Here is a 56597-nt window from a genome sequence, read left to right as displayed (position 1 = left end):
GCTACCAACTCTTCATCAGCCCAGCCTTAGGCAATCGATGCCGATTTCACCCCTCATGCTCCCAGTACTCGATAGAAGCACTGCGAACTCATGGCGCGCTGATGGGCAGCTGGTTGACGCTACGCCGGCTCTTGCGTTGCCACCCACTGCATCCCGGTGGATTTGACCCTGTACCGTCGAAAGGCAGCAAAGAAAAAGGTGGTTCATGCTGATCCGTAAGCTATTCAAATTCGAAAACGCGCACATCGTGCGAGGCTGCAGCACCCGCCGCTGCTCTCACTCGATTCATGGGCACTCTTACAAAGTGGAGCTGCTCTTGCACGCTGACGCCTTGGATAACGGGCAGATGGTGTACGACTTTGGGCTGCTTAAAGGGGACGTTCGTGAATTGATCGACGCCTTCGATCACGCCGTCGCGATCTGGTCACAGGATGATCCTGATTACATTGCGTACATTCGCAGGCATTCAGAGCGCTGGGTACTCATCCCCGTGTCACCGAGTGCTGAGCAGTTCTCCAGATTGATCTTCCGCTTGGTGGAAACCGCCTTGGAGAACACCGAAATGAAGAACGGTGAATCCGGCGTTCAGCTCCACTCTGTGATCGTGCACGAAACCGAAACGGGGTATGCGCAGTGCTTCCGCGAGGATGTTGTGAACCCCCGTATGGGCTTGATTGACCTCGACCTCATTGAGTTCTCTCCCGCGATCATTGCCCAGTGGGCTGACCCCAAGGTGTACGAACGGCTGAAGTCGAAGCCCACCATGATCCAGACCGAGCTGGAAGGTTTGTGTAGCTGATGCCCTGCGCGAGTAGCCGTGATGCTGCTAAAACTTGCAGCCCACCCAATTTATGACCAGGGCGTCCGCTAGCGGACGACCCACAGTATTTTAAGATCGAGAAGCCTGTGACGATGCCAGATAACGCACACCCCCCACCTGCTTCCATCACACTACCAGATCGATCAACCTCGCCAACAGAGCAATAAAGGTGGGTCTACTTCACCTCGTTAGCGAAGCGCCCAACGGCTTCTACTACTTGCTTTGCTCCATTCTGAATCTCGAGGATAACCGTGCCCGCCTCGTTGGCGAGTACCAAGCCCTCCTCGGCTTTCGCACGACTGCTGAACATCTGGGCGACGGCCTTATCAGCGAGCTCCTGGTTTTGCTGAACGACGTTCACAATCTCTTCGGTCGCCGAGCTGGTATGGCCTGCGAGCTTTCGGACTTCGTCGGCAACCACAGCGAAGCCCCGCCCCTGCTCTCCGGCACGTGCCGCTTCAATCGCCGCATTCAAGGCAAGAAGGTTGGTCTGCGACGCAATACCGCCAATGGTTTGAACGATTGAGCTGATCAACGCAGATTGCTTACCGAGCGCCTCGATGCTGTCGGTTGCGAGCTTCATTTGCTCAGCAATACTTCGCATCGTGCCTACCGTTCGCGTTACCACGACAGCGCCGTGCTCGGCACTTGAGTCCGTTCGTTGCGACACATCAAAAGCAACACCGGCGGCATCTTTAACTTCTTGCTCTCTAGCCACCTGGTCGGTAACCACACTCGCAAATTTCACGACCTTAGCTAGGTTGCCCTCAGTGTCGTGCACAGGGTTGTAGGTTGCCTCCAGCCAAATATCGTTGCCACGCCCGTCGACTCGCTTGAAGCGATTCGCGACGTACTCTCCACGGTTGAGTGTCTTCCAAAAACTTACGTACTCATCGGATGCCGCTTCTTGCGTCGAACAGAACATGCGATGGTGTTTGCCTACGATCTGGCCCAGTGAGTAGCCCATGGCATCGAGGAACTGTTTGTTCGCCGTGATCACGGTGCCATCCAATTTAAATTCAATGACAGCTGTTGACCTAACTAACGCCTCAATCAGAGCCTCATTCTCCTTGGCCTGCTCAACGGTACGTGTGATCTCACTGCCGTAACCCTGGACATGAGCCAAGCTACCATCTTGGTTTCGAATAGGAAGCCAGTAGATTTTCAACCATGCAAGAGTACCGTCAGCACGCAGGTAGCGATATTCGTCATTGACGGGTTCGAATCGCGCCACAGCTCGATTGAAGGCGTGGAAGCAAGGGAGATCTTTGACGTAAGGCGGGACGATCTCGGAAAGCGGACGGCCATCCAAATGGTCGCCTGAATACCCCAAGGTATCCAAGAAAAGTCGATTGACCGCACAGATCCGAAACTGAGCATCAAGTCTTATGGAGAGCATCCCTCTGTCCATTTGCTCGACCTGCTGACGTAGCAGATGTAGCTCCGCACTCTGCTCCTGCAGCGTTTTTTTGAGTTTGCGGTTGAACAATTTTAGGCTCCACGCGTGCTGAATGAGCAATTATCGACACAGGCCACTTTTTCTTGAGCGGCCAGTCAATTTTTGATTGGGTGGGAGGGGTGGCACGCCAACAGCGCTATGATTTCCAGTCAAGGAACAAGGAGGGACTCTCGCTCTGAAACCAGACAGACCCTCTAGAAGCGCCGTTGGCCTCACGGGGGGGGTAGACTGATGTGAAGTGGAACCTCTGAAAATCGAAGATCTCTATGCGATTGCAGATCAGGCTGGTAACGAAGGCTGAGCATTTTGGCTCAAGAAGATGGCCCAAGCCTCATATGAGTTTTGGTGCCATTGCACAGCATCGTCCCAGAGGACGCCGTTGATCTCGCCCCGAGAAATGAGGTGCCTGAGCCTGGAATTTGAAGCATCCAATTCGAGCAGATGCCTATGAGCGGTGTAGCGAAAATCGTCGTTGCTTAGCATTGTACTGATGGCCCAAAGGGCTGGCTCGAGGATACGTGCCGATGTCTCTGTGCATCATTATGACATCAAAACGAATCGGTAGTTCTGACCTTACCAAACGCCTCACGCCCTCTGTCGCGAAAGCTGTCTCGGGACGAACGCTGAGCTAGCCAGGAGGTGTTCATCCGGAAGCAGCTGGTCGAGTAGCTGCTGAGACGCCTTGATTAGCTATCCGGCGAGCCATCGCGATACCCGATGCCAGTGCATGTGACATAGATTCACCTAGGCGCGAATCGAACGCCTCCACGTGAACCGCCATGCCTTAGAGTGCGTAGACGCCAATGAACATTTGCGTATTACCTGTCCGAGACACTCGCACCTAGACATCAACGTGAGTGCCATCGTCGAAGGTCGCAAGCGTCTACCGAACCCGTACTGAACAATTGGATTGGAAATCCACTTACCAATTTTCGAACTTCTATGGAGGGCAGTTGGGTAACCTCACGTCACCATGACAGTAGACACCGTGTCCCGGGAGGCCATACTGATTTGAGTGCTTGGAGGTTGAATTTTTCGGTACCGTTGCTTTAGGATCCTCTCAGGAGATGGCATTCCTCCTTAAAACCGCTTCGTGCTGATGATGCCTACGTGAACCCTGGACAGGGTGCGTAGGTGTGCCCCTGTCCATCAATTTAGGACAGGATTGTGACTACCATTCTCATATCAGCTCTCTCACTCCGCGTACTGTTATCAGCAGCTCCTCAGCTCTACCGGCCCAGAGGAGATTTGCAGCCATGCTGAAGTCACTATTAGTTATTGCCATCGGCGCATCACTTGGTGCCTGGTTGCGCTGGCTCCTAGGCATGAAGCTCAACGCACTGTTCCCGACAATTCCCCCAGGCACTGTGGTGGCGAACATGGTCGGGGGTTACATCATCGGACTAGCCATCGCGTTCTTGGCCGCATCTCCTTCCTTAAGCCCTGAATGGCGCCTGCTGGTCATCACGGGTTTCTGTGGGGGACTTACCACCTTTTCCACCTTTTCAGCCGAAACAGTTGCCCTAATCCAAGAAGGGAGATTGCTGTGGGCACTTGGCTCGATTTCGTTGCACGTCGTGGGCTCGTTGGCGATGACGGCTGCCGGGCTTCTGTCCTTTCAAATGATTGGCACGCGTTGAGGAGATGGGAATGAAAGGTTTTCTGGTGATTTTCTTTACCCAACAGAACCGTCGTTACCAGGGAAAGATGCTGGGCGACTGGATCGTTGATTTAGCAAAGGAAATGGGGCTGCGTGGCGCGACCCTTTCTACAGGTATCGAGGGCTTTGGGCATACTGGTCGGTTGCACTCCTCGCATTTTTTTGAACTGGCGGATCAGCCGACCGAAATTCGCATGGCTATCACCGAGGACGAATCCGAAAGATTATTCAGGCGATTGGAGCTAGAGGAGATCTCAGTGTTTTACATAAAGACCCCAATCGAAATGGGCACCGTCGGCAAAAAGGCCAACTAGCCCAGACCCCTTCTTAACCCCTTGGAGATACGAACATGAGCTATGCGGAAATTCCCGCTGGAACGCAATAGCGCGTCGGGGCTGGCGTTAGAGGCGGTAATCCAGAGTCTTGGTGATGCCCGCTCCCTCATTGGTCTGCGGCGAGCAGCGATATGTGGTCACGAGACGCTTACCGGGATCTGCCGGCTAAAGCGCTCGAGACCACTGGGCACACCAGTAAACTCAGCAAAGGCCTCGTAAATGTGGAATAGAAAATCATTGGGAACGGGGGCTGGATCCCTCTTGGTGCCTAGCTGACCTGTGGCGCAAGGTCGTCGTGCCTGGGCAAAGCAATCGAAATGAGCGCGGCAACCAGTACAAAGCCACTAGACACCCACAAGCACGCCTCCAAGCCATAGGCCTGAAACACCCAGCCGGAAAGCAGTGTGCCCACCAAGCGCCCAAGCGCATTGGACATGTAGTAGAAGCCAACGTCCAGCGATACCCCGTCTTCCTTGGCGTAGCTGACGATCAGATAGCTGTGCAGCGACGAGTTCACGGCAAATAGCATGCCGAACAGCATCAGCCCACCGATCAACACGGCTTGTGCCGACCAGCCTGATGTCAGGCCGAGAGCAATCAGCGCGGGCAGCCCGGCCAGAACGATCGCCCAGATGAATGCAGCTCTGCCGTCGGGTACATGGCCCTGCTTTTTGCCGGTGATGTGGGGGGCGAAAGATTGGACGATGCCGTAGCCGATGATCCAGGCGGCCAAGAAACCACCAACCTGCCAGAAGTCCCAGCCGAATGTAGTGCTCAGGTAGACCGGCAGCGCAACTACGAACCACACGTCACGGGCACCGAAAAGAAACAGCCGTGCGGCCGAGAGGAGGTTGATCGCCCGGCTCTTGGACAGCATGTCGCGGAATTTCGGTTTGACCTTGGCCTTGCCCATGTCTTTTTTCAGCAGAACCAAACTGCCGATCCAGATCAAGGCCAGCACTGCTGCCATGACCAGCACCGCCAAGGTGAAGCCTAGCAGTGCAAGCAGTGCGCCACCGAGAAAGAACCCCACCCCTTTGAGCGCGTTTTTCGAACCAGTGAGGATGGCCACCCACTTGTAGAGGGTGCCTTGCTGGTTGTCCGGTACCAAGAGCTTGATCGAGCTCTTGGCGCTCATTTTGTTCAGATCCTTGGCGATACCAGACAACGCCTGGGCTCCCATGACCCATGGTACCGTGAGCCAGACTGCCGGCACCGTGAGCATGAGCAAGGCCAGCACTTGCATGCCCAAGCCGATGTTCATGGTGCGATTGAGTCCCAGGCGGGCGCCGAGGTAGCCGCCCACCAGGTTAGTGATCACGCCAAAGATCTCATAGAACAGGAACAGCGCTGCGATTTGCAGCGGCGTGTAGCCCAGAGTATTGAAGTGCAATACCACCAACATGCGCAGTGCGCCGTCGGTGAGGGTGAAGGCCCAGTAGTTGCCGGTAACCAGCAGGTACTGACGCACTTCCGCAGACAGGGCTGACAACGCCTTCATGATCGCCGATTACTCCGCCATGCCGACCAGTCGAGCCAGCTCCGCAGCGCGGTTGGCGTAGCCCCATTCGTTGTCGTACCAAGCGTAGATCTTCACCTGGGTACCGCTGACCACCAAGGTCGACATCGCATCGATGATCGAAGAGCGTGGATCGGTACGGTAGTCGATGGACACCAGTGGCCGTTCTTCATAGCCCAGGATGCCTTTCAGTGGGCCTTCGGCCGCCGCCTTCAGCAGCGCGTTCACCTCTTCAGCCGTTGTGGCACGCTCGACCTCGAACACGCAGTCGGTCAGCGAGGCGTTGGCCAGCGGAACGCGTACGGCATGACCGTTCAACTTGCCGCGCAACTCAGGGAAGATCTCGGCGATGGCCGTGGCCGAACCGGTGGTGGTTGGAATCAGGCTCATGCCAGAGGCACGGCCGCGGCGCAGATCCTTGTGAGGCGTATCGAGGATGCTCTGGGTATTGGTCAGGTCGTGGATGGTGGTGATCGAACCGTGGCGGATGACCAGGTTCTCGTGGATGACCTTGACCACCGGAGCCAAGCAGTTGGTGGTACAGGAGGCGGCGGTAACGATGCGGTGTTGAGCTGGATCAAAAAGGTGGTGGTTGACGCCCATCACCACGTTCAGCGCACCGTTCTCCTTCACCGGAGCACAGACCACTACACGTTTGACGCCTTGATCCAGGTAGGCCTGGAGCACAGCCACCGACTTCATCTTGCCGCTGGCCTCGAGGACGAGATCACAGCCCGACCAGTCAGTGTCAGCGATCGCCTTGTTCGCGGTGACTTTGATGCGCTTACCCTCGATCACCACCGAGTCGCCTTCAGCGCTCGCCTCACGGTGCCAGCGACCGTGAACCGAATCGAAGTTGATCAGGTGGGCGTGCGTCGTGGCGTCGCCGGCCGGATCATTGATCTGGACGAATTCAAACTCTGGCCAGTCCCAGGACGCGCGCAGCGCCAAGCGACCGATGCGGCCGAACCCATTGATGCCTATTTTGATTGCCATGTTGTTGGTCTCGAATTGCCGTCAGTGGACGGTCAGAGGGTATTGTCGAACTGGTTGATATACTCGACGTGCGCGGGGTTCTGAATGGCTCGTGGACGCAGGGCCTGCACTTGAGCAACCGCTTCATGTGCGGGAATGCCGCACTCGATCATCAGGCGGGCCGCAAACAGGCCTGTACGGCCGGAGCCGCCCTTGCAGTGGATGGCAATCGACTTTCCGTTCATCATCAGTTCCTTCAGGCGCTCCCGGTGGGCGTTCCACGCAGCGGCAAAGGGCTCGCCAGGCGCTTCGTCATCTTCCACCGGCAGGTGGAACCATTCGAGGCCGAGCAACTGGCACTCCTCAGGAAGAAGATCGACTTCATTCTGCAGCAGCTCTTCACCTGGCATCAGGGTGACCAGCGCGCTCGCGCCGGCTTCGCGCAGCGTCGACAACGCCTGAGATACTGAGGTGTCTTTGGTGCCAGGGCACGGAGTGAAGATCAGCTGGCCGATCAGCTCGGAGTTGGCCAGCACGGAGTACGGGTGCAGTTGCATGCTCGATAAGCCTCAGATGGAACGTTGATTAACGCGCTTGGAGAGTTCTTCTGCTGACTCTTTGCGTTCGGAGTAGCGATCAACCAGGTAATCAGCGCGATCACGAATCAGCAGGGTGAACTTCACCAGTTCCTCCATCACGTCGACGACGCGGTCGTAATACGGGGACGGCTTCATGCGGCCCGCTTCATCGAATTCCAGATAGGCCTTGGGCACCGACGACTGGTTAGGGATGGTGAACATGCGCATCCAACGACCGAGTACGCGCAGTTGGTTGACCACGTTGAACGACTGCGAACCGCCGCAAACCTGCATCACTGCCAAAGTCTTGCCCTGGGTTGGGCGCACAGCCCCCATGCTCAGAGGGATCCAGTCGATCTGCGACTTAAATACGCCAGTCATTGCACCGTGGCGCTCTGGCGAGCACCAGACCATGCCTTCCGACCAAAGCACCAGGTCGCGCAGCTCCTTGACCATAGGGTGGTCGTCGGGCACGTCATCCACCAGTGGCAGACCGGTCGGATTGAAGATCCGCGTCTCGGCTCCGAAGTGCTCCAGCAGGCGGGCCGCTTCTTCCGTTAGCAGGCGACTGAAGGAGCGCTCACGGGTGGATCCATACAGCAGCAGGATGCGTGGCTTGTGAGTGGATGTCTGATGAGTTGCCAGTTTTTCTGCCGTCGGCAGGTCAACGAGTTCACCGTCGATATTGGGGATGTGGTGTTCGGTCATGAGGTCACTCCTGGGAGAGGCTTCCAGAGGGTTGATCGAACCAGCGACGTTTGAGCCACCAGGCCACACCAACCAGAGAGATCAGTACCGGCACTTCCACCAAGGGCCCGATGACGGTGGCGAAGGCTACCGGCGAGGCGAGGCCGAAGGTGGCGATGGCCACGGCAATGGCCAGTTCGAAGTTGTTGCTCGCTGCGGTGAAGGCCAGCGCAGTGGTGCGGGGGTAGTCGGCTTCCAGCAGCTTGCCCATCCAGAAGCTGATGAAGAACATCACCACGAAGTAGATGGTTAGCGGGATAGCGATACGCAGCACATCCAGCGGCAGTTGCAGCACCATGTCACCCTTCAGGCTGAACATGGCGACGATGGTCAGCAGCAGTGCCACGAGCGTCAGCGGACTGATTTTCGGAATGAAATGCTCCTGATACCAGGTAGCGCCTTTATTGCTAATCAGGATCTTGCGGGTCAGGAAGCCGGCGAGGAACGGGATGCCAAGATATATCAGCACCGATTGGGCGATCTCGAGGAAGCTGGTCTCGATGACACTACCTTCAAGGCCAAACAGCGGCGGCAGCAGGCCTAGGAAGATCCAGGCGTATACGCTGAAGAACAGGATCTGGAAAATACTGTTGAAGGCGACCAGGCCCGCCACGTACTGGTTGTTGCCCCCGGCGATCTGGTTCCACACCAGCACCATGGCGATGCAACGCGCCAAGCCGATGAGGATCAAGCCGGTCATGTACTCTGGTTTGTCGGAAAGGAACACCACGGCCAACCCGAACATGAGCATTGGCCCAATCATCCAGTTCTGGGTCAGCGACAAGGCGAGGATGCGCTTGTCCTTGAAGACCTGCGGCAGTTCCTCGTACTTCACCTTGGCCAGGGGCGGATACATCATGATGATCAGACCGATCGCGATAGGGATGTTTGTCGAACCCACCGAGAGGCTGTTCAGCCAGCCCGGCAATCCCTGGAACTGGCTGCCCAGCCCGATCCCAAGCCCCATGGCCAGGAAGATCCAGACCGTTAGGTAGCGGTCGAGAAATGAAAGTCGGCTTTTGCTCATGGTGGATCTCCCTGAACGTCATAGCATTCCGATGCGTGCAAGCTCGACCTTGAGTTGCGCAGCATCAAGTTCTTCTAAAGGCAGTGCGAGGAATGCCGTGATGCGTCGCTTGATGTGTTCCAGCGTGGCGTCGAAAGCAGCCTCTACTTCAGCCGCGCTGCCTTGCAGGTCAGAAGGGTCAGTAAGCCCCCAGTGAGCTCTCGTCGAATGCCCGAAGAAAATGGGGCATGCCTCGCCCGCCGCCTTGTCGCAGACAGTGATGACAACGTCTGGTCTCAGATCTGCATGCGCGTCAGTTGACTTGCTGCTGAGCCCCTCAGTGGAAATGGCGGCCCGCTCCAGTGCTGCGATCGAAAGCGGATTCACTTCTCCCTTGGGCTCGCTTCCGGCACTGAACGCCCGCATACCGGCCAGAGCCAGGTCGTTGAACACGGCTTCAGACAAGATGCTACGGCAACTATTGGCGGTGCAGAGGAAAAGAACTTTCATCGGTTTTTCTCGGCGGTGATCAGCAGCAGGTGGATACGCGCTGTGGGCGGTCACCCATGGCGTCGAGTCGCGCGGCACTGGTACTGAGCCACCCGCGATTGGCCTCAAGCGTCGTTTTCAAGACCTCTCGTACCCAGGTGGGCAGCTCTGGATGAAGCCGGTAGTAGACCCACTGCCCCTGCCGGCGGTCTTCTAGCAGGTCACACGTGCGCAGTTGCGCCAGGTGGCGGGAAACCTTCGGCTGACTTTCCTCCAGGGCACAGATCAGTTCACAGACGCAGAGCTCTTCCTCGCGGGCGATCAACAGCATCATCCGAATGCGATTCTCGTCGGCGAGGCATTTGAACACCTTGGTAGGTGTCAGCGAGTCAGTCATAGCAGTTCTCAGTGTTTGGTTTTCACGAGGACGAACAGCTTGATGCGTTCATGGATCTCGTGAAGCGTGTGGTGGAATGAATCATGTTTGTCGCTGGTAACGGGGTCTTTGAAGTGCCAAGCCAGGCCCTCGTCGAATGCCGGCAGTGTCTGTCATTCCCGGGCAGCTTTGTCGCAAAGGGCGATGACGTAGTCAAAGCGCTCACCGGCAAACTCATCAATGGATTTGCTGCGTAACGCACTGGCATCGATAGCGAGGTGTTCGAGGGCGGCGTAGGTGCGTGGGTCTACCCCACCGGGTTGGGTGCCAGCGCTGAACGCCTCGAAATGCACTGCGTCCGTGCGTTGCAGCAACGCCTCAGCGAGCTGGGAGCGAGCAGCGTTTGCGGTGCAAACAAATAGCACTCGGATCTTGCCACCATCACGAAGCACTCTAGAAACATATGTTTTTTCGAATATACAATTTTTCATATATTTTGCAAGCCCTCTATGACAAATATCAGCGGTCGCACTTAATTCTCGATTCACGCTATCGTAAACGGAGATTTCATCCTGCCCCGCCACACATCTAGCAACGACAATGACCAAAATCACCAAAACTGGCCGTAGCCCTTGGGCTGTGTTTTTGATCTTCCTCCGCTTGGGACTGACCTCTTTTGGCGGCCCAATCGCACACCTGGGATACTTCCGCGACGAGTTCGTGGTGCGCCGACAATGGTTGAGCGAGCGCAGCTATGCAGATCTCGTCGCCCTTTGCCAGTTCTTACCGGGGCCAGCTAGTAGCCAGGTCGGGATTGCGCTCGGGTTGTCCCGCTCCGGCTATACCGGAGCGCTGGCCGCATGGCTCGGCTTCACCTTGCCCTCTGCAATTGCCTTGATCTTCTTCGCACTCGGCATGGCCAGTTATGGCGATGCCATGCCCGCAGGAGTGCTGCAAGGCTTGAAAGTAGTGGCCGTGGCGGTGGTCGCCCAGGCGGTCTGGGGTATGGCGCGCAATCTGTGCCCCGATGCACCGCGTATCTCGATCATGGCGGCGGCGACTTGCTTCGTGCTGCTCGTACCCTCCGCTTGGGGGCAAGTGAGTGCCATCGTCCTTGCCGGCATCGTCGGTTTGCTGCTTTTCAAACCGCAGCATGGCGACACCCATGATCCGCTTCCTATCAGCGTGCGGCGTCGCATTGGATTGTTCTGGCTGGCCCTGTTCTTTGTCCTCCTGCTTGGCCTGCCGTTGCTGGCAGCTGTGATCCCGATCCAGACGCTGGCGATGGTGGATGCTTTCTACCGCGCCGGCTCACTGGTTTTCGGTGGCGGACATGTGGTGCTGCCGCTGTTGCAGGCTGAGGTCGTACCATCCGGCTGGGTCGACAACGACCCATTCCTCGCGGGCTATGGTGCGGCGCAGGCCGTTCCGGGCCCGCTGTTCACCTTCGCGGCCTTTCTCGGCGCATCGATGAACCATGCACCAACTGGCTGGCTTGGCGGCCTGATCTGCCTGCTAGCGATTTTTGCGCCGTCTTTCCTGTTGGTGATGGGCGCCTTGCCATTCTGGGAATACCTACGCCGTAGCCTGCGCACGCAGGCAGCACTGCTGGGCATCAATGCGGCCGTGGTTGGCCTGCTGCTGGCTGCTCTCTACCAGCCGGTATGGACGAGTGCAATTCATGGCCCGCAAGACTTTGGCCTGGCCCTCGTGGCAATGGTGGCATTGATATTCTGGAAGCTGCCGCCTTGGCTGGTCGTACTAGGCAGCGGTGCCTTGGGTTGGCTCTTGAGCACTGTCCTGTGAGATGCCGCGAATGACCGCTAAAGAGCCCTAAGGAGCATTCATCCCGCACCATGCCACCGAAGCCCCCATCTTCGGGCGGGCTATCATTGAGGGGTTGGGATTTACCGCGGTTATGAGCTCAGCGCAGGCACGCTGTACGACTATTTTTGCCTGGAACAAATGTTATGCCTGCGTACCCTCTTTCCGCGCGTGCGGTATTGCCCGTGCTCGCGATCACCTCTACGACTATCGTCTTCCCGCTGTAACTGGCCATCGCCGACCTGCGTAAGCCGGGAGAGGAAAGCGGTCGAAATCGAGTCGGGCGCGTGATGCAGGTGGAGGGAGCTGCGTTCGCAAACGGGCTGGCGACGCAAGCCACAGCAGCAAGTCATGATTCACTCAGACAATACTGTCAGTTCAGTAGTTCAGACTGGCAAAGCTTCTTGAAGGCCAACAATGTGATCAGCAGCATGACTCGGCGGGGAAACTGCCACGACAGTGCCGTAGCGGAGAGCTTTTTCCAGCCTTGAAGCGGGAGCGAACCCAACGAAAAATCTACACAATCCGTGAAGAAGCTCGAAGTGATATTTTTGATTTTATCGAGATGTTCTATAACCCTAAATGCTAACGAAACAGTCTATGCAGCCGCCTCCAGCAGAATATGAGAAACGCTATTTTCTGAGTGCGGAGGATGCACCTTAGCAACTCGAAAAAAGATCATCATTAGAATAATATAAGCCCTGAAAAACAACGACAACGCATAAGACGAAAAGTCACAGAGCATACTTGCGCCTGAGTCCCCAGTGCAAACTTATAAATAAGCATCCCTGCTAACATCTATCCAAATCCACATGAAAATCTAAAGCTTACAGCCTAAAATCTTGCACTACACGATTTAGACCGACTGCAAGGTTGGAAACTTCCCCGCTGGCACTCGCAGTCTGGCTTGCACCCGCAGCGCTTTGGGTAGACAAATCACGAATACTTGTGAGGTTTCGATCAATCTCTCGTGCCACCTGAGCCTGCTCTTCTGAAGCAGTCGCAATCAAAACATTTCGCTCATTGATCATAGTGATTGACTGAGATATTTCCTCTAGCGAGTCACTAGCCAGCTGTGCGACAGAGGTAGATTCATCAGCCATTTTCTGACTTTCGATCATAGCCCTAACGGCCTGAACCGAATCATCCTGGATAGAGCCAATCATTTGCTCAATTTCTTGAGTGGATTGTTGAGTACGATGGGCAAGAGCTCTAACCTCATCTGCAACAACTGCAAAGCCCCTACCCTGTTCTCCAGCCCTTGCGGCCTCAATTGCAGCATTCAACGCCAGTAGGTTTGTTTGCTCAGCGATGGCTCTAATCACCTCAATGACTTTACTGATGTCCTGAGCGCGCGAAGAAAGCGTTTGGATCTGCTCGCCCGTAGACTCAACATAGGAGGATAGCGCTTGTATAGCTCCTAGAGTTCTCTTAACATTTTCGAGTCCAGATTTGGTGAGTTGTTGAGCTCGCCCGGATGCATCAGCGGCTTCCGCAGCATTCACTGCCACTTCATCAACTGCGGCACTCATTTCATTGACAGCGGTCGCAGCCTGGTTAACTTCATCGTTTTGCTTGACCAACCCTCGACTACTTTCTTCAGTGACTGCTGCCATTTCTTCTGCAGCCGAAGCGAGTTGCGTTGAGCTGTCGGAAATATGGGTCAACGTGTCTTTCAAATTATTTTGCATTTGAGAGATAGCAACCAGCATCGCAGCTGCCTCGTCTCGGCCTGAAACCTTGAACGTCTGCGAAAGATCTTTATTCGCGATAACCTTGGCGATTGAAAGCGCTTCATCTAGAGGCTGAGTCACACTCCGCACCAGCAAGTAACCCAAAGCAATTGTGAGCGTCACCACAGTCAAAAGCAGACCATAGATTGTTACTAATCCGCTATGATAGATCTCACCCGCTAACACTCCCGCTGCTTTTGCACCTTGATCGTTATAAACCATCAAATCAGAAATTTGATCAACGAGACTATTGGTAAGCGGGCGAATAGCTGAGCTAATTAACGCCGACGCAGCCGCGTTGTCACCAGCGACGAGCATAGGCTCTAACTGATTCAGGAGCCCTTCATAACGATCAGCGCTTTCCCTCACTTTGTCGTACAGCGACTGCTCTTCAGGACTTGCCACAACCGATTCGTATCTGCCTATGAGCCTTGTGAACTCCCGCCGATAATCCGGAAAAGTTTTTACTGTCTGATCACGAACTACAGGATCATTCGTGGTAGTTGCTCGAAGACTTTCCAACCTTAGCCTAAGAACACTTGAGTTTATAAGCCCAGCTAGCCGGATGCTGGCCATCCAATTTGTTTCAACATCCTGTTCTGCTTGACGAAGCCTTTCCAACTTATTAACAGACAACAACCCCATCACAACGACCACGGCGACTATGACTGAAAAAATCAATGCCGCACGAGGCCCTATTTTAAGATCACGAAATTTCATGCAAAACCTCAATCGTAGACACAAGTTAATGTGTATCGGCTGAATCGTTTAATCCTTTAGGCTTAGATAAAAAAATAGCTCCCATCAATGGAATTGATACTGCTCCACCCTTCTGACAGATCAACCAATAAACATCAATTGACTCCCCAAATAAAATTTGACCGTTTAGCAACAGTACGAATCACATCCAGGCCTCGAGCTCGCGTTTGGCCCATCGCCCTCAGACAAGGGGAGATGCACCGAGAGGTTCCTCAAGTCGGCACTGCGATGATTTGCACGATTACTAACGCTCAGCCTTAAAGCGCCCTAACGCCGACAAAGGCCCACCTGGAAAGAGATCTGCGTCGCCGAGTTTCTTCAACAAAAATTCATACACCAATCGTATTCGGCGTGGCACGGGGCCGGGTCGTGTCCGATAAAGAACCAAATCGAGCGGTTGCGGGGCCTGATGAGGCAAAACCTCCACGAGGGAACCTTGAGACAAATGAGGCTGGGCGAGATATGAGGCCAGCCCTTTGTGTAGAGGTGACGGAACAGTTCAAGGTTCAGTGGAGCACCTCCCCCACTGAGCCTAGTTTGCACGCACTCTTACTGATTAGTTATGACTCTCACTTCAGAACCAGACACACTTTTGATGTATGAATAGCTTGTGCCGAGGACAGCCAACTGATCCGCGGATACCTTTTCTTTAGAAATGGCAGGCTGCACGATCACAAATTTGAAGATCATCTCGTGATCGTGGCACTTGTTACGGAGCAGTTCTAAATCCATTGGGGTACCCTTCAGGATTCGGTCGAATTTTTTCGGCAATCCCTTTTGGTAACGTTCCATCATGCGATCGAAGAATTTTTTCTCTGTATGCAGCCATTTTACTGACCGTGAAGCTTGCCCGCAGACTTCATAGACATCGTCCACTCGAGCACCCGCTTGAGCCTTACCGTCCTTCTGTGGGCAGTACTTGCAATGATATAGGTCTACGTAGATTGCGTCTTTGCTCTCTCTGATCGCCACCAGATCCGCGATCTCACCTTTGCCATCGTCATTAAAAATGAATGAGTAATCATCCTTGATACGACTGTAGGTGAAACCTTGAACGGTATTCAAGTCACCAGCGGCCTTCATGGACTCTTTATGGATCGGGGTGTCGCCCCATTCCCAAGCCTCGAGCAGTCCTATCGGCAGCTTCAAGTCCAAGCTCTTGGTAGTGTAGAAGCGGTAATTGCCCTCAACCATCGAACCGTCAACCGCCAAAAATACCAACGGATGGGCGTCCAAGTACTGCTCGAAGGAGTTCGCTTCAGAGAAAATGATCTTAACTCCAGGGCAAGAGAATTTGTAGCTGTCCTCCAGTAACCGTACAGTGATATCTGGAAGCTCACGCTCAGTCCCATCTTCGGCTATGGCAATGACAGCCACGTCCAGCGTCAGATCATTGGTTCTCCGAGGTTTACCAAGCTCGACATCGAGTAGGTTGTAGACCTCACCCTCAAACTCAAGTGAAATCCTTTGCTCGTTTTCAATCTCAATAGACTCAGGCCAATCGGCATAGAAAAGCCCAGTTGGCCAAGCAGCTTCGATCTTATCGGCGCGCATTACATCCTTGAGAATGTCTGCTGGAGTAATGTCTTTATTGTTCAGCTTGCTAGAGGCGCGCTTGCACCACTCGATCCAGTAGCTCACCGTGGAAGAGTTCATCTCCCAAATTTTTCCCTTGTGTGAACACCCAACGGTGGCCCGCTGCCCATCCTCGTATCCAGTCGCGAAGATATTGGATTTCTTCGCTGCTCCGGTCTCAATGTCGCGGATGATCGTGTTGACGTCCCGTCCGACGTGCATCGTAAATTTAAGATCTTTACGCGCCCTAGAAAGCCCCACATTCTGCAGCCTCATGAGCTTGATATCATGTAGAGTACGGAAGACAGGCTCGCCATTGATTCTTTTGGGATCCTTGGCAATTAACTTCAAAAATCGAGTCGCCTCCTTTTCATCACCAGACGTGTGCACGAAAAGCGTTCTATCGGGGACGTGGTAGTAGGCCATGTAGATAACCCAGTTGGTATCCACAATCGCTGATGTCTTAGCCCAACTGACGGGTGTCTCCTGTTGCGCTACTACTATAATGGTATCTGACGCTTCGTTGATGGAGACGAAATCTCGTTGTTTCTTGCTTTGAGCGAAGAAATGGGCTTTCTCTGGACGCCAGTTCTCGAGCTCGACATGGTAGGCCACCGCGCTGACCTTGGGGTTGGGGTTCAACCCAAAAATATCTTCGGCATCTGCATCATCGGAAAATTGCTCCGTGAATGCTTCCTTCTCGATTTCGCGAGCAATTTTTTCTTGGCTCACATCTCGAATCACTGCACTCCAGTCAGCACTCTCCTTGTAGAGCGCGGCCATTTGGGAGTCGACTCTTTGATTCGCAATGTTCGAAACAAATTTCGCGTCACCCAACTCCTTACTAACCCGGGTCAGCCGTCCGATAAACTGTAGCGTTACAGCTGGGCTCTGGTGCTGATCGTGAATAGCCGCAATCTTCAGCTCTGGCAGGTCAAAACCCTCGCCCAGCATGTCAACGCATACGATGATTTTGTGCTTCTTCGCGACGATTTCGTCCAGTAGCCTGTCTCGGTTCGGTACCTTGCTGTGGATGAGTACAGGCGAGAGATCTTCGTGTTTTTCGTAAAGTGAGAACAGCTTGATAGCACGCGCCTGTGTTCGTGCTCTTACCAAAAGTAGATGATTGAAACCCTGCCCACGATCCTTGCGCAACAGCTCAACAGCCTTATCTGCAACTGCTTGGTCAGCGAGGTCTAGGTCGTACTCGCGCACGGGGTGAAACTCGATTGGCTTGAAGTAACCATCGTTCTGGGCATCCTTCAGCGGATAGTTATAGATGATCTTGCCGTCAAGAGGCTGGCTGTCTTCCCGGAAAGGCGTAGCAGTGAACTGCAAGCAAGGCCTTTCCTTAAAAGCTGTCTTCACCCTGCTCCACGTCATTGCAGCTACGTGGTGCGCTTCATCTACGACTAGATGAGTACAAAGCCCAGCCAACGCCTCCAAAGCTTCATTGCTAAAAAACTGCAGCGCTTGAGGGGTGGCCACGATCACGTTTGCTTCGGCGAGCTGTTGAATTTCTTCAACCTGCATACCTGAGCTGATCGCTCTCACGACAGGGTTCAATGCCGTGTCCGACACAGCACCGATTTCCCGCAGCTTCTTCAGCCCAACGCATTTTTCAGAAAACTGCGAGCGCAGGGGATCAGTCGGAACGAGCACCAATGTTCTAGCCAACCGCCCAGCAATTAGCAGTCCCAGCATGGTATCCGTCTTGCCTGTCCCTGTTGGCATCACGATCGTCGCGGTCGTGCCTGGGGACATCACGAGGTGGCCCAGCGATGCATACAGAGCGGCAAGCTGCGGTTTACGTAAGCCTGGCGTCTCTGTCTCTCTGTCATCCAGGTTGAAGTTAAAGAGGTGCTGCTGCCAGCTCCGATAGACGTCTAAATACTTCCCTGCAGCGTCAGCCATTGCATTTACCCAATCATGGTGAATGTGAGTACAGCGGTGATAATGGCCTTATGGTATCAGCGGCTCACCCTCCAGGTGCACCTACGAGTTGCTTAGTTCTGAGTCCCTCTCTCACAGCAGCATCTCTAAAGGTTGGCTTGGTGATCGCGCATAGCAACGCGTCCACCGATTGCCCACTACACAAGGTTGAGTGTGCAATGGCACACCTAAAGTTTTCTCAGCTGATCGAGTGTCCGCTACACGCGTTAACAACAGGAGCATGCGGACGCTCGCATCGAAGCCCTTAAGGTCAAAATCGGTCACGGCAGATTGCTCAAAGTAAGGGGAAATTATTCCTCAGTCATAATTACTGCTGCGCCATAATTTGACCTAAATCGAGATCTGCGTAGCGGTCAGCTAGGCTCGACATCGTCTCGGGTAGGCTTTTTAACCCGGCCATAAGTGTCATCACCTAAACTCGAATTACCCTCCTCATCGAACATCACAGCGAGCCACCGCGCCCGCTTCATCTCCGCCACTTGAGAAAAGAAGCAGGTTTCGCAAAGATGAAGCTCATACGTTTCGCCGCAATGCGCTGAGCCCCTGCCCCATGAGGCATGCATCGTTCCGTACTGAAGCTCACCGTCACCATTTCGTGTGGACATCCCGCATACATCGCATGCCACATCAATGATCCCATCGAGCTGAGCTGCTTGTGTGACCTTCATTCAGCACCTCCTCCACCTTTCAACGCATGGGCATCGTCCTGGTCTCGACCTGGCGGGACTCCACAGTTCAGTGCTCAGGTTTGAATACCCCTCGAGGAGCCAGCCTCTGCCGTGGCAGTAACAGGCGATTGAGTATACGCATGATAACCTTGCCTCAAGTTCAATCTCTGGAGCATCCCGCTTGAGCACGCTAGCTGCGCCCGGTTATTACGAATCACTCCTTAACGCTCCTACTTTCTCCTGCGACCGAGCCGGCAAACGCCAAGCCGAGCGTTGGAAACGCCTGGTGGATGACATCCACAAATCAACAACAGAGCAAGACCTGCGCGAGGCCCGAGGCAAGGCGGAGGGTTACATCATCGGCCTAATGGAGTGTGGTCATCTATCACCAGATGGCGAACGCGACTACGTGATTCTGAGCTCGATTCATCGCCGTCAGGATTTTTTGCGCACACTTCTCACGACGCTCAACTGATCCGTATGTTCGACCTTTCAGGCGCCCGCAAAGGCGCCTGGCTCGCGCTCCGAAGATGCGTCAGGTTGGTCAGAGGTTACGATCAGTGCTCGAAGACTCTTCCGGCCCGCTCCACGCTTGAATGAAGTCAGGACAAAATTCCCAGCTTTTGTAACAACCACCCAGAAGCGCTCTACTCTGATCAACGAGAAGATCGGCGTCGTCGTCAGCAAATATGCCCCTGTGCGCCTCTCAATGAGCCCTGGAACGATTTGACCAACCACGACCCCGACTGCGCAATCGTTCGAAATTTCTGCGTCGCTCAGATAGGCAGTAATCGGCATAGAGTACTGCTGACCCATCGCTTGTATGATGCGCGTGAGCTGAAGAATCGATGGCTCTTCACCTGGATAGCTGATGATCTCATCTGTCATGTGTTCTTGCGCTCCTGCGTCCAAATCAACAACCTCCCTGAGAGCCTGCGCTCCAGGAGGCGCTTAGATCTCAATGATTAGCTCCGGTGAAAAGCCCGTGTTTTCACCTGGATACCCTTTCGGGTTCGAAACGAGCCGACATCCCGAAACGACCGTGTCGACCGCGTGATGGGTATGACCGAAGATCCAGGCATCAGCCTGCGAAATTAGGGCATGCCATTGGTTGAAATACGCAGCACCGAGATGGCCCACGTGTCCATCACCAGCTACCTCTTGGATCGGGCAGTGGTGAGTAACCACAACCGTCTTTCCCTCGAAGTCCTTAGCGAGCTCTGTGGCAAGAAACTCGCGAGCGGTAATGTTCCGAGCGATGAGATCGACGGGGCGAAGCTTCCTGAAACCCTCCCCGCTCCGGATAACCCTGAAGTCATTCATCCACTCCCAACACTCATACATGGCTTTTTTGTAATCGCCGGTTGAGGTGAAGTCTGTCCAGGCAGTGGTAACCAGAAATCGGGTATCACCAATGACAATGCATTCGTTGTCGAGGACATGCACATGCTCCTCCGCCGCCTCCTTCATCTTGATGAGCGTACGATCCAGGTGGCCGCCCTTGTAGTATTCGTGGTTCCCTGGGACGTAGATGACTGGACATTTGAAGGTCTCGTTGGCCCATACCACACCCTGAACGCGTACCGAAATGTCACCCGCGAGCACCACCAAATCTGCATCGACTTGGGGAGGCTCGAAGCCCTTGAATTCCAAATGCAGATCTGAGTAGATCAAAACTCTCATCAGCTCTCTCGCTCCCGAGCAGCATTGCATGGATCGCTTCTCCAAGGCTTCATCGAAGGGAAGCCGGGCTAGCTGTCGGATTGAGCTAGGGTCGCAGTGAAAAAATCGTGTCAAGGGTAGCGCGCTTCCTGCAGCCATCACCTAGCAGAAGGTAAACCGTGCTCCTCGTTTCGAATATGCATGGGTGATTGTGCGAGATCCCGAAGTTGCTGCGCACCCAGTACCCAGGAGAAAAACGGTTGCGGCTATCTCGAACGACCTGGTGCGCGAACACCAACGTCGTGAGTAACCCCTCGGACGCGAGCGCAGCCAACTCTTTCTCTGGCCCCGACATCTCAGCAACTGCCCAACGCTTCACCAGGCAGTAAGGTTTACCGGGAAACATCTGCTGGGCCAGGCTAACGAGCTCCTCTGGATCGCTGCTCCAACCCGAGACCTTCTCCCCCTCTCCGTAGAGAAACCGGAAGGCGTCTTCAATCGAAATCGGCATGCCTACTCTCCAGAGCGATGCTTACGCATGAGCGCTGGTGTAGAGACGACCATCTTCAGTCAAAAACTCGTAGACCGGCTTCTCTTCAGTACCGGGCACGATTCGAATTTCAGCGAGTACCTCCATGAAGTATTTGCCGTGATCGTTCTTTGAAGGAGGAGTGATCAAATGGATCTTGCTGACGTTAACCAGGTTATTTGTCTCTGCGGACTGCATCATCTGGAGCGTGGGGACGTCGTCGACCAAATGCGCAACCGGCCCGATACGACCATCTTGCAGACCCACACCCTCCACGAGGAAGGAGTATGCGCGCAGACTGACATCCACTGATTTCCAAAGCATACGACTACCATCTGGTGCGTTGAACTGCCCTTGGAGCTCATTCCCGTACGTTACAAACACTGCCCTCACCTTTCTTCACGACCCTTGCACCCGGCAAAGATCAAATACGAACAACAAGCGGCCGCCCCATAGGCGCTGCACGAGCCGCCAATTCAGAAGAATTATCAAAGCCGGGCGACTCACCTCAAAGATCCGCTCCGACGCAAATGCGTCAGATACGGAAATATAATTCATGGCGCGAGATTGATCAATGTGGCTGTATTCTCGGATTTGAGGATAGAGAATGCTCACGAGGGAAGCCCTCGCGGCCGTACTACGCTCGATAAGAGCTCAGCGAGGTCTCGCCAGGGAAGCAGTCCCTGAAATCGAAACCCGCACCCTTTTCAATCTCGAGAACGCAAAGACAGGCGTGACGATTGAGACCCTTCAGAAAGTTGCCTTCAGCTTGGGTGTACATCCTTTAGCTCTACAAATCTTAGCCACGAGCACCGATGAAGGGGTCACCCCGTCAGAGCTATTGAAGGGCTTGGCAAAAGAGCTCCGCAGCCTAGAGAGCTCAGGCTTGGTAGCGAAAATTTCCAATCACATCGTCAACGGCCAGCTTGTGCCTGAAAAAGCCGGCAAGCGGCACTCCCAAGAGACAATTGATGCCGTTCGATCTTTGAAATCTGAAGGGAAAACTCAGAAGGAAATCTACGAGGCCCTGGGCCTTTCGCGCTCGACTGTTGGGAGAATCTGGAAGGATCTGGAATGAAGCGAATCGCTCAGGGAGGCCGAGAGTGAGAAATATGATTTCACAGATGTGATAGCAGATGCTTAGCACCCAGAAGTAGCGTAAGCGACGACGCGACGTCACCGATCCGTGATGCCCCCTGAGGTAAGCGCTTAGCCGTTTCTCTGCAAGGAGCACATGGTCGTGAATGTGATCAGGTCACGAGGGAGCACCAAACAATCTGTCGCCGTTAGCAACCCAGGCTAGAGATTTTCGATCGACTAAGAAAGGTAGACGAGAGCTAGGAGCGAGCTGCGTGTCGGAGAAGTGGAGCTGAATGGCGCCACAAAGAATGCGTCCCCTGCTGGAATCGAACCAGCATCTAGCCCTTAGGAGGGGCTTGTTCTATCCGTTAAACTAAGGAGACAACGAGCTCTGTATCTTACGCAAAACCAAGGACTTAGGAAAGGCAAGCCTCATCCCACTCCCCATGGACATCCCACCTTTCAACTTGAAGCTCAGAGCAGTTGGACTGTTGATCTCAATAGGAGACTACACCCTACCCCAGATAAGAACCTGCAACCTTCCCCTTAGGAGGGGGATGCTCTATCCAATTGAGCTACTGAGACGCTACGACCGGCAGCGAGCGCTGCACAGCGGGATGGCCAGCATGTTAACCAGCATGCTGGCGTTTGTCATGCCTCAACTGGGCTTTTTCGCGTAATCCTTTTCTGCGGCTGCTATCCCCGCGGTAGCACGCCCTGATTGCGAAGCAGCGAAAAGAATGCAGCGACCGCCGCCTCCAGCGTGGAAGAATTATCCAGCACATGCACCGACGGGTCGGCTGCAGCCTGCAAGCGTGCGCTGCGCGCCAGGCGCTGCTCCACTTCTTCTGTGGTTTCCCGGCCCCGGGCCAGCAAGCGCTGGCGCAGCACCTCAGGCTTGACCTGGACCAACACGACCAGCAAGTCCGGATAGCGCTGACGGGCCACTGCCAGATAAGCCCGCGAGCCATTCACCAGTACCGGCCTCCCCGCCGCCAACCACTGGTCCACCTGCCGGGGTATGCCATAGTCCAGGCCATTGGCCCGCCAGTGCATGGCAAACGCACCCTGCGCACGCAAGGTATCAAACTGCTCGGGCGTGACCCCTTGGGCAGCTTCGCCTTTGGCTTCGGCCGACCGAGTGATGACCCGGCGGGCTATTTCTACCCCGGCGACGGCCAGTTGCTCACGCGAAGCGTCGATCAGGGAATCCTTCCCGGAACCCGACGGCCCAACCAGAAATATCAACCGGCCTGTCCCTGATCGGCGGTCGCTTGCGTCATGTTGCATAGCCACTATGCTCTATGGAGGGAACCGGCGCATTCTAGGGCTTTTCCGGGCATTTTTCTGGGTTTTACCAATTGTTGACGGCAAATGACTGACGGCCAGGCTAGCCAGAGCATGTGAAACTTTTCAAACCAGTGCTCATTTCTGATAATTGGTACTGGCATAAAGCCTTTATCCGGCTCACTATTTGTCACATAATTGACGCCAAGCAAACGGCGACCTTGAGGCAAGATGAGCATCCATTTTTCACTGGCGGTTGAACATTTTGTCGTCGCCACGGTCGTACTTCCATCCCGTGCGGCCAATTTGAGAACCGCTTCCCCTGAACCAAACTCCGGTCAATTTATATGCGCCCAATGAAACAGGCTATTTATTCGAGCCGCACCGCTGACAAGTTCGTCGTCCGCCTGCCAGACGGAATGCGTGAGCGCATTGCCGAGGTAGCGCGCAACCACCACCGCAGCATGAACTCCGAGATCATCGCACGCCTGGAACAGAGCCTTATCCAGGAAGGCGCGCTGGGTGACGAGCTCAGCATGCGTCTGGACAGCCCAGAGCTGTCCCTGCATGAGCGCGAGTTGCTGCAGCGCTTCCGCCAACTGTCCCACCGCCAGCAGAACGCTCTGGTCGCCCTCATCGCTCACGATGTGGAAATGGCCGCAGACGCTTCCTGAGGCCTGCGCGAACACAAGAAAGCCAGCGTAAGCTGGCTTTTTTGTCGGCGACTGACTGGCAGCAATCGCATTCCCCTGTGGGATTGCTCCCACAGGGAGGATCGGCTTACAGCAGGAACAGCGTAGCCAACCCAAGGAAGATGAAGAAGCCACCGCTGTCAGTCACAGCAGTGATCATCACGCTCGCCCCCATCGCAGGGTCGCGACCCAAGCGGGCCAATGTCATCGGGATCAGCACGCCCATCAGCGCCGCCAGTAACAGGTTCAAGGTCATCGCTGCGGTCATCACCACCCCCAGCGACCAGCTGCCATACAGCCAGAAAGCCACCGCACCAATCACTCCGCCCCACACCAGGCCGTTGATCAGCGACACAGCCAACTCCTTACGCATCAAGCGGCTGGTATTGCCTGGCGATACTTGATCCAGGGCCATGGCGCGGACGATCATCGTGATGGTCTGGTTACCAGAGTTGCCACCAATACCCGCAACGATCGGCATCAACGCAGCCAACGCCACCAGCTTTTCAATCGAACCTTCGAACAACCCGATCACTCGCGAAGCAACGAACGCGGTAATCAGGTTGATTGCCAGCCACGCCCAACGGTTGCGGAACGAACGCCAGACCGAGGCAAAAATATCTTCCTCTTCACGCAGACCCGCCATGTTGAGGACTTCGCTCTCGCTTTCCTCACGGATCAGGTCAACCATTTCGTCGATGGTCAGACGGCCGATCAGGCGTTCGCTCTTGTCCACCACCGGGGCGGATACCAGGTCATAACGCTCGAAAGCCTGCGCTGCATCGTAGGCATCTTCCTCGGGCTGGAAGGAGACGGGGTCGGTCGCCATGACCTCCGCGACCTTTTTCTCCGGGTCGTTGACCAGCAGGCGCTTGATCGGCAATACCCCCTTGAGGATGCCGTCGTAATCGACCACGAACAATTTGTCGGTGTGGTTCGGCAGTTCTTTCAGGCGGCGCAGGTAGCGCAGAACCACTTCCAGGCTGACGTCCTCGCGGATGGTGACCATCTCGAAGTCCATCAACGCACCGACCTGCTCCTCGTCGTAGCTCAGCGCCGAACGCACCCGTTCGCGTTGCTGGGCATCGAGGGTCTCCATCAGCTCGTGAACAACGTCGCGCGGCAGCTCTGGGGCGAGGTCGGCCAGTTCGTCGGCGTCCATCTCCTTGGCGGCAGCCAGCAGCTCGTGATCGTCCATGTCGGCGATCAGCGACTGGCGAACCGAATCGGAAACTTCCAGCAGGATGTCGCCATCGCGCTCCGAGCGCACCAGTTGCCAGACCGTCAGACGATCTTCCAGGGGCAAGGCTTCGAGGATATAGGCGATGTCGGCGGGGTGCAGGTCATCGAGCTTGCGCTGCAGCTCGACGAGGTTCTGACGGTGGACCAGGTTTTCCACCAGGTCGTTGTGCGCGCCTTCCTGGCGATGGGTCAGGTCTTCGACCATACGCTGACGCTGCAGCAGTTCGACCACCTGGGCCAGGCGATCCTGCAGGCTTTCTTGCGCTTTTTTAACTTCTACTTCAGTCATAGGCGAACTCCACTCCCAGCAGCGGAGCACGCCGAGGGAATCAATCGGTCAGATCTTTCTGTATGAATCTTGTTAGCGAGTAACTACTGGGTAAGTCCATGGTGGTTTTCCACAAGCCCCGGCGGGGCTGACGGGCGCAATCATACACTGCTAAAGCTGTCAGATCGCTTAAATTTTTGGCCAGAACAATCGTTTGCGTGATAAAGCTGGGACAACGCTCGAAGCTATCAGTGCGACGGTTGTTGTGGATGAGAAAGCACATTTGATTTTTGAGGCCGCACAGCGGCTCCAAGCTACACCGCAATCATTACAGAAGAGCGTAGATCGACATGATCAAGAATTCATTGGCGCACAAACAAAAAGCCCGCTCTATTGAGCGGGCTTTTTGATGGGGTGTGGCGGACTCAGCAGGATTCGAACCTGCGACCGCTCGGTTCGTAGCCGAGTACTCTATCCAGCTGAGCTATGAGTCCGTGGTGGTAGTTTTAGACCAGATTACCACTGGTTTACTGAAGTAGCTTTGCAAGCAGAACCACTTCAAAAAGTGGCGGACTCAGCAGGATTCGAACCTGCGACCGCTCGGTTCGTAGCCGAGTACTCTATCCAGCTGAGCTATGAGTCCGCAATTGGTAGTTTTAGACCAGATTACCACTGGTTGTTTGAAGCAGCTTTTAAGCAAAGCCACTTCAAAAGTGGCGGACTCAGGAGGATTCGAACCTCCGACCGCTCGGTTCGTAGCCGAGTACTCTATCCAGCTGAGCTATGAGTCCGTGTCTTGCCGCGCATTATAGGTCGCTGAAACATTTTTGCAAGAACTTTTTCGTTTAAAATCAACTACTTAGCGTTCTTGCCGTTTACAGCGCCCTAAGCGAATAATGGCGGTGAAGGGGGGATTCGAACCCCCGATACCCTTATGAGGTATACTCCCTTAGCAGGGGAGCGCCTTCGGCCACTCGGCCACCTCACCGCAACACGAGGCGAATATTAAAGAACCTCTTTCACCTTTGCAACCCTTTTTTTGAAAAAAACTTCAAAAAAATTAAAGGCTTGGCTCTTCATCCTTCTCCTTCTTGATCCGCAGGTAGATTTCCTCGCGGTGAACTGCCACTTCTTTCGGGGCGCTCACGCCAATACGCACCTGGTTGCCTTTGACGCCAAGCACCGTCACGGTGATCTCGCCGTCTCCAATGATCAGGCTCTCGGCGCACCGACGAGTCAGAATCAACATAGCTTTCTCCTTACGCAAAACATTCAGGGGTAACAGTCTTGGATTTCGGGACAAGGTCGCGGACGACGACCAAGGCCCTGGTTACTCGCCGCACAGGGCAGGACAGGGCCTGCGCGGCGAGCAGAAACGCGAAGGGCGCGGCAAGCCGCGCCCTTCCAGGCAGCGCCTTACTCGCCCTGTCGGGCAGGAGCATCCAGATCGAACGCGGTATGCAGCGCGCGTACGGCCAGCTCCAGATACTTCTCTTCGAGCACCACCGAAACCTTGATCTCGGAAGTGGAGATCATCTGGATGTTGATGCTCTCCTTGGCCAGGGCTTCGAACATGCGGCTGGCAACACCGGCGTGTGAACGCATGCCGACGCCAACGATCGAGACCTTGGCGATCTTGGTGTCGCCGATCACTTCACGGGCACCGATTTCGCGTGCAGTGTTTTCCAGCACGCTATGCGCCTTCTCGTACTCGTTGCGGTGCACGGTGAAGGTGAAGTCGGTGGTGTTATCGTGCGCAACGTTCTGCACGATCATGTCGACTTCGATGTTCGCAGCGCTGATCGGGCCGAGGATCTTGAAGGCCACGCCCGGGGTATCCGGCACGCCGCGAATGGTCAGCTTTGCTTCATCACGGTTGAAGGCGATACCGGAAATGATCGGCTGTTCCATGGATTCCTCTTCATCAATGGTAATGAGGGTACCCGGACCCTCCTTGAAGCTGTGCAGCACGCGCAGCGGAACGTTGTACTTGCCGGCGAACTCCACCGAACGGATCTGCAGCACCTTGGAGCCGAGGCTGGCCATTTCCAGCATTTCTTCGAAGGTGATCTTCTCCAGGCGACGAGCCTGTGGCACGACACGCGGGTCGGTGGTGTAGACACCATCGACATCAGTGTAGATCTGGCACTCATCAGCCTTCAGCGCCGCCGCCAGGGCCACGCCAGTGGTATCAGAGCCACCACGCCCCAGGGTAGTGATGCTGCCGTGCTCATCGACGCCCTGGAAGCCTGCAACCACGACCACGCGGCCTTCCTTGAGGTCGGCACGAATCTTCTGGTCGTCGATTTGCAGAATGCGCGCCTTGTTGTGCGAGCTGTCGGTGAGAATACGCACCTGGTTGCCGGTGTAGGACACCGCTGGCACACCACGCTTGATCAAGGCCATGGTCAGTAGGGCAATGGTGACCTGCTCACCGGTCGACACGATCACGTCCAGCTCACGAGGAACCGGGTGATCGGTAATCTGCTTGGCCAGGTCGATCAGACGATTGGTTTCACCGCTCATGGCCGACAGCACAACCACCAGGTCGTCGCCCGCTTCACGGTGTTTCTTGACCTTTTCGGCTACCTGCTCGATCCGCTCGATGGAACCGACAGAGGTGCCGCCAAATTTCTGTACGATCAACGCCATTTCAATGGTGCCTCAGCCCATACAGGGCCCCAAATAACAATCCAACATGAAGGAGTGGACGGGAGTGGCCTGTGTGGCTACTAGACCATCCACCCCTTCATCTCAAAGTCCCTGCTCTGCGAATGGCACGGCCAGCGCCAGGGCCTGGTCCAGAGCTGCGACGTCGACGCCACCGCCCTGGGCCATGTCCGGACGGCCACCGCCCTTGCCACCCACCGCCGCAGCGGCTTGTTTCATCAGATCGCCAGCCTTGAGTTGGCTGGAGAGGTCCTTGGTCACGCCGGCCACCAGCACAACCTTGCCCTCATGCTCGCTGCCCAGCAGGATCACTGCGTGGCCGAGCTTGTTCTTCAACTGATCGACCAGCGCCAGCAGGGCCTTGCCGTCCTGCCCATCCAGGCGGGCGGCGAGGACCTTGGCACCCTTGACCTCAACAGCCGCGTTGGAGAGATCGTCCCCGGCGGCGCTGGCGGCCTTGGCCTGCAGCTGTTCCAGCTGCTTCTCCAGCTGGCGGTTGCGCTCAAGCACAGCCGACAGCTTGTCGATCAGGTTGTCGCGGTTACCTTTCACCAGTTGCGCGGCTTCCTTGACCTGCTCCTCGGCAGCGTTCAGGTAGGCCAGCGCAGCGGCACCGGTTACGGCTTCGATACGGCGCACGCCAGAGGCCACGCCGCTTTCGCTGATGATCTTGAACAGGCTGATGTCACCGGTGCGCTTGGCGTGAATACCGCCGCACAATTCCACCGAAAAATCGCCGCCCATGCTCAACACACGCACGGTGTCGCCGTACTTCTCACCGAACAGCGCCATTGCGCCTTTGGCCTTGGCCGTTTCGATGTCGGTCAGTTCGGTTTCAACGGCAGTGTTCTTGCGCACTTCACGGTTGACGATGTCTTCCAGCGCCTTGATCTGCTCTGGTTTCACCGCCTCGAAGTGGCTGAAATCGAAACGCAGGCGCTGGCTGTCGACCAGCGAGCCCTTCTGCTGTACATGCTCACCCAGCACCTGGCGCAGCGCTTCGTGCAGCAGGTGAGTGGCGGAGTGGTTCAACGAGGTGGCGTGTTGCACCTCTGCATCGACCTTGGCCTCGACTGGCGAACCGATCACCAGCGCGCCGCTGGCAACCACGCCGTGGTGCAGGAAGGCACCGCCGGTCTTGGTGGTGTCGCGCACGTCAAAGCGTGCAGCGCCAGCCTGCAGGAAGCCGGTATCGCCAATCTGGCCGCCGGATTCGGCGTAGAACGGCGTGCGGTCGAGCACGACCACGCCCTGCTCGCCTACACTCAGCTGGTCGACGGACAGGCCGTCCTTGTACAAGGCGATGATCTTGCCTTGGCCTTCAGTGGCATCGTAACCGAGGAACTCGGTGGCGCTGTCGACTTTTACCAGGCTGTTGTAATCCATGCCGAAGGCGCTGGCGGAACGGGCACGCTCACGCTGGGCGTCCATTTCACGCTCGAAGCCGGCTTCGTCGATAGTCAGCTCACGCTCACGAGCGATGTCGGCAGTCAGGTCCATCGGGAAGCCATAGGTGTCGTACAGCTTGAACACCACGTCGCCCGGTACCACGTCGCCTTTCAGCTGGGCCAGGTCTTGCTCGAGGATGCGCAGGCCCTGCTCCAGGGTTTTGGCGAATTGCTCCTCTTCGGCCTTGAGCACGCGCTCGATGTGCGCTTGCTGGCTCTTCAGCTCCGGGAAGGCTTCGCCCATTTCAGCGGCCAGTGCGGCAACGATCTGGTAGAAGAAGCTGCCCTTGGCGCCCAGCTTGTTGCCGTGACGGCAAGCGCGGCGAATGATGCGGCGCAGCACGTAGCCACGGCCTTCGTTGGACGGCAGCACGCCGTCGGCAATCAGGAAACCGCACGAACGGATGTGGTCTGCGACCACTTTCAGCGAGGCCTGGCCATCATTGCTGCAACCGATGGCCTTGGCTGCGGCAGCCAGCAGGTTCTGGAACAGGTCGATCTCGTAGTTCGAATGCACGTGCTGCAGCACGGCGCTGATGCGCTCCAGGCCCATGCCGGTGTCCACCGACGGCGCTGGCAGCGGGTGCAACACGCCGTCGGCAGTGCGGTTGAACTGCATGAAAACGTTGTTCCAGATCTCGATGTAACGGTCACCGTCTTCTTCTGGCGAGCCGGGTGGGCCGCCCCAGATATCCGCGCCGTGATCGTAGAAAATCTCGGTGCACGGGCCGCACGGGCCGGTATCGCCCATGGTCCAGAAGTTGTCGGAGGCGTACGGGGCGCCCTTGTTGTCGCCGATGCGCACCATGCGCTCGGCCGGTACGCCGACTTCCTTGGTCCAGATGTCGTAGGCTTCGTCGTCAGTGGCGTAGACGGTGACCCAGAGCTTTTCCTTGGGCAGGTTCAGCCACTGCTCGGACGTCAGGAAGGTCCAGGCGAAGGTAATGGCGTCGCGCTTGAAATAATCGCCGAAGCTGAAGTTGCCCAGCATTTCGAAGAAGGTGTGGTGACGCGCGGTGTAACCGACGTTTTCCAGGTCGTTGTGCTTGCCACCGGCACGCACGCACTTCTGGCTGCTGACAGCACGCGTGTAGGCGCGCTTCTCCGCACCGAGGAAGCAGTCCTTGAACTGGTTCATGCCTGCGTTGGTGAACAGCAGGGTCGGATCGTTGTTCGGGATCAGCGAACTGGAGGCGACTCGGGTATGTCCCTGCTCTTCGAAGAAGCGAAGGAAGGCTTCACGGATTTCTGCGCTTTTCATAGGTTCTTCCACGGAAACGGCGGCCCTGTTGGGCAAACGCGTCGACGAAACGACGGCAAAGGGCCGCATTATATCGGTCCTGCAGTCTCGATGCAGTGTGTTTATACGATAGAAGCCATCGTTTGGACGGTTTTTCGGGCTATGCAAACGAAAACGACATGACCGGATGCTAAATCCTGTGTTTCGCCACTGGCAAGCCAATTACCGCTTAAGGGAGGGGAAAAGGGAACAGGCGGTGAATTAAAAGGTTTTCATCATGGATAGGATCCGAAACTGTGTCGCCTGGTTCGCGGGTAAACCCGCTCCTACAAGGTATGTGCAAGGCCTTAATGTGGCGCCATGCCCGTAGGAGCGGGTTCACCCGCGAAACAGGCGACACCGCTCTCACCCCAGCCGCTGCCCCGAATCCGGCACGATCAGAATGCCGGCGCGCAAGCCATTCTTGACTTTGGGGTTAGGGAAGATGATGCGTGCGCCCTCCTCCTCGACCACCCAGCGCATCTCGGCCAGGTCTTCAGCCAGCAGGTAACCCTTGCTCAGCTCGGAGAAGTTTTCGATGTCAGCCGGCAGGTGCAGGTGGAAGCTGTCACTGTGCTTGATGATTTCGCGGGAAACCCTGAACAATTGCAGGCCATCCAGCGAACTTTCTTCCTCTGGCTCGGTAGCTTCGATAATGCGAATCAGCCGCTCTTCGAGCTTGTCGAGATTGACCTGCTCGTTCTGGCCGAACGGACGGGCCTTGCCCAACTCCAGGGTAAAGGCTTCAGCTTCGAGCTGTTCATAGGTGAAAGCACTGAAGGTGATGGACGACTTGCTTTGCAGTAATACCGCTTCCATACCTGCCGCCGCCAGGCGCACCAGTTCGCGACGGGAGTGCTTGCGCCCTTCTTTATAAGGGTACAAGGCGAATTGCTCGATCTTCGAACCGCGGATGGCAGTATGCAGGTCGTAATGCAGGCGGCTGCGCTCCGGCTTGCTGAAGAACACCCGGGCGAACTGCTCCAGCTCGGCAGCACGCAATGCTTCGAAACCGCTGGAAAGCTCATGGCGGCCATTGAACAAACGGTTGATGTCCTGCTCGATAAAGCGCTCGCCCTTGCGGATCGCCGCCGGGTTGCCGAACAGGAACAGCACCCGTGCCCTGGGTTTGATCTTGCCGTTGGCCACGCCATGCAGCAGCCGCTCGAGCAATTCGATCGGCGCTGTTTCGTTGCCATGAATGCCGGCGGACAACAGTAAGTCCAGCCCGCAATCTTCGCTTTCGGCCGGACGCACTTCGAGCGCGCCCTCCCCCAGCCACCGCAAACGCGCGCCCTTGGGTGTCACTTGGGTCTTCTCGGCCGGTTCGTGATCGGTGAGGGTCAGCTCAAGCAATTTGCCAAGGGCGAGCATAGGGACTTCCTTAGTGGTGGTGACCGCAGTCAGGGCCATGAACGTGATCGTCGTCTTCGCCAAGCTCTGCCGGTTCCATTTCCAGCTGCAGGCTGACCAGGTTGGTGGCCATCGGGCGCAGCAGCAAGTTGGCATACTCGGTGTCGTCTTCCTCGACATCCACACCGATCAGCAGCTGGCCACGGCCATCCTGCTGAATCCACACTTCCTTGCCTTGCCAGACCACAGCAAAGCGGGTGCAGGAAGTTTCCAGCTGGGTGCCGTCTTCATCTTCGAGGATCAGGCGCAAGGCGTCGGTCATTACAGAGTCTCTCTTCAAGGTTGGCGTTGGAACGGATACACCGAGCCCAACTTCAGGATCTGGGTCAATTCGTCCAGTGCCGTACGGCATTCCACCAGCAGTTGCGGGTCAGCCAGGTCTGCTTCGCCAAGGCGATCGCGGTAGTGCCTGTCGACCCACTGCAGCAGCGTGTCATACAGCGAGGCCGTCATGATAACGCCTTGGTTGACCGCCGCCAGTTCCGATTCCTTCAAGGCTACGCGCAAACGCAGACAGGCTGGGCCGCCGCCGTTTTGCATGCTCTGCTTGAGGTCGAACACCTTGACCTCCTTCACCGGGCCTCCCTGACTGGTCAACTGGCCAAGATAAGCCCAGACCCGCTCGTTGTTGCGGCACTCTTCCGGCACGACCAACAGCATGGAACCATCGTCGCGGCTCAGCAGCTGGCTGTTGAACAGGTAGGAACGCACCGCGTCCTCCACCGCCACCGCGGCTCTGGGCACGCAGATGGCCTGGAAGTTGCCACCCTTGCTGGCCAGTTTAGCTCGCAGCTGCCCAAGCACCGCGTCGGTATCGAGAAACGCGTCCTCGTGGTAGAACAGCACTTCGCCGTTACCCACCGAAATCACATCATTGTGGAACACACCCTGGTCGATCACCGCCGGGTTCTGTTGAGCGTAGACCACACCGTCATCGCTCAGGCCGTGCAGCCGGGCCACAGCCTGCGAGGCCTCCAGGGTTTGTCGGGCCGGATACTTCTGTGGCGCCGGGTAACGGCTGTCGAAGGCGCTGCGACCATAGACAAAGAACTCCACACCGGCCTCACCATAGGCGCGGCAGAAGCGCGTGTGGTTGGCCGCGCCCTCGTCACCGAACTGTGCCACGGCAGGCAGCGCGGCGTGATGGGCAAAGTGCTTCTCGTTGTTGAACATGGCGCCCAGCACGCGGCTGGTGGTCGGGTGCTCGATGCTGCGGTGATATTTGCAGTTGAGGTTGGCGGCGGTGAAGTGCACACGACCGTCAGCCGTGTCGGCACTCGGGCTGACTGTCGCGGCGTTGGCCACCCACATGCTTGAGGCCGAGCAACTGGCCACTAGCAACGGCATGGCCTCGCGGGCGGCGCGCTGGATGACTTCGGCATCGCTGCCACTGAACCCCAGGCGGCGCAGCGCGGCCACGTCCGGGCGTTCCTGTGGCGCCAGAACACCCTGCTTGAAGCCCATGTCGGCCAGCGCTTTCATCTTCGCCAGGCCCTGGCGCGCCGCCTCACGCGGGTTGGACCCCTGCTGGCTGTTGCTCTGCGAAGCCACGTTACCGTAAGACAGGCCGCCATAGTTGTGGGTAGGCCCCACCAGGCCATCAAAATTCACTTCATAGGATTTCATCGGCTAGGCTCCGTGACTGTTGTTATAGGGTGACGCCCGGCGTCAGGGTCGCCGGCAAGGCAAGGCTGGCGGTCTCCAGCGAAGCCACGGGGTAAGCGCAGTAGTCGGCCGCGTAATAGGCACTGGCGCGATGGTTGCCACTGGCACCCACGCCGCCGAACGGTGCGCTGCTGGCAGCCCCCGTCAGCTGTTTGTTCCAGTTGACGATGCCGGCGCGGCTGCGCAGCCAGAAGTACTGGTAGCGTGCGCGCGAATCGGACAACAAACCGGCAGCCAGGCCATACTGAGTGTTGTTGGCTTCATCGATGGCAGCATCGAAGTCGGCGTAGCGGATCACCTGCAGCAGCGGGCCGAAAAACTCTTCGTCCGGGCGGTCAGCCACGGCGGTGACATCGACAATGCCCGGGGTCAGCAGTGCGGCATCGGCCTGTGGCTGGGTCATTTCCAGCAGTTTCACGCCACCTTTGGCGGCCAGTTCGGCCTGGGCCGCAAGCAGCGCCCGAGCCGCCTGCAGCGAAATCACCGAGCCCATGAAAGGCGCCGGCTGCTCATCGAACGCCCCCACCGTGATGGTTTTGCACACCTCGACCAAGCGCGCGATCAGCGCATCGCCCCAGGCGCCTTGCGGTACCAGCAGGCGCCGCGCGCAGGTGCAGCGCTGGCCAGCGGAAATGAACGCCGACTGGATAATGGTATACACCGCCGCGTCGAGGTCCTTGACCTCGTCCACCACGAGCGGGTTGTTACCCCCCATTTCCAGGGCCAGGATCTTGTCTGGACGCCCTGCGAACTGCTGATGCAGCAGGTTGCCGGTGCGGCTGGAGCCGGTGAAGAACAGACCATCGATACCTGGGTTGGCGGCCAGCGCCACACCGGTTTCGCGTGCCCCCTGCACCAGGTTCAGCACACCCGCCGGCAGGCCGGCAGCAATCCAGCAGTTGACGGTAAGCTCAGCAACCTTGGGGGTCAGCTCGCTGGGCTTGAACACCACGCAGTTGCCTGCCAGCAGCGCCGGCACGATATGGCCATTGGGCAGGTGCCCGGGGAAGTTGTAGGGGCCGAACACCGCCACCACACCGTGGGGCTTGTGCCGCAAAACAGCCGTGGCATCGGCCAGCGGACCACTCTTTTCGCCGGTACGCTCGCGGTAGCTCTGTACCGAAATCGCCACCTTGTTGACCATGCTGGTGACTTCAGTCGCAGATTCCCACAGCGGCTTCCCGGTTTCCTCGCCAATGCATTGGGCCATGGCTTCGGCATGCACTTTCAACTGCGCGGCAAACTTCTCCAGCACATCGATACGTGCCTCCAGGCTCAACTGCGCCCAGGCCGGGAAGGCCTGCCGCGCCGCCTGCACAGCAGCGCTGACCTGGCTGGCGTCAGCGCCCTGCCCTTGCCAGATCACGGCCTGGGTCACCGGGTTGAGCGACTGCAGGGTTTCACCCTGGCCAGCCTGCCAATTGCCTGCGATGTAATGCGTGGTCATTTACTGGGCCTCCCGGCTGGCCGACAGCGGCACCGCGCGCACATTGTCGCCGACGCCCATGCGCAGGCGCTTGGCGGTCAACGGGTCGACCACCAGGGTACCGGCGGCCAACCGTGCAGGTGCAGCAGTGATACGGCAGTCGTCGCGCTTGCGGTTGTGGATGATGAAAGGGGTCGCGTCGTCGCCTGGCGTACCTACCGCCAGCACCAGGGTCTGGCTCTCGCGCACCGCGCGGATCTTGGCAGTGTCACACTCGATGGCCGGGCCGGCGTCAAAGATGTCGACGTAGCCCTGATAGTTGAAGCCCTCCTGCTTAAGCATGGCCAGCGCCGGCTCGGTGTCTTTGTGCACACGGCCGATCACGTTGCGCGCAGCCTCGGACAGGAAGCAGGTGTACAGCGGGAACTTGGGCATCAGCTCAGCGATGAACGACTTGTTGCCCACGCCGGTGAGGTAGTCGGCCTGGCTGAACTCCATCTTGAAGAAATGCCGGCCCAGGCTTTCCCAGAACGGCGAACGGCCCTGCTCGTCAGACATGCCGCGCATTTCGGCAATGATCTTCTTGCCAAACAGCTCCGGGAACTCGGCAATGAACAGCATGCGCGCGCGCGACAGCAGACGGCCATTGAGACCCGAGCGGTGGTCGCTGCGCAGGAACAGCGAGCACAGCTCGGAGTTTCCGGTCAGGTCGTTGGCCAGGAACAGCGTCGGGATTTCGCGGTAGATCTTCAGCTCCTGCGAGGCGCTGACCGTCAGGCCGACCCGATAGTTGTACCAAGGCTCACGCAGGCCGACGGCGCCGGCGATGGCACTGATGCCCACCACCAGACCTTCGTCGTTTTCCAGCACGAACAGGTAATCGGTGTCACCACGCTCGGCTTCGCCACGGAAGCTTTTTTCCGCCCAACCAACACGGTGCCCGAGGCGCTCTTCGTTGGCCGGCAGCGTGGTCAGCCCGGTGGTGCCGGTGCTGCGTGCCAATTCGATCAACGCAGGCAAATCGCTGCTGCGTACAGGACGAACGATCATGCTATCTCCTTGTGCGGCGGCATCGGCCGGCGCGAAACTCTGCTAACGCATCAATCCCGAAACGTCTGTTGCCAGACCTCAAACCGCGACCAGGCGCACGCTGGCGCCCTCGCCCACGCCCAGCGCGTCGGCTGCTGCCACGCTCAGGCTGACCGGTTTGCCAGGCACCCAGTCCAGGTCCAGCAACACCGCGCGGTAGTCCTGCAACAGGCCGTTGCACACCAGGTACGGGCGCCCACCCTTGACCGGGGCCTCTTCGATCTTCACCGGGACCACCCGGCTCTGAGCGATCGAGCGGATGCCAGAGGTGCGCGCATGCAGGGTCGGGCCGCCGTCGAAGATGTCGATGTAGTGCTCGGTCTCGAAGCCTTCGCGCATGAGTATGTCGAAGGTGATCTGTGCCCGCGGATGTACCTGGCCCATGGCTTCCTGCGCCAGGTCTGGCAGCAACGGCACGTAGATCGGGTAATGCGGCATCAGCTCGGCGAGGAAGGTACGGCTCTTCAGGCCGCACAGGCGCTCGGCGTCGGCATAGTTGAGGTCGAAGAAGTTGCGGCCGATAGCATCCCAGAACGGCGATTCACCCTGCTCGTCGCTGAAGCCGACGATCTCGGTTACCACCGAATCGGCAAAGCGCTCCGGGTGCGCAGCCATGAACAGCAGTCGACCACGCGAATTGAGCTCGGCCCAGCCACTGTTCACCAGTTCCGGTGCTACATAGAAACTGGTCAGCAGGCTGTTGCCAGTCAGATCGTGACACAGCGACAGCACATGGATCTTGTTGTGTATCTTCAGCTCGCGCGAGGCGTGCACGAATGTTTCGTTACGAAAACTGTAGAACGGCTCGGAGTAGCCGGCCGAAGCGACGATGGCTGAGCAACCGGCCAACTTGCCTGTTTCGCTGTCTTCGAGCACGAAAAAATAACTCTCTTCGCCGTTGAAGCTGACCTCGGCGGCGAAGGATGTCTCGGAGGCGGCAATCTTGTCGCCGAGACGAGCGGTGTCGTCCGGCAGCGAGGTGACACCAATGGGGCTGTCTGCAGCCATGCGCTGCACGTCGTTCAGATCAGCCATTTGCGCGGGGCGCATCACCAGCATGGTGTCACTCCTTTGGAATACGGGCCGTTCACAGCGGCACGAAAAAACGGCAGGCACCCAGGCACCTGCACTGGAATCGGGTATCGCCGGCCCGGCTCGGCCTCGTGCCGAGGCTGGGCTGAGGCCGGCGAAAGGACCGTTGGCGGATCAGCCTTTGGTCAGTGTGGCCACAGCGCGCTCGAAGCGGTCCAGGCCTGCGTCGATATCGGCGTCTTCAACCACCAGGCTTGGGGCGAAGCGGACAACGTCCGGGCCGGCCTGCAGCACCATCACGCCTTCTTTCTCGGCAGCGTTGAGCACGTCCTTGGCCTTGCCTTTCCAGGCCTCGGTCAAGACGCAGCCCAGCAGCAGGCCGACGCCACGCACCTGGCTGAACAGGTTGTACTTCTGGCCGATCTGCTCCAGGCGGGTTTTGAAGCGCTCGTGCTTAGCCTTGATACCGGCCAGGGTTTCCGGGGTGTTGACCACATCCAGCACCGCGCAGGCAACGGCGCAGCCCAGCGGGTTGCCGCCATAGGTGGTGCCGTGGGTGCCAACGGCCAGGTGCTTGGCCAGCTCGGTGGTGGTCAGCATGGCACCAATCGGGAAGCCGCCGCCCAGGCTCTTGGCACTGGTCAGAATGTCCGGGGTCACGCCGTAGTGCTGGTAGGCATACAGCGAGCCGGTACGGCCCACGCCAGTCTGCACTTCGTCAAAGATCAGCAGAGCGTTGTGCTCGTCACACAGTTTGCGCGCGCCTTCCAGGTAGGCCTTGTCGGCCGGCACCACGCCGCTCTCGCCTTGGATCGGCTCGATCACCACGGCGCAGGTCTTGTCGGAAATCTGTGCCTTCAACGCTTCCAGGTCGTTGTACGGCACATGGCTGATACCGGTGATCTTCGGGCCAAAGCCATCGGAGTACTTTGGCTGGCCACCCACGCTGACGGTAAACAGGGTGCGGCCGTGGAAGCTGTTCACGGTGGCGATGATTTCGTGCTTTTGCGGACCGAAGCGGTCATGCGCCACACGACGGGCCAGCTTGAAAGCGGCCTCGTTGGCCTCGGCGCCGGAGTTGCAGAAGAACGCGCGGTCGGCAAAGGTGGCGTCCACCAGCTTGTGGGCCAGGCGCAGGGCCGGCTCGTTGGTGAACACGTTGGAAACGTGCCAGAGGGTGTTGGCCTGTTCAGTCAGGGCCTTGACCAGTGCCGGGTGGCAGTGGCCCAGGGCATTGACCGCAATGCCGCCGGCAAAGTCGATCAACTCGCGACCCGACTGGTCCCAGACGCGGGAACCCTCGCCTCGCACAGGAATGAAGGCCGCCGGAGAATAGTTGGGGACCATCACCTGGTCGAAATCGGCACGTTGCACCGGGGCTTGCTCAACGGACATCTGAGTCTCCTGAAGAGGAACGCTGGCCTGGAAGTGGCGAGCGATGGGGGGATTGTAAGGACTGATCCGCGCCTGTCCTTGCGGCCAAGCGACAACTTGTTACAGCGCAAAACCCAGTTTTGACAAGGCTTTCGGCAATGCGACAAACACTGTCGCAATCGCGCAGTGTACGGGAGAGAGGGGGCTGGGTGAACGGGTGTTCACACAGGATTGAGGGAGGCGGGATGTTTGGCGATGTTGATGTGTTGACGGGGAGATCGAGCGCCGCCCGCGCGGCGCATCGCGAGCGAAGCTCGCTCCCACATTTGTTGCAACGTGGCCAGGCCTGTTACGCCATGGTTGCCAGCCTTTGTGCATGGCTTGAGCCTTACAAACAAGGCTGACAACCATGGCCTCACAGGCCTGGCCACGTTGCAACAAATGTGGGAGCGAGCTTCGCTCGCGATGCGCCGCGCGGGCGGCGCTCGATTTGCGCCCCACCACCAACCTCAAGACCTACACCCCGAACCCACCCAAAATGTCAGCCTTTTTCAGCCGGCGCCGAACTCAACTCAGTGCCGAGCCTGTTACGCCATGGTTGCCAGCCTTTGTGCATGGCTTGAGCCTTACAAACAAGGCTGACAACCATGGCCTCACAGGCCTGGCCACGTTGCAACAAATGTAGGAGCGAGCTTCGCTCGCGATGCGCCGCGCGGGCGGCGCTCGATTTGCGCCCCACCACCAACCTCAAGGCCTACACCCCGAACCCACCCAAAATGTCAGCCTTTTTCAGCCGGCGCCGAACTCAACTCAGTGCCGAGCCTGTTACGCCATGGTTGCCAGCCTTTGTGCATGGCTTGAGCCTTACAAACAAGGCTGACAACCATGGCCTCACAGGCCTGGCCACGTTGCAACAAATGTAGGAGCGAGCTTCGCTCGCGATGCGCCGCGCGGGCGGCGCTCGATTTGCGCCCCACCACCAACCTCAAGACCTACACCCCGAACCCACCCAAAATGTCAGCCTTTTTCAGCCGGCGCCGAACTCAACTCAGTGCCGAGCCTGTTACGCCATGGTTGCCAGCCTTTGTGCATGGCTTGAGCCTTACAAACAAGGCTGACAACCATGGCCTCACAGGCCTGGCCACGTTGCAACAAATGTAGGAGCGAGCTTCGCTCGCGATGCGCCGCGCGGGCGGCGCTCGATTTGCGCCCCACCACCAACCTCAAGGCCTACACCCCGAACCCACCCAAAATGTCAGCCTTTTTCAGCCGGCGCCGAACTCAACTCGAACGGGCTGCTGCTGCGTCGCTGGTTACGGTCTTCCCGCGGCGTGGCGCCAAAGAAGTTACGGTAGGCACTGGAAAAATGCGGCCCCGAGGAGAAGCCACAGGACAGCCCGATCTGAATGATCGACTTGCTGGTCTGCATCAGCATCTGCCGCGCCTTGTTCAACCGCAACTCCAGATAGTACTGGCTGGGAACGCGGTTCAGATACTGCTTGAAGATACGCTCCAACTGCCGACGCGATACGCACACATGCTGGGCAATTTCGTCGGTGGTCAGCGGCTCTTCGATGTTGGCTTCCATCAGCAACACAGCCTGAGTCAGCTTGGGATGACTCGAACCCAGGCGGTTCTGCAGCGGGATACGCTGACGCTCGCCACCCTCGCGGATGCGCTCCACCACCAGCTCTTCCGACACTGCCCCAGCCAGCTCAGCCCCGTGATCGCGCGCCAGCACCGCCAGCAGCAGGTCGGTCACAGCCATACCGCCGCAGGCAGTCAGACGGTCGCGATCCCAGTCGAACAGGTGGCTGGTGGCGATGACCTTGGGGAAGCGCTCGGCAAAGTCATCCTGCCAGCGCCAGTGCACGGCTGCCCGGTAACCATCGAGCAGGCCCAGCATTGCCAGCGGATATACCCCCGCCGACAGGCCACCGATCAGGCAGCCACTGCGCGCCAGCTGCTTGAGCGCCGTTGAGAAGGCAGCCCCCATTGCCGCTGGCGGCTCGTCGGCCAGCAGAAATAGCTTGTGGCAACCCTCCAGGCGGCCGAGCCACGGCTCGCCCGGCAGACGCCAGGCGCCTTCCTGCGCAGGCTCGGCCTGCAGGAAGACCAACTCGTAGACCACATCCGGATGCACCCGCTGCGCCACCAGCAACACTTCCTCGGCCAATGCCAGGGTCAAGGGCCTGGTGCTGGGCCAGATGAGAAAACCGATTCGCTGGGTGGTCATAGGGTACGGTCCGAAACCTGAGGTCGTTCGAGTCTGTGCGCCGGGTCAGGCTGCGCTCGCCGCGCAGCATGCCCTATTCTGGTGCAAAAATGCAGCTTTTACTTCAGGCTGCCGGAGAGGAACTGCTTCAGGCGCTCCGACTGCGGGTTGGCCAGCACTTCACGCGGGCAGCCGGTTTCTTCCACCAGGCCCTTGTGCAGGAACACCAACTGGTTGGACACCTCGCGGGCAAAGCCCATTTCATGGGTCACCACCACCATGGTCCGCCCCTCCTGGGCCAGCGCCTGCATTACCTTGAGCACATCACCCACCAGCTCAGGGTCGAGCGCCGAGGTTGGCTCGTCGAACAGCATGACCTCCGGCTCCATGGCCAGCGCGCGGGCAATTGCCACACGTTGTTGCTCACCACCCGACATATGCCCGGGGAAGGCATCCTTGCGGTGGGCGACGCCGACTTTGGCCAGGTAGTGCTCGGCCTTTTCCAGGGCTTCCTTCTTGTTCACGCCCAGCACGTGCACCGGCGCTTCGATGATGTTCTCAAGCGCTGTCATGTGCGACCACAGGTTGAAGTGCTGGAACACCATCGACAGGCGCGAGCGCATCCGCTGCAATTGACGCGGGTCGGCAGCCTTCAACGCACCATCCTTGCCGGCGACCAGTTTCAGCTCTTCGTTGTTGAGCAGGATCTTGCCGGCGTGCGGCTGCTCCAGCAGGTTGATGCAGCGCAGGAAGGTCGACTTGCCCGAACCGCTGGAGCCGATGATGCTGATGACGTCGCCGGCCTTGGCCGCCAGCGACACACCCTTGAGCACTTCGTGGCTGCCGTAGCGCTTGTGCAGGTCTTGGACTTCGAGTTTGTACATGCTGTCGATTCTCACAGAGCGGTCAGTGCTTGCGCGGCGCCAGGTAGCCGAGCCAGCGGCGTTCGGCCATCTTGAACAGGCGCACCAGGATGAAGGTCAGGCACAGGTAGAACACGCCCGCCGTGATGTAGGCCTCGAAAGGCAGGTAATACTGGGCATTGACCGTGCGCGCAGCACCGGTGATGTCGATCAGGGTAACGATCGACGCCAGGCTGGTGGTCTGCAGCATCATGATCACTTCATTGCTGTATTGCGGCAGCGCCCGACGCAGTGCCGAGGGCAGCAGGATGCGGCGGTACATTTTCATGCGCGACATGCCCATGGCCTTGGCGGCCTCGATCTCGCCATGCGGCGTGGCCTTGAGGCTGCCGGCAATGATTTCGGCGGTATAGGCACTGGTATTGATGCCGAACGCCAGGCAGGCGCAGAAGGTGGCACTGGACAGCAACGGCCAGAAGATACTCTCGCGCACCGCCTCGAACTGGGCCAGGCCGTAGTAGATCAGGAACAACTGCACCAGCATCGGCGTGCCACGGATGACGTAGGTGTACAGCCATGCAGCAAGGTTGACCACCGGCTGCCTGGATACCCGCATCAGGCCCAGCGGAATGGCTGCCAGCAGGCCGAAGAAAAGCGAAATTGCCAGCAGCTTCAGGGTGGTCAGCAGGCCGCCGAAGTACATCGGCAGCGCTTCCCAGACGACGTTGTAGTCGAAGATCATAGTTCAGCCACCTTGACGCCCACCGAGTAGCGGCGCTCCAGATACTTCAGGGCCAGCAGCGAGACACTGGTCAGTACCAGGTACAGCGCCGCCACTGCCAGGAAGAAGGTGAAGGGTTCGCGGGTGGCGTCAGCCGCCTGCTTGGCCTTGAACATCATGTCCTGCAGGCCGACGACCGAAATCAGCGCAGTAGCCTTGGTCAGCACCAGCCAGTTGTTGGTGAAGCCCGGAATGGCCAGGCGAATCATTTGCGGCACCTGTATGCGGAAGAACACTTGGCGAGGGCTCATGCCATACGCCACGCCCGCCTCGGCCTGGCCTTTGGGAATGCCCAGGAAGGCCCCGCGGAAGGTCTCCGAGAGGTAGGCGCCAAAAATGAAGCCCAGGGTACCGATACCCGCAACCAGCGGGTTCAGGTCGATGTAGTCTTCGTAACCGACCAGCGGCGCCACCCGGTTGATGATGTCCTGCCCGCCGTAGAAGATCAGCAGGATCAGGACCAGGTCCGGAATACCACGGATCACCGTGGAATACAGATCGCCCAGCCAGGCCAGCCAGCGCACTGGCGACAAACGCAGCGCCACACCGATCAGGCCGAGTACGATGGCCAGGGCCATCGACGACAGGGCGAGCTGTAGCGTCAGCCACGCCCCGTCGAGGATGACTGCCCCGTAGCCTTTCAACATGATGAGGTCCTCGACCTAGAGAATGAAAAATGGTGCAAACCCCAGAGCCTCTGCTGTTTGCACCATTGCACAGGTGAAACCCGACGTCTTACTTCGAGTCTGGACCGTAGATGTCGAAATTGAAGTACTTGCTCTCGATTTCTTTGTACTTGCCGTTGGCACGGATGGCGTCGATAGCCGCGTTGATGCGGTCGACATTGGCCTTGTCACCCTTGCGTACGGCGATACCGATACCGTCACCGAAGTACTTGGCGTCGGTGAAGGCAGGGCCTACGAACGCGAACCCCTTGCCAGCGTCCGTCTTGAGGAAGCCGTCTTCCAGCAGGGTGGCATCAGCCACGGTGCCGTCGAGGCGGCCAGCTGCGACGTCCAGGTAGATTTCGTTCTGGGTACCGTAAGGCACCACGGTGGCACCTTTGGCACCCAGCACTTCCTTGGCGAAGCGGTCGTGAATGGAGCCGCGCTGCACGCCGATCTTCTTGCCTTTCAGTTCGTCAAGGCTATCGCTGACAGTGGTGCCGTCCTTCATGACCAGGCGCGCCGGAGTCAGGTAGTAGCGCTTGGTGAAGTCGACCGACTTCTTGCGGTCATCGGTGATCGACATGGACGACAGGATGGCGTCGATCTTGCGCACTTTCAGCGCCGGGATCAGGCCGTCGAATTCCTGTTCAACCCAGGTGCACTTGGTTTTCATCTCTTCGCACAGGGCGTTGCCGATATCGTAGTCAAAGCCGGCAATACTGCCGTCAGGTTGCTTGAAGGCGAAGGGTGGGTAAGCAGCTTCGATACCGATTTTCAGCGGTTTTTCATCAGCCTGCGACACCAGGGAAAACACAGACAGCGCCAGGGCGCCAAGCAGTGCGAGCTTCTTCATCAGGTAACTCCATCGGTACGGGGCAATACAAGGCAGGTAACGGCTGCCCGATATGCGAATGAGTACAACGCGAGCCGCGCAGGGTTCGACCAAGGCCGCATACCACGAGCGAGTGAGTGGCATTTTAACGACAGCCCGGTAGTCGATATTTCTTCAAAGCGACAACTACTTATAGAAGCGCCTGAAACCGCCGCGGGCGATGTTGACAGCCAGTGCAGAATATGCAATGGCGCAAGAAATAGAACCTATAGACCTAGCAATTCCTGGGCCTATTATTGGCAAAGCCTTGTACGACGGCAAGTGTAGCGTGCCGCGATGCACAAAATGGCGACCCCGACGCACCGAAACGGGCCGGAATTGTTTCCTCGCGCCCCGAACCTGTGCGGGGCCGGTGACAGAACAGTTACCGATGATTGTCGGGTAACAATGCAAAAGCGGGCTTGCCCGCGAATGCGTGAGGTCAGGGTACAGCTTAGCCTGAACTGACGCATTCGCGGGCAAGCCCGCTCCTACAGGGGGTATTGCCGGGGAGGGGTTAGGCCGAAGCCAGGCTCATCGCCTTGTGTGTGTCGATCAGGTGCTGCACCACACTCGGGTCGGCCAAGGTCGAGATATCGCCCAGCGCGTCGTATTCACCGGTGGCAATCTTGCGCAGGATGCGGCGCATGATCTTGCCCGAGCGGGTCTTCGGCAGCCCCGGCGCCCACTGGATCACATCCGGCGAAGCAATCGGTCCAATCTCCTTGCGCACCCAGTTCTTCAGTTCCAAGCGCAATTGCTCACTGGCCTCGATGCCAGCATTGAGGGTGACATACACATAGATGCCCTGCCCTTTGATGTCATGCGGCACGCCAACCACTGCAGCCTCGGCAACCTTCGAGTGCGCGACCATGGCGCTTTCGATCTCGGCAGTCCCCATGCGGTGGCCGGACACGTTGAGCACGTCATCCACACGGCCGGTGATCCAGTAGTAACCATCCTCGTCACGGCGCGCACCGTCGCCGGTGAAGTACATGCCGCGGAAGGTCTTGAAGTAGGTGTCGACGAAGCGATCGTGGTCGCCGTACAGCGAACGCGACTGACCCGGCCAGGAATCAAGGATCACCAGGTTGCCTTCGGCAGCACCGTCGATCAGGTTGCCCAGGTTGTCGACCAGTGCCGGCACCACCCCGAAGAACGGACGGGTTGCCGACCCCGGCTTGAGACCCGTGGCGCCAGGCAACGGACTGATCAGGATGCCGCCGGTCTCGGTCTGCCACCAGGTGTCGACGATCGGGCAACGTTCCTTGCCTACGGTCTTGTAGTACCAGTTCCAGGCCTCAGGGTTGATCGGCTCACCCACCGACCCCAGCAGGCGCAGGCTGGAACCGTCGGCGCCCTCAACAGCTGCCTGCCCTTCAGCCATCATGGCGCGAATGGCAGTTGGCGCTGTGTAGAGGATGTTGACCTTGTGCTTGTCGACGATCTTCGATACGCGGGTAATGTCCGGGTAGTTCGGCACGCCCTCGAACAGCAAGGTGGTGGCGCCGTTGGCCAGCGGGCCGTAGACGATATAGCTGTGGCCGGTGACCCAACCGACGTCGGCGGTGCACCAGTACACCTCGCCCGGGCGGTAATCGAATACGCGCTCATGGGTCAGCGCGGCGTAAACCAGGTAACCGCCTGTGGTGTGCAGCACGCCCTTCGGCTTGCCGGTGGAGCCGGAGGTATAAAGGATGAACAGCGCCTCTTCAGCACCCATTTCTTTGGGTGCGCAGTGGCTGGAAGCCACTTTCATCAGGTCTTCGTACCAGATGTCGCGATGCTGGTGCCAGGCAATGTCGCCACCGGTGCGCTTGCACACGATGATTTTCTGCACGCTGCTGGTTTCAGGGTTGGTCAGCGCCAGGTCGACGTTGGCCTTGAGCGGGGTACGACGACCACCACGCACGCCTTCATCAGCAGTGATCACCACCTTGGACTCGCAGTCGATGATGCGACCAGCCAGCGCCTCGGGCGAGAAGCCACCAAACACCACCGAGTGAATCGCACCAATACGGGCACAGGCCAGCATGGCGACCACAGCCTCGGGAATCATCGGCATATAGATGGTGACCACGTCACCACGGTGCACATCCTGGCCACGCAGGGCATTGGCGAACTTGCAGACCTGCTCGTGCAACTCGCGGTAGGTGATGTTGCGGTGCTCGGAAGGGTCGTCACCTTCCCAGATGATGGCTAACTGGTCACCGCGCTCTTCAAGGTGGCGGTCCAGGCAGTTGGAGGAAACGTTCAGAGTGCCGTCGGCGAACCATTTGATATCGACATGGTGGTCGTCGAAGGAGGTCTGCTTGACCTTGGTGAACGGCTTGATCCAGTCGATACGCTGGGCCTGCTCGCGCCAGAAGCCGTCCGGGTTGATCACCGATTGCTGGTACATGGCCTTGTAGGTGGCCTCGTCGGTCAGGGTAGTGGCCGCAACCTCGGGACGAACGGGATACAGTGGAGCCGCACTCATCTGTGTTACCTCGGTGTAATAGTTGTTTTTGTATGGAACCGTTTGTAACTGTACCAGAGCGACAAAAGCCATTCGACGTTGGTAGTAATTTGGTACTCCCGTTCCGGCAAAGCGCTCTGGCGCGGGCATTACAGCCCCTTCGGAGAAAAACGAGGGGCTTTGGCACAGGATTGTTACAGATTCTGTCAAAACACTTTATCAAAACACCCACTGTTTCAGCGTTGGCCACCGCCATAAAATTCATCTCGCCAGCAACGGCAAGGCGATTAACAACTGGTAACAGCCCCCACGAAGGCAAGCGTTAATCTCCCTCTAATCCCGATAGTTAAAACTCGCTGTACTCGCGGCGCCATAAGCGCCGCGTGCCCCCTCACGACCTTAGACAGGTAAATAGAAAATGAAAGCTTTACTGGTATTGGTACTTGGCAGTCTTTGCGGCGCGGCGATGGCCGGTGAAGCAAAAGATGCCGAGCAGATTCCGGTTGAACAGTACAGTTACTCGCAGCACCTGGACATCGCCCGCGTCATCTCCATGAGCGAAGTGCCCAATGTGTGCGAAGTCGTGCCAGCCCGCATGACCTATGAAGACTCCAAGGGCCAGAGACACATTCTCGAATACCGTGTGATGGGGAACGGCTGCTCTAACGGCTGACACCTTGTGAATTGGGGGCCCTGTGGGCCCCTTCGCGGGTGAACCCGCGAAGCATTCACCACCCGATTAACAGGCTATTAACTTACAGCCATTTAATCAGTCGACTTGCCCAAGGAATAATCCCTTAACTTGTTGGCAATCGTCGTGTGCGAAACACCCAGTCTTTTTCCCAAAGCCCGACTACTGGGAAACTCTCCCATCAAACTTTCCAGCACCGCCTTTTCAAAACGCCCTACAATTTGCGAAAGGTCCCCTTCCAGCGAAAACTCGCCCAACGGTTGCCGCGCGCCATAATCCGGCAAACGAATATGCTCGCTTTTAACCACGCCGCCGTCACACAACGAAACGGCCTGGAACAAGACGTTTTCCAACTGCCTTACATTACCTGGCCAGTGATACTGCCCAAGTTTGTCCATTGCCGCCGGCGCCAGGCGCGGCATGGCGCAGCCAATCTGCCGACTGGCCTGATCAAGAAAATGCTGCACCAACCCCTCCAGGCCATCCATGCACTCGCGCAAAGGCGGAATGTGCAGCGACAGTACGTTGAGGCGGTGATACAGGTCCTGGCGAAACTCGCCACGGGCACATAACTCGGACAAATCCACCTGGGTTGCACAAATCACCCGTACATCCAGGTAGACCTCTTCATCGCTACCTACCCGACGGAAGCAGCCGTCCTGCAAAAAGCGCAGCAGCTTTACCTGCAGGCGCGGGCTCATCTCCCCTACCCCATCAAGGAACAGCGTGCCGCCAGCGGTCAACTCCAGCAGCCCCAGCTTGCCTTCGGCGCGTGCCCCTTCAAATGCCCCAGGGCCGTAACCGAACAGCTCGGTCTCGGCCATCGATTCGGGCAGCCCGGCGCAGTTGAGGGCCATCAGCGGCGACTGGCCACGCGGGCTGGCCAGGTGGCAGGCACGCGCCAGCAACTCTTTGCCGGTACCGGTTTCGCCCTCGATCAACAACGGTGCATCCAGCGGCGCCATGCGCCGCGCTTCACGCACCACCGCAGCCATCACCCGCGAGCTCTGGAAGATGCTGTCGAAGCCGCGCAGCTCTTGCTTGCGCACATTGTAGATACGCTCGCCGATCCGGTCGGCGCGGTGCAAGGTCAGCACCGCGCCGGCCAGCGCCTCGCTGTCATCGTGCTCGGACTGCAGCGGTGCGATATCGGCCAGGAACACATCACCTTTGACTTTGATGCGCAAGCCATTGATGCGCGACTTGTTGGCCCGAACCAGTTCCGGTAAGTCGAAGTCTTCTACATAGCGCGCCAGCGGCATGCCCGGCACTTCATCAACACGCACGCCAAGCAACTGCGCGGCTGCACGGTTGGCGGCAACGATGCTGCCGCCCATGTCGATCGACAACACCGGGAAGTCCAGCGCCCCCAGCAACGCATTCAGCTCCATGTGCCGGCGTTCGCTGGGCATCAGGCCCACGCGCTTGACGCCGAATACCCCGGCAATCGCCTCGAACTTCGGCCGCAGGGCCTGAAATTGCAGGTTGATCAGGTTCGGGCAATGCAGGTAGATGGCGTTGCCATGGTCACCGCCCACCTCGCCGCGCAGCACGTTGATGCCGTACTCCACCAGCAGGTTGAGGATGTCGCGCAGGATGCCAATGCGGTTCTGGCAATGGACTTTGATACGCATGAGGGCTCTCGAAGCGCCAATGTTTTTCAACACCGCGCAGAAAAGTCGTAAAGATAAGCTGACAAAAACAAGGTTTCCACCAGCCAGATGCCTCGAATTTTCCGACACTTGCTAGGTTTTGTAAAATTATCGTTACGAAAACCCACATCGGCACCCTTCGCGGCCGAAGCCCGCCCCGGTGCAAAACCGCTGGTGAAGGGATATTCCTTTAAGCATGTCCTGCACATAACAAGAAAAGCCCTCACCAGGAGAGCCTCATGAAACAGACGCAATACGTGGCACGCGAGCCCGATGCGCATGGTTTTATCGATTACCCGCAGCAAGAGCATGCGGTGTGGAACACCCTGATCACCCGACAGCTGAAAGTGATCGAAGGCCGTGCGTGCCAGGAATACCTGGACGGCATCGAGCAGCTGAAGTTGCCTCATGACCGCATTCCGCAACTGGGCGAGATCAACAAGGTGCTGGGCGCCACCACCGGCTGGCAGGTTGCCCGGGTACCGGCGCTGATCCCCTTCCAGACCTTCTTCGAGCTGCTGGCCAGCAAGCGCTTTCCGGTCGCCACCTTCATCCGCACCCCGGAAGAGCTGGACTACCTGCAAGAGCCGGATATCTTCCACGAGATATTCGGCCACTGCCCGCTGCTGACCAATCCTTGGTTCGCCGAGTTCACCCACACCTACGGCAAGCTCGGCCTGGCCGCGACCAAGGAACAACGTGTGTACCTGGCGCGCTTGTACTGGATGACCATCGAGTTTGGCCTGATGGAAACCGCGCAAGGTCGCAAAATCTATGGTGGTGGCATCCTCTCGTCGCCGAAAGAGACCGTCTACAGTCTGTCCGACGAGCCTGAGCACCAGGCCTTCGACCCGATTGAGGCCATGCGTACGCCCTACCGCATCGATATTCTACAACCGTTGTATTTCGTGCTGCCGAACATGAAGCGCCTGTTCGACCTGGCCCACGAAGACATCATGGGCATGGTCCACAAAGCCATGCAGCTGGGTCTGCATGCACCGAAGTTTCCACCCAAAGTCGCTGCCTGAGCGACTTTGCCGATAACAACTCGAACCGGAAAACACCTCATGAATGCCTTGAACCAAGCCCATTGCGAAGCCTGCCGCGCCGATGCCCCGAAAGTCACCGACGAAGAGCTGGCCGAGCTGATCCGCGAAATCCCGGACTGGAACATCGAAGTACGTGACGGCCACATGGAGCTGGAGCGCGTGTTCCTGTTCAAGAACTTCAAGCACGCCCTGGCGTTCACCAATGCCGTGGGCGAAATCGCCGAGGCCGAAGGCCACCACCCAGGGCTGCTGACTGAATGGGGCAAGGTCACCGTGACCTGGTGGAGCCACTCGATCAAAGGCCTGCACCGCAACGACTTCATCATGTGCGCACGCACTGACAAGGTGGCGGAAACGGCTGAAGGCCGGAAGTAAACACCAGAAAAAGGGGCCAGAGGCTAATGCCAGTCAGTTAAGGTTTCATCCTCATTAACTGGGGCCGCTTTGCGGCCCTTCGCGGGCAAGCCCGCTCCCACAGGTACAGCGCAAGCTTGAGATTTTGCGCAATCCTGTGGGAGCGGGCTTGCCCGCGAAGGGCTGCAAAGCAGCCCCATTTGGTTTAACTGACCGGCATTAGGCCAGAGGCCCCTTTTTTCATGGGGCATTTGTGCGTTGTTCGCCCGCAAAACCGACAAGCGACCAGGAAAAAAACCAAACTGTCATCCAGACTTGTGTATCCTGCCCCAGCTTTTTGAAGCTCCAAACGCGCCTGGCGCAGACTTTTCACTCACACTTGCGAGGAACGACGAGATGCATGAAATCCCGAATCTTCCCTTCCCAAGCCTGAACCCAGAAGAGCCATCCGTGACCGTTCACGCCGAACCGGCACCTGCCGCTGAGCAGGATGGTGACGATCAATCCAGCGCTGACCAGGAATAACTGCGCATCCCCGGCTGTGTGAAAACGGCTGACCTGCGGGCTACCCCCGTCATCACGTTTTCACACCGTCTAAAATCAACGTCGTAACAACCCACTACCACCCGCCCCGCCCCTACCCCACACAGACTCGCGCCTCCTACCGCAAAGAGGCAGAAATGCGCCAGCCGCTCAAGCGCTCGACGCCCTGCTGCATTCGTCCATGTTCACCCGATGGGCCGGCTTCGTCCTGCCGCGCTTGCGGCTGGATTACTCGCAAGCCGAGTTCAGTGTGACCTGGATGCTCGATTACACCAACTGACTACAGGCTGACAGCTGCGCCCGCAAACACCCTTGCTGTGGTTAAGATGGCGGCACACACCGCCATTCTTACCGCAGCAACGGATCCCCAATGCCAGCACGCAGTCCCACGTCCCTTGCCGTCACTGGGCAAGTCGTCTCCATCGTCCTGTTCACCTTCATCGGCTACCTGAACATCGGCATCCCTCTGGCCGTGTTGCCCGGCTATGTGCACAACGACCTGGGTTTCAGTGCCGTGGTCGCCGGCCTGGTGATCAGCGTGCAGTACCTCGCGACGTTGCTCAGCCGCCCCGGCGCCAGCCGCATCATCGATAACCACGGCAGCAAGAAGGCGGTCATGTATGGCCTGGCCGGTTGCGGGCTAAGCGGGGTATTCATGCTGGCCTGCGCCTTCCTCACTCACCTGCCCTGGCTGAGCCTGGCTTGCCTGCTGGTCGGCCGCCTGGTGCTGGGCAGCGCCGAAAGCCTGGTAGGCTCGGGCGCGATCGGCTGGGGCATTGGCCGGGTGGGTGCCGCAAACACGGCCAAGGTCATCTCCTGGAACGGCATCGCCAGCTATGGTGCGCTGGCCATCGGCGCCCCACTGGGTGTGCTGATGGTCAAAGGCCTCGGGCTGTGGAGCATGGGTGTGAGCATCATCCTGCTGTGCGTACTCGGTTTGCTGCTGGCCTGGCCCAAGCAAGCCGCCCCCATCGTCAGCGGTATACGCCTGCCGTTCCTGCGGGTGCTGGGCAAGGTATTTCCGCATGGCTCGGGGCTTGCCCTGGGTTCGATTGGCTTTGGCACCATCGCCACCTTCATCACCCTGTACTACGCAAGCCGTGGCTGGGCCAATGCGGCACTGACCCTGAGCCTGTTCGGCGCCAGTTTCATCAGCGCACGACTGCTCTTTGGCAACCTGATCAATCGCATCGGTGGCTTCAGGGTGGCAATCGCCTGCCTGTCGGTGGAAATGCTCGGGCTGTTGATGCTGTGGCTGGCACCCAACGCCGAACTGGCCTTGGCGGGGGCTGCACTGAGCGGGTTTGGTTTCTCGCTGGTGTTTCCGGCGTTGGGTGTGGAGGCAGTGAACCAAGTGTCGGCAGCTAACCGCGGGGCGGCGGTGGGGGCTTATTCGCTGTTCATCGACTTGTCACTGGGGGTGACCGGGCCATTGGTCGGTGCGGTGGCGGCGGGGTTCGGCTTTGCTTCGATGTTTCTGTTCGCGGCGGCTGCGGCAGCGTGCGGGTTGGTGTTGAGCCTCTATCTGTACCGCCAGGCGCGCCGTGACAGGGACCGTACAACAGAAGCCTGAAAGCCGCTGACCGCCTCTTCGCGGGCAACCCCGCCCGCCTGGTTTGCACGATCCCCGTACCGCGAAGGGCTGCAAAGCAGCCCCCAAGGCCCTGAAACTTAGCGCTGAGCGTACTGCAACACCACCTCAAGCGGGTGACGCATCTTCCGCTCGGTCATGCGCTTGACCTGGCTACGGCACGAGTAACCGGTCGCCAGCGGCTCCCCTTCCTTGTCCAGTTTGGTCGCCCAGCTCTGCTCGAATATGACCCGAGAGGTTTCCTGGTTGCGGGCTTCGTGCCCGTAGGTACCGGACATACCGCAGCAACCCGTGGCCTCGGTCACCAGCTTCAGCCCCAGACGGGCGAACACCTGCTCCCACTGCCGGGTGCTGGCCGGCACGTTGGTCTTCTCGGTGCAGTGCGCCATCAGGCGGAAACTGCCCGGTGCGGTCGGCGCCTGCTCGGGCAGCACATCCATCAGCCATTCCTGCGGCAGCAGCACCTGCGGGCAACCCTCCAGGCCTGGCACCTTCCGGTACTCCTGGCGATACACCAGCGTCATCGCTGGGTCCAGCCCCACCAGCGGCACGCCGCAATCGGCCAGGGCCTTGAGCTGCGTGGCGTTGCGGATCGCTGCCTTGGCAAATGCGCCAAGGAAACCCTGTACGTGCAACGGCTTGCCGTTGGCGCTGTACGGTGCCAGGAATACCCGGTGGCCCAGCCGGTGGGCAAGGTCTATGAAGGCCGACAGCAGCGGCGTTTCGAAGTAGCGGGTGAAGGCGTCCTGCACCAGCACGATGCTGCGCTCGCGCTGGGCCGGGGTCAGCTCGCGCAGGGCCGGCACCGTGGCCATGCCAACGCGGCAACGGGTCAGGGTAGCCTGGAAGTTGAAGCGGCTGATCAGCGGGCTGTCGACCATGCCCACCTTGTCGGCCAGCAGTTGGCTCACCCACTTCGAGCCCATCACCGCGTTGTACAGCCCCGGTGCGTGCGCCAGGTAGGGGATGGTGAACTCGAGCGAGCCGATCAGGTAGTCACGCAGCGGGCGCTGGTAGCGGCCGTGGTACAGCTCGAGGAAGCGCGAGCGGAAGTCCGGCACATTGACCTTGATCGGGCACTGCCCGGCGCACGACTTGCACGCCAGGCAGCCGGCCATGGCGTCGTACACTTCATGGGAGAAGTCTTCCTGGCCCTGGTTGCGCGCGCGGTTGTTGCGCAGACGCGCCGGCAGGCCCTTGAGCCACGACACCTTGTTGCGCGCCGCAGCCAGCACATCAATGTTCGCCTCGCCCTGCAGGCGCAGCCACTCGCGCATTAGCGAGGCGCGGCCCTTGGGCGAATGCTGGCGTTCGCGGGTAGCCTTCCACGACGGGCACATGGCGTCGTTGGGGTCATAGTTGTAACAGGCGCCATTGCCGTTGCAGTGCACGGCGCTGGGGAAGTCCTGCCAAACGCGCTCGTCAATGGTACGGTCAAGGTCGCCGCGCAGGGTCACACCATCGACCGGGGTCAGGCCCTCGGCGCTGCCCGGCGGTGTGCAGATCTTGCCCGGGTTGAGCTGGTTGTGCGGGTCAAAGGCGCCCTTCAGGCGCTGCAAGGCCGGATACAGCTCGCCGAAGTACTCGGGCACGTATTCCGAGCGCAGGCCTTTGCCGTGCTCACCCCACAACAGGCCGCCATAACGCTTGGTCAGCGCGGCAACGGCGTCGGAAATCGGCTTGACCAGCGCAGCCTGCGCCGGGTCCTTCATGTCCAGTGCCGGGCGCACATGCAGCACGCCGGCATCGACGTGGCCAAACATGCCATAGGCCAGGCCGTAGCCATCGAGCAGTGCGCGGAAATCGGCGATGTAGTCGGCCAATTGCTCTGGCGGTACCGCGGTGTCTTCCACGAACGGCTGCGGGCGCACTTCGCCTTCGACGTTACCCAGCAGGCCCACCGAGCGCTTGCGCATGGTATAGACACGGGTGACTGCCTCGGCGCCTTCGGCCAAGGTGTGGCCCAGGCGCTCGACGCTGGTGTCGCTTTGCAGGTGCTGGATGAACGCCTGCACCTTGGCGTTGACCTCGGCCGGTTCGTCGCCGCAGAACTCCACCAGGTTGATGCCCAGCGTGGGGCGCTCGGGGTCCGCCGGGAAGTACTCGGCAACGCTGTGCCAGACGATGTCTTTCATCGCCAGCATCAGCACCTTGGAGTCGACCGTCTCGATCGACAGCGGCTTGTGCGCCATCAGCGCATTGGCATCGCGCAGCGCATCCATGAAGCTGGTGTAGCGTACGTTGACCAGCACCGCATACTTGGGAATCGGCAGCACGTTGAGCTTGGCTTCGACCACGTAGCCCAGCGAGCCCTCGGCGCCGCACAGCACGCTGTTGAGGTTGAAGCGGCCCTGCTCGTCGCGCAGGTGCGCCAGGTCGTAGCCGGTCAGGCAACGGTTGAGCTTGGGGAAGGTGGTTTCAATCAGTTCGGCCTGGGTTTCCTGAATTTCCCGGGCCATGCGGTACACCTCACCGACCCGGCCCGGCGCGGCGCAGGCCTGCTCCAGCGCGGCATCGTCGATCGGCAGGCTGTGCAGGCGTTCGCCACCGAGCAGCACGCTGTGCAGCTCCAGCACGTGGTCGCGGGTTTTGCCGTAGGTGCAGCTGCCCTGGCCACTGGCATCCGTGTTGATCATGCCGCCGACCGTGGCGCGGTTGGAGGTGGACAGCTCAGGGGCGAAGAACAGCCCGTGCGGCTTGAGCGCAGCATTGAGCTGGTCCTTGACCGTACCGGCCTGTACCCGCACCCAGCGCTCTTGCACGTTGATTTCGAGAATGTTGTTCATGTGCCGCGACAGGTCGACGACGATACCGTCGGTCAGCGACTGGCCGTTGGTGCCGGTGCCACCACCGCGCGGGGTCAGCTTGACCTGCTGGAAGCGCGGCTCGCCCATCAGCGTGGCGACCCGTGCCACATCGTCGGCATCCAGCGGGAATACCGCCGCCTGCGGCAAACGCTGGTAGATCGAGTTGTCGGTGGCCAGTACCGTGCGGGTTGCGTAGTCGGCACTGATCTGACCACGGAAGCCGCTGTTGCGCAGGGCTTCGAGGAATTCGGGGTAATTGGCGCTCGGTGCAACGGTGGACAGCTGGGCGATCATCGAAGGATGGCCTCTTGATATTGGCTAGATCACGGGATACCTGTCGCTCCAGCATGGGTTCAAGCATGCAGGGATGACGTATAGGCCAATGTTCCTGTAGTTTCGCGTCAGGGGCAAACGGATAATCCTGCCGCTATCAATGACTTTTATGAATGAATTACCGCCACCTGACCCCATCCATGTCACTGCTGCTGGCTTTCGAGGCCGCCGCCCGGCATGAAAGCTACACCCGCGCCGCCGCCGAACTGTCGCTGACCCAAAGCGCGGTCAGCCGCCAGGTACAGGCCCTGGAGCAGCAGTTGGGCCTGACACTGTTCCGTCGCGAGGGGCGCCAGGTGCAACTGACCGATGTCGGCCGCCTGTACCAGCGCGAGCTCAGCGAGGCACTGGGGCGCATCCGCAGCGCTACCTTGCAGGCACTGGCCTATCAATCGGGGGTGGGCACCTTGCGCCTGGCTACCCTGCCAACATTCGGCTCGAAATGGCTGTTGCCGAGGCTGCATGCGTTCTACAGCGCTCACCCGGGCATGCTGGTGCACATTCATTCACGCATTGAAACCATCAACTTCGACACCAGCGAAATCGATGCCGCCATCGGTGTGGCCAGCCACGACCTGCCGGGGCTTGTCTGCCATCGCCTGCATGCCGAAGAACTGGTAGTGATCTTGCCGCCAGAGGCCGGCGCCGACAGCCAGGGCTGGAGCCCGGCCAGGATCAGCGAAGAGGTGCTGCTGAATGTGGCCAACAACCCGCATGCGTGGGGCGAGTGGTTTTCCCATCATGGCTTGCCGCATCGTGCGATGCGGCTGGGGCCTAGCTTCGAGCTGACCTCGCACCTGATCCAGGCGGTACGTGCCGGGATCGGGATCGGGCTGGTGCCGCGCATATTGGTGGAGGAGGAACTGGCCAAGGGAGAGCTGTACAGCCCGGGCGTGGCGTTTGCCAGCCAGCGCAGTTACTACCTGATCTACCCGCCGAGGAATGAGGCGCTGCCGTCGTTGCGGGCATTCAGAGGCTGGTTGCTGGAGCAGATCTGATTTTTGGCGGGATCACCTGACTTGAGGGCAACGCTGTACCTGTAGGAGCGGGTTCACCCGCAAAAGGGCCCACACAGATAACAAAAAACCC

The 56597-nt window shown here is 58.4% G+C and carries 49 protein-coding genes, 5 tRNA genes, 3 pseudogenes and 1 riboswitch (1 of these 58 running past the window's edge); of the genes and pseudogenes, 15 read left to right on the top strand and 42 right to left on the bottom strand.

All coding sequences use genetic code 11. The annotated features are described in order from the left end of the window. A protein-coding gene (yidD, locus tag QCL51_RS06935) for a membrane protein insertion efficiency factor YidD (RefSeq protein ID WP_338444670.1) crosses the window boundary here: on the top strand, positions 1 to 212 show its 3' portion. The gene continues 43 nt to the left of window position 1, outside the view; 212 of the gene's 255 nt are visible here — the last part of the coding sequence; its start codon lies off the left edge, out of view; the stop codon is at positions 210 to 212. Beyond that, entirely contained in the window at positions 206 to 799 is a 594-nt protein-coding gene (locus tag QCL51_RS06930) for a 6-carboxytetrahydropterin synthase (protein ID WP_338444669.1), read from the top strand. Before yidD ends, QCL51_RS06930 begins: the two co-directional genes overlap by 7 nt. Positions 800 to 995: 196 nt before the next feature. On the opposite strand, the gene QCL51_RS06925 is transcribed toward QCL51_RS06930, so the two are convergent. Together QCL51_RS06925 and QCL51_RS06920 are read right to left on the bottom strand one after the other, a co-directional pair. Beyond that, entirely contained in the window at positions 996 to 2309 is a 1314-nt protein-coding gene (locus tag QCL51_RS06925; protein WP_338444668.1) for a PAS domain-containing methyl-accepting chemotaxis protein, read from the bottom strand. A 613-nt stretch (positions 2310 to 2922) separates the two neighbouring features. Next, positions 2923 to 3147, bottom strand: a pseudogene (locus QCL51_RS06920) (hypothetical protein); the annotation flags it as partial. 186 nt (positions 3148 to 3333) lie between these two features. Beyond that, a riboswitch (Fluoride riboswitch) is annotated at positions 3334 to 3395 on the top strand. A 140-nt stretch (positions 3396 to 3535) separates the two neighbouring features. Between QCL51_RS06920 and crcB the strand changes: the two are divergent. Then, complete coding sequence (gene crcB / locus QCL51_RS06915) at positions 3536 to 3919, top strand: fluoride efflux transporter CrcB (RefSeq protein WP_054881840.1); 384 nt, start codon at positions 3536 to 3538, stop codon at positions 3917 to 3919. 10 nt (positions 3920 to 3929) lie between these two features. Next, positions 3930 to 4253 carry a DUF190 domain-containing protein gene (locus tag QCL51_RS06910; RefSeq protein WP_054881839.1) on the top strand — a complete coding sequence of 108 codons (324 nt, stop codon included), beginning with the start codon at positions 3930 to 3932 and terminating at the stop codon, positions 4251 to 4253. 289 nt (positions 4254 to 4542) lie between these two features. Here QCL51_RS06910 and arsJ read toward each other — a convergent pair whose 3' ends face one another. From arsJ to QCL51_RS06870, 8 genes and pseudogenes are all read right to left on the bottom strand, one after another. Beyond that, positions 4543 to 5775, bottom strand: coding sequence for an organoarsenical effux MFS transporter ArsJ (gene arsJ, locus QCL51_RS06905; protein WP_338444667.1), 1233 nt, complete (start codon positions 5773 to 5775; stop codon positions 4543 to 4545). Between the two features lie 9 nt (positions 5776 to 5784). After that, positions 5785 to 6789 carry an ArsJ-associated glyceraldehyde-3-phosphate dehydrogenase gene (locus QCL51_RS06900; protein WP_338444666.1) on the bottom strand — a complete coding sequence of 335 codons (1005 nt, stop codon included), beginning with the start codon at positions 6787 to 6789 and terminating at the stop codon, positions 5785 to 5787. 32 nt (positions 6790 to 6821) lie between these two features. Next, entirely contained in the window at positions 6822 to 7325 is a 504-nt protein-coding gene (locus QCL51_RS06895) for a cyclin-dependent kinase inhibitor 3 family protein (protein ID WP_338444665.1), read from the bottom strand. A 12-nt stretch (positions 7326 to 7337) separates the two neighbouring features. Beyond that, complete coding sequence (arsH, locus tag QCL51_RS06890; RefSeq protein WP_338444664.1) at positions 7338 to 8054, bottom strand: arsenical resistance protein ArsH; 717 nt, start codon at positions 8052 to 8054, stop codon at positions 7338 to 7340. A 4-nt stretch (positions 8055 to 8058) separates the two neighbouring features. Beyond that, positions 8059 to 9120 carry an ACR3 family arsenite efflux transporter gene (gene arsB, locus QCL51_RS06885; protein ID WP_338444663.1) on the bottom strand — a complete coding sequence of 354 codons (1062 nt, stop codon included), beginning with the start codon at positions 9118 to 9120 and terminating at the stop codon, positions 8059 to 8061. 18 nt (positions 9121 to 9138) lie between these two features. After that, positions 9139 to 9609, bottom strand: a complete 471-nt coding sequence (locus tag QCL51_RS06880) for an arsenate reductase ArsC (RefSeq protein WP_338444662.1) — start codon at positions 9607 to 9609, stop codon at positions 9139 to 9141. 19 nt (positions 9610 to 9628) lie between these two features. After that, entirely contained in the window at positions 9629 to 9985 is a 357-nt protein-coding gene (locus tag QCL51_RS06875) for a metalloregulator ArsR/SmtB family transcription factor (protein WP_054881832.1), read from the bottom strand. 8 nt (positions 9986 to 9993) lie between these two features. Beyond that, a pseudogene (locus QCL51_RS06870) lies at positions 9994 to 10455 on the bottom strand (arsenate reductase ArsC). A gap of 109 nt (positions 10456 to 10564) precedes the next feature. On the opposite strand from QCL51_RS06870, the gene chrA reads away from it, so the two are divergent. Both chrA and QCL51_RS06860 read left to right on the top strand, forming a co-directional pair. Further along, positions 10565 to 11770 (top strand): chromate efflux transporter, encoded by a 1206-nt coding sequence (gene chrA, locus QCL51_RS06865; RefSeq protein ID WP_338444661.1) that lies wholly within the window; start codon positions 10565 to 10567, stop codon positions 11768 to 11770. 342 nt (positions 11771 to 12112) lie between these two features. After that, positions 12113 to 12451: pseudogene (locus QCL51_RS06860) on the top strand (IS3 family transposase); the annotation flags it as partial. A gap of 164 nt (positions 12452 to 12615) precedes the next feature. Here QCL51_RS06860 and QCL51_RS06855 read toward each other — a convergent pair. From QCL51_RS06855 to QCL51_RS06845, 3 genes are all read right to left on the bottom strand, one after another. Further along, positions 12616 to 14241, bottom strand: a complete 1626-nt coding sequence (locus tag QCL51_RS06855) for a methyl-accepting chemotaxis protein (protein WP_338444660.1) — start codon at positions 14239 to 14241, stop codon at positions 12616 to 12618. A gap of 588 nt (positions 14242 to 14829) precedes the next feature. Further along, complete coding sequence (locus tag QCL51_RS06850) at positions 14830 to 17769, bottom strand: DEAD/DEAH box helicase family protein (protein WP_338444659.1); 2940 nt, start codon at positions 17767 to 17769, stop codon at positions 14830 to 14832. A 392-nt stretch (positions 17770 to 18161) separates the two neighbouring features. Further along, positions 18162 to 18476: a hypothetical protein gene (locus tag QCL51_RS06845; protein ID WP_338444658.1), complete on the bottom strand. Its 315-nt coding sequence runs from the start codon at positions 18474 to 18476 to the stop codon at positions 18162 to 18164. Between the two features lie 181 nt (positions 18477 to 18657). Between QCL51_RS06845 and QCL51_RS06840 the strand changes: the two genes are divergently transcribed. Next, on the top strand, positions 18658 to 18951 hold the full coding sequence (locus QCL51_RS06840; RefSeq protein ID WP_338444657.1) for a hypothetical protein: 294 nt from the start codon (positions 18658 to 18660) through the stop codon (positions 18949 to 18951). 17 nt (positions 18952 to 18968) lie between these two features. Here QCL51_RS06840 and QCL51_RS06835 read toward each other — a convergent pair whose 3' ends face one another. The 3 genes from QCL51_RS06835 to QCL51_RS06825 form a co-directional block, all read right to left on the bottom strand. Continuing rightward, positions 18969 to 19364 carry a hypothetical protein gene (locus QCL51_RS06835; protein ID WP_338444656.1) on the bottom strand — a complete coding sequence of 132 codons (396 nt, stop codon included), beginning with the start codon at positions 19362 to 19364 and terminating at the stop codon, positions 18969 to 18971. 63 nt (positions 19365 to 19427) lie between these two features. Beyond that, complete coding sequence (locus QCL51_RS06830) at positions 19428 to 20159, bottom strand: metallophosphoesterase (RefSeq protein ID WP_338444655.1); 732 nt, start codon at positions 20157 to 20159, stop codon at positions 19428 to 19430. Positions 20160 to 20670: 511 nt separating this feature from the next. Beyond that, entirely contained in the window at positions 20671 to 20991 is a 321-nt protein-coding gene (locus QCL51_RS06825; RefSeq protein ID WP_338444654.1) for a hypothetical protein, read from the bottom strand. 283 nt (positions 20992 to 21274) lie between these two features. On the opposite strand from QCL51_RS06825, the gene QCL51_RS06820 reads away from it, so the two are divergent. Continuing rightward, the gene (locus QCL51_RS06820; RefSeq protein ID WP_338444653.1) at positions 21275 to 21745 is read left to right on the top strand and encodes an XRE family transcriptional regulator; all 471 of its coding nucleotides are present in this window, start codon (positions 21275 to 21277) and stop codon (positions 21743 to 21745) included. A 313-nt stretch (positions 21746 to 22058) separates the two neighbouring features. Here the strand turns inward: QCL51_RS06820 and QCL51_RS06815 are convergent. The 3 genes from QCL51_RS06815 to QCL51_RS06805 all read right to left on the bottom strand — a co-directional run bounded on the left by QCL51_RS06815 (position 22059) and on the right by QCL51_RS06805 (position 23312). Beyond that, a tRNA-Arg gene (locus QCL51_RS06815) sits at positions 22059 to 22130 on the bottom strand. Positions 22131 to 22443: 313 nt separating this feature from the next. Further along, positions 22444 to 23037, bottom strand: coding sequence for a phosphonate metabolism protein/1,5-bisphosphokinase (PRPP-forming) PhnN (gene phnN, locus QCL51_RS06810; protein WP_338444652.1), 594 nt, complete (start codon positions 23035 to 23037; stop codon positions 22444 to 22446). Between the two features lie 5 nt (positions 23038 to 23042). Then, positions 23043 to 23312 carry a hypothetical protein gene (locus QCL51_RS06805; protein ID WP_135192500.1) on the bottom strand — a complete coding sequence of 90 codons (270 nt, stop codon included), beginning with the start codon at positions 23310 to 23312 and terminating at the stop codon, positions 23043 to 23045. Positions 23313 to 23381: 69 nt separating this feature from the next. Between QCL51_RS06805 and QCL51_RS06800 the strand changes: the two genes are divergently transcribed. Then, positions 23382 to 23708 (top strand): Arc family DNA-binding protein, encoded by a 327-nt coding sequence (locus QCL51_RS06800; RefSeq protein WP_003254499.1) that lies wholly within the window; start codon positions 23382 to 23384, stop codon positions 23706 to 23708. Positions 23709 to 23814: 106 nt separating this feature from the next. On the opposite strand, the gene mgtE is transcribed toward QCL51_RS06800, so the two are convergent. The 21 genes from mgtE to acs form a co-directional block, all read right to left on the bottom strand. Beyond that, positions 23815 to 25257 (bottom strand): magnesium transporter, encoded by a 1443-nt coding sequence (gene mgtE / locus QCL51_RS06795; RefSeq protein WP_003254500.1) that lies wholly within the window; start codon positions 25255 to 25257, stop codon positions 23815 to 23817. Between the two features lie 396 nt (positions 25258 to 25653). After that, positions 25654 to 25730 (bottom strand) — tRNA-Arg (locus QCL51_RS06790). 72 nt (positions 25731 to 25802) lie between these two features. Further along, positions 25803 to 25879, bottom strand: a tRNA-Arg gene (locus QCL51_RS06785). Between the two features lie 71 nt (positions 25880 to 25950). Next, positions 25951 to 26027: transfer RNA gene (locus QCL51_RS06780), tRNA-Arg, on the bottom strand. Positions 26028 to 26133: 106 nt separating this feature from the next. Further along, positions 26134 to 26224, bottom strand: a tRNA-Ser gene (locus tag QCL51_RS06775). A 72-nt stretch (positions 26225 to 26296) separates the two neighbouring features. Continuing rightward, the gene (csrA, locus tag QCL51_RS06770) at positions 26297 to 26485 is read right to left on the bottom strand and encodes a carbon storage regulator CsrA (RefSeq protein ID WP_003254503.1); all 189 of its coding nucleotides are present in this window, start codon (positions 26483 to 26485) and stop codon (positions 26297 to 26299) included. 167 nt (positions 26486 to 26652) lie between these two features. Further along, a complete protein-coding gene (locus tag QCL51_RS06765) occupies positions 26653 to 27888 on the bottom strand; it encodes an aspartate kinase (protein ID WP_021785137.1) in 1236 nt (411 codons plus the stop codon). A gap of 102 nt (positions 27889 to 27990) precedes the next feature. Then, positions 27991 to 30615, bottom strand: coding sequence for an alanine--tRNA ligase (gene alaS, locus QCL51_RS06760; protein WP_338444651.1), 2625 nt, complete (start codon positions 30613 to 30615; stop codon positions 27991 to 27993). Positions 30616 to 30999: 384 nt separating this feature from the next. After that, the gene (gene astE, locus QCL51_RS06755) at positions 31000 to 32007 is read right to left on the bottom strand and encodes a succinylglutamate desuccinylase (RefSeq protein WP_021785135.1); all 1008 of its coding nucleotides are present in this window, start codon (positions 32005 to 32007) and stop codon (positions 31000 to 31002) included. Positions 32008 to 32017: 10 nt separating this feature from the next. Further along, entirely contained in the window at positions 32018 to 32308 is a 291-nt protein-coding gene (locus tag QCL51_RS06750) for a topoisomerase II (RefSeq protein WP_003254508.1), read from the bottom strand. 14 nt (positions 32309 to 32322) lie between these two features. Next, a complete protein-coding gene (astB, locus tag QCL51_RS06745) occupies positions 32323 to 33672 on the bottom strand; it encodes an N-succinylarginine dihydrolase (protein WP_103444745.1) in 1350 nt (449 codons plus the stop codon). A 22-nt stretch (positions 33673 to 33694) separates the two neighbouring features. After that, positions 33695 to 35158 (bottom strand): succinylglutamate-semialdehyde dehydrogenase, encoded by a 1464-nt coding sequence (gene astD, locus QCL51_RS06740; protein WP_021785133.1) that lies wholly within the window; start codon positions 35156 to 35158, stop codon positions 33695 to 33697. Further along, positions 35159 to 36187, bottom strand: a complete 1029-nt coding sequence (astA, locus tag QCL51_RS06735; RefSeq protein ID WP_014590103.1) for an arginine N-succinyltransferase — start codon at positions 36185 to 36187, stop codon at positions 35159 to 35161. It abuts the gene before it with no gap. Between the two features lie 78 nt (positions 36188 to 36265). Next, positions 36266 to 37285, bottom strand: a complete 1020-nt coding sequence (aruF, locus tag QCL51_RS06730; RefSeq protein WP_010955177.1) for an arginine/ornithine succinyltransferase subunit alpha — start codon at positions 37283 to 37285, stop codon at positions 36266 to 36268. A 147-nt stretch (positions 37286 to 37432) separates the two neighbouring features. Beyond that, positions 37433 to 38653 (bottom strand): aspartate aminotransferase family protein, encoded by a 1221-nt coding sequence (locus tag QCL51_RS06725; protein ID WP_021785132.1) that lies wholly within the window; start codon positions 38651 to 38653, stop codon positions 37433 to 37435. Between the two features lie 1234 nt (positions 38654 to 39887). Beyond that, positions 39888 to 40868: a transcriptional regulator ArgR gene (gene argR, locus QCL51_RS06720; RefSeq protein WP_021783461.1), complete on the bottom strand. Its 981-nt coding sequence runs from the start codon at positions 40866 to 40868 to the stop codon at positions 39888 to 39890. Positions 40869 to 40966: 98 nt separating this feature from the next. Further along, complete coding sequence (locus QCL51_RS06715) at positions 40967 to 41731, bottom strand: ABC transporter ATP-binding protein (protein WP_016711851.1); 765 nt, start codon at positions 41729 to 41731, stop codon at positions 40967 to 40969. Between the two features lie 22 nt (positions 41732 to 41753). After that, positions 41754 to 42452 (bottom strand): ABC transporter permease, encoded by a 699-nt coding sequence (locus tag QCL51_RS06710; protein WP_003254520.1) that lies wholly within the window; start codon positions 42450 to 42452, stop codon positions 41754 to 41756. Beyond that, a complete protein-coding gene (locus QCL51_RS06705) occupies positions 42449 to 43138 on the bottom strand; it encodes an ABC transporter permease (RefSeq protein WP_021783459.1) in 690 nt (229 codons plus the stop codon). The genes QCL51_RS06710 and QCL51_RS06705 overlap by 4 nt, the downstream gene beginning before the upstream one ends. A gap of 88 nt (positions 43139 to 43226) precedes the next feature. Next, a complete protein-coding gene (locus tag QCL51_RS06700; RefSeq protein ID WP_012051577.1) occupies positions 43227 to 44012 on the bottom strand; it encodes an ABC transporter substrate-binding protein in 786 nt (261 codons plus the stop codon). A gap of 535 nt (positions 44013 to 44547) precedes the next feature. Continuing rightward, a complete protein-coding gene (gene acs, locus QCL51_RS06695; RefSeq protein ID WP_338444650.1) occupies positions 44548 to 46509 on the bottom strand; it encodes an acetate--CoA ligase in 1962 nt (653 codons plus the stop codon). Between the two features lie 397 nt (positions 46510 to 46906). Between acs and QCL51_RS06690 the strand changes: the two genes are divergently transcribed. Beyond that, the gene (locus QCL51_RS06690; protein WP_021783457.1) at positions 46907 to 47161 is read left to right on the top strand and encodes a DUF2790 domain-containing protein; all 255 of its coding nucleotides are present in this window, start codon (positions 46907 to 46909) and stop codon (positions 47159 to 47161) included. 92 nt (positions 47162 to 47253) lie between these two features. Here QCL51_RS06690 and QCL51_RS06685 read toward each other — a convergent pair whose 3' ends face one another. Further along, positions 47254 to 48813, bottom strand: a complete 1560-nt coding sequence (locus QCL51_RS06685; protein WP_021783456.1) for a sigma-54-dependent phenylalanine hydroxylase transcriptional regulator PhhR — start codon at positions 48811 to 48813, stop codon at positions 47254 to 47256. A gap of 257 nt (positions 48814 to 49070) precedes the next feature. On the opposite strand from QCL51_RS06685, the gene phhA reads away from it, so the two are divergent. The 4 genes from phhA to QCL51_RS06665 all read left to right on the top strand — a co-directional run bounded on the left by phhA (position 49071) and on the right by QCL51_RS06665 (position 52350). Next, positions 49071 to 49859, top strand: coding sequence for a phenylalanine 4-monooxygenase (gene phhA / locus QCL51_RS06680; RefSeq protein WP_338444649.1), 789 nt, complete (start codon positions 49071 to 49073; stop codon positions 49857 to 49859). 39 nt (positions 49860 to 49898) lie between these two features. Beyond that, positions 49899 to 50255 carry a 4a-hydroxytetrahydrobiopterin dehydratase gene (locus tag QCL51_RS06675; RefSeq protein ID WP_003254532.1) on the top strand — a complete coding sequence of 119 codons (357 nt, stop codon included), beginning with the start codon at positions 49899 to 49901 and terminating at the stop codon, positions 50253 to 50255. Positions 50256 to 50630: 375 nt separating this feature from the next. After that, entirely contained in the window at positions 50631 to 50759 is a 129-nt protein-coding gene (locus tag QCL51_RS06670) for a hypothetical protein (protein ID WP_021783454.1), read from the top strand. Between the two features lie 388 nt (positions 50760 to 51147). Continuing rightward, positions 51148 to 52350, top strand: coding sequence for an MFS transporter (locus tag QCL51_RS06665; protein WP_338444648.1), 1203 nt, complete (start codon positions 51148 to 51150; stop codon positions 52348 to 52350). 98 nt (positions 52351 to 52448) lie between these two features. On the opposite strand, the gene QCL51_RS06660 is transcribed toward QCL51_RS06665, so the two are convergent. Further along, the gene (locus tag QCL51_RS06660) at positions 52449 to 55469 is read right to left on the bottom strand and encodes an FAD-binding and (Fe-S)-binding domain-containing protein (RefSeq protein ID WP_084851175.1); all 3021 of its coding nucleotides are present in this window, start codon (positions 55467 to 55469) and stop codon (positions 52449 to 52451) included. 152 nt (positions 55470 to 55621) lie between these two features. Between QCL51_RS06660 and QCL51_RS06655 the strand changes: the two genes are divergently transcribed. Further along, on the top strand, positions 55622 to 56506 hold the full coding sequence (locus tag QCL51_RS06655) for a LysR substrate-binding domain-containing protein (protein WP_021783450.1): 885 nt from the start codon (positions 55622 to 55624) through the stop codon (positions 56504 to 56506). The last annotated feature ends 91 nt before the right edge of the window (positions 56507 to 56597 follow it).

The organism is Pseudomonas sp. LTR0 (genome assembly GCF_036630035.1).
GTDB lineage: Bacteria > Pseudomonadota > Gammaproteobacteria > Pseudomonadales > Pseudomonadaceae > Aquipseudomonas > Aquipseudomonas putida_Y.
This window is presented reverse-complemented; position numbering and strand designations above follow the sequence as displayed.

What these genes read in the sequence shown, in the direction of transcription:
- arsJ (WP_338444667.1), bottom strand. Translation starts at nt 5,775, where the DNA reads ATGAAGGCGTTGTCAGCCCTGTCTGCGGAAGTGCGTCAGTACCTGCTG.
- QCL51_RS06855 (WP_338444660.1), bottom strand. Translation starts at nt 14,241, where the DNA reads ATGAAATTTCGTGATCTTAAAATAGGGCCTCGTGCGGCATTGATTTTT.
- aruF (WP_010955177.1), bottom strand. Translation starts at nt 37,285, where the DNA reads ATGCTGGTGATGCGCCCCGCGCAAATGGCTGATCTGAACGACGTGCAG.
- QCL51_RS06750 (WP_003254508.1), bottom strand. Translation starts at nt 32,308, where the DNA reads ATGACCGACGCCTTGCGCCTGATCCTCGAAGATGAAGACGGCACCCAG.
- astB (WP_103444745.1), bottom strand. Translation starts at nt 33,672, where the DNA reads ATGAAATCCTATGAAGTGAATTTTGATGGCCTGGTGGGGCCTACCCAC.
- QCL51_RS06705 (WP_021783459.1), bottom strand. Translation starts at nt 43,138, where the DNA reads ATGTTGAAAGGCTACGGGGCAGTCATCCTCGACGGGGCGTGGCTGACG.
- QCL51_RS06825 (WP_338444654.1), bottom strand. Translation starts at nt 20,991, where the DNA reads ATGCTTTGGAAATCAGTGGATGTCAGTCTGCGCGCATACTCCTTCCTC.
- arsH (WP_338444664.1), bottom strand. Translation starts at nt 8,054, where the DNA reads ATGACCGAACACCACATCCCCAATATCGACGGTGAACTCGTTGACCTG.
- argR (WP_021783461.1), bottom strand. Translation starts at nt 40,868, where the DNA reads ATGACCACCCAGCGAATCGGTTTTCTCATCTGGCCCAGCACCAGGCCC.
- phhA (WP_338444649.1), top strand. Translation starts at nt 49,071, where the DNA reads ATGAAACAGACGCAATACGTGGCACGCGAGCCCGATGCGCATGGTTTT.
- QCL51_RS06765 (WP_021785137.1), bottom strand. Translation starts at nt 27,888, where the DNA reads ATGGCGTTGATCGTACAGAAATTTGGCGGCACCTCTGTCGGTTCCATC.
- QCL51_RS06835 (WP_338444656.1), bottom strand. Translation starts at nt 19,364, where the DNA reads ATGACAGATGAGATCATCAGCTATCCAGGTGAAGAGCCATCGATTCTT.
- QCL51_RS06690 (WP_021783457.1), top strand. Translation starts at nt 46,907, where the DNA reads ATGAAAGCTTTACTGGTATTGGTACTTGGCAGTCTTTGCGGCGCGGCG.
- QCL51_RS06675 (WP_003254532.1), top strand. Translation starts at nt 49,899, where the DNA reads ATGAATGCCTTGAACCAAGCCCATTGCGAAGCCTGCCGCGCCGATGCC.
- QCL51_RS06820 (WP_338444653.1), top strand. Translation starts at nt 21,275, where the DNA reads ATGCTCACGAGGGAAGCCCTCGCGGCCGTACTACGCTCGATAAGAGCT.
- alaS (WP_338444651.1), bottom strand. Translation starts at nt 30,615, where the DNA reads ATGAAAAGCGCAGAAATCCGTGAAGCCTTCCTTCGCTTCTTCGAAGAG.
- QCL51_RS06800 (WP_003254499.1), top strand. Translation starts at nt 23,382, where the DNA reads ATGCGCCCAATGAAACAGGCTATTTATTCGAGCCGCACCGCTGACAAG.
- QCL51_RS06930 (WP_338444669.1), top strand. Translation starts at nt 206, where the DNA reads ATGCTGATCCGTAAGCTATTCAAATTCGAAAACGCGCACATCGTGCGA.
- QCL51_RS06725 (WP_021785132.1), bottom strand. Translation starts at nt 38,653, where the DNA reads ATGTCCGTTGAGCAAGCCCCGGTGCAACGTGCCGATTTCGACCAGGTG.
- QCL51_RS06700 (WP_012051577.1), bottom strand. Translation starts at nt 44,012, where the DNA reads ATGAAGAAGCTCGCACTGCTTGGCGCCCTGGCGCTGTCTGTGTTTTCC.
- mgtE (WP_003254500.1), bottom strand. Translation starts at nt 25,257, where the DNA reads ATGACTGAAGTAGAAGTTAAAAAAGCGCAAGAAAGCCTGCAGGATCGC.
- arsB (WP_338444663.1), bottom strand. Translation starts at nt 9,120, where the DNA reads ATGAGCAAAAGCCGACTTTCATTTCTCGACCGCTACCTAACGGTCTGG.
- phnN (WP_338444652.1), bottom strand. Translation starts at nt 23,037, where the DNA reads ATGCAACATGACGCAAGCGACCGCCGATCAGGGACAGGCCGGTTGATA.
- astE (WP_021785135.1), bottom strand. Translation starts at nt 32,007, where the DNA reads ATGCTCGCCCTTGGCAAATTGCTTGAGCTGACCCTCACCGATCACGAA.
- QCL51_RS06655 (WP_021783450.1), top strand. Translation starts at nt 55,622, where the DNA reads ATGAATTACCGCCACCTGACCCCATCCATGTCACTGCTGCTGGCTTTC.
- crcB (WP_054881840.1), top strand. Translation starts at nt 3,536, where the DNA reads ATGCTGAAGTCACTATTAGTTATTGCCATCGGCGCATCACTTGGTGCC.
- QCL51_RS06685 (WP_021783456.1), bottom strand. Translation starts at nt 48,813, where the DNA reads ATGCGTATCAAAGTCCATTGCCAGAACCGCATTGGCATCCTGCGCGAC.
- astA (WP_014590103.1), bottom strand. Translation starts at nt 36,187, where the DNA reads ATGATCGTTCGTCCTGTACGCAGCAGCGATTTGCCTGCGTTGATCGAA.
- acs (WP_338444650.1), bottom strand. Translation starts at nt 46,509, where the DNA reads ATGAGTGCGGCTCCACTGTATCCCGTTCGTCCCGAGGTTGCGGCCACT.
- QCL51_RS06660 (WP_084851175.1), bottom strand. Translation starts at nt 55,469, where the DNA reads ATGATCGCCCAGCTGTCCACCGTTGCACCGAGCGCCAATTACCCCGAA.
- QCL51_RS06875 (WP_054881832.1), bottom strand. Translation starts at nt 9,985, where the DNA reads ATGACTGACTCGCTGACACCTACCAAGGTGTTCAAATGCCTCGCCGAC.
- QCL51_RS06910 (WP_054881839.1), top strand. Translation starts at nt 3,930, where the DNA reads ATGAAAGGTTTTCTGGTGATTTTCTTTACCCAACAGAACCGTCGTTAC.
- QCL51_RS06670 (WP_021783454.1), top strand. Translation starts at nt 50,631, where the DNA reads ATGCATGAAATCCCGAATCTTCCCTTCCCAAGCCTGAACCCAGAAGAG.
- QCL51_RS06715 (WP_016711851.1), bottom strand. Translation starts at nt 41,731, where the DNA reads ATGTACAAACTCGAAGTCCAAGACCTGCACAAGCGCTACGGCAGCCAC.
- csrA (WP_003254503.1), bottom strand. Translation starts at nt 26,485, where the DNA reads ATGTTGATTCTGACTCGTCGGTGCGCCGAGAGCCTGATCATTGGAGAC.
- QCL51_RS06710 (WP_003254520.1), bottom strand. Translation starts at nt 42,452, where the DNA reads ATGATCTTCGACTACAACGTCGTCTGGGAAGCGCTGCCGATGTACTTC.
- QCL51_RS06845 (WP_338444658.1), bottom strand. Translation starts at nt 18,476, where the DNA reads ATGAAGGTCACACAAGCAGCTCAGCTCGATGGGATCATTGATGTGGCA.
- QCL51_RS06880 (WP_338444662.1), bottom strand. Translation starts at nt 9,609, where the DNA reads ATGAAAGTTCTTTTCCTCTGCACCGCCAATAGTTGCCGTAGCATCTTG.
- astD (WP_021785133.1), bottom strand. Translation starts at nt 35,158, where the DNA reads ATGACCACGCATTACATCGCAGGCAATTGGCAGGCTGGCCAGGGTGAA.
- QCL51_RS06850 (WP_338444659.1), bottom strand. Translation starts at nt 17,769, where the DNA reads ATGGCTGACGCTGCAGGGAAGTATTTAGACGTCTATCGGAGCTGGCAG.
- QCL51_RS06830 (WP_338444655.1), bottom strand. Translation starts at nt 20,159, where the DNA reads ATGAGAGTTTTGATCTACTCAGATCTGCATTTGGAATTCAAGGGCTTC.
- QCL51_RS06900 (WP_338444666.1), bottom strand. Translation starts at nt 6,789, where the DNA reads ATGGCAATCAAAATAGGCATCAATGGGTTCGGCCGCATCGGTCGCTTG.
- QCL51_RS06895 (WP_338444665.1), bottom strand. Translation starts at nt 7,325, where the DNA reads ATGCAACTGCACCCGTACTCCGTGCTGGCCAACTCCGAGCTGATCGGC.
- chrA (WP_338444661.1), top strand. Translation starts at nt 10,565, where the DNA reads ATGACCAAAATCACCAAAACTGGCCGTAGCCCTTGGGCTGTGTTTTTG.
- QCL51_RS06665 (WP_338444648.1), top strand. Translation starts at nt 51,148, where the DNA reads ATGCCAGCACGCAGTCCCACGTCCCTTGCCGTCACTGGGCAAGTCGTC.